36 protein-coding genes (2 of these 36 cut by a window edge) are annotated in these 57,671 nt (G+C 61.2%); 23 read left to right on the top strand and 13 right to left on the bottom strand.

Annotation, left to right across the window (positions count from 1 at the left end; translation table 11 throughout):
• The 3 genes from ABRA89_RS15825 to ABRA89_RS15815 form a co-directional block, all read left to right on the top strand.
• On the top strand, positions 1-268 hold the final stretch of the coding sequence (locus tag ABRA89_RS15825; protein ID WP_349942462.1) for a peptidoglycan-binding domain-containing protein. 530 nt of this gene lie to the left of the window's left edge; the window shows 268 of its 798 coding nt (coding positions 531-798); its start codon lies off the left edge, out of view; the stop codon is at positions 266-268.
• A gap of 55 nt (positions 269-323) precedes the next feature.
• Positions 324-656: a DUF1491 family protein gene (locus ABRA89_RS15820; RefSeq protein WP_349942461.1), complete on the top strand. Its 333-nt coding sequence runs from the start codon at positions 324-326 to the stop codon at positions 654-656.
• A gap of 134 nt (positions 657-790) precedes the next feature.
• Positions 791-1,360, top strand: coding sequence for a hypothetical protein (locus ABRA89_RS15815; RefSeq protein ID WP_349942459.1), 570 nt, complete (start codon positions 791-793; stop codon positions 1,358-1,360).
• Between the two features lie 75 nt (positions 1,361-1,435).
• Here ABRA89_RS15815 and ABRA89_RS15810 read toward each other — a convergent pair whose 3' ends face one another.
• Positions 1,436-3,388, bottom strand: coding sequence for an acetoacetate--CoA ligase (locus ABRA89_RS15810; protein WP_349942458.1), 1,953 nt, complete (start codon positions 3,386-3,388; stop codon positions 1,436-1,438).
• Between the two features lie 222 nt (positions 3,389-3,610).
• On the opposite strand from ABRA89_RS15810, the gene ABRA89_RS15805 reads away from it, so the two are divergent.
• The 5 genes from ABRA89_RS15805 (at position 3,611) to lhpI (ending at position 8,835) form a co-directional block, all read left to right on the top strand.
• On the top strand, positions 3,611-5,485 hold the full coding sequence (locus ABRA89_RS15805; RefSeq protein ID WP_349942457.1) for an AsmA family protein: 1,875 nt from the start codon (positions 3,611-3,613) through the stop codon (positions 5,483-5,485).
• 138 nt (positions 5,486-5,623) lie between these two features.
• Complete coding sequence (locus ABRA89_RS15800) at positions 5,624-6,622, top strand: hypothetical protein (protein WP_349942456.1); 999 nt, start codon at positions 5,624-5,626, stop codon at positions 6,620-6,622.
• A gap of 116 nt (positions 6,623-6,738) precedes the next feature.
• Positions 6,739-7,527 carry an urease accessory protein UreD gene (locus ABRA89_RS15795; protein WP_349942455.1) on the top strand — a complete coding sequence of 263 codons (789 nt, stop codon included), beginning with the start codon at positions 6,739-6,741 and terminating at the stop codon, positions 7,525-7,527.
• A 28-nt stretch (positions 7,528-7,555) separates the two neighbouring features.
• Positions 7,556-7,858 carry an urease subunit gamma gene (locus ABRA89_RS15790; protein WP_349942454.1) on the top strand — a complete coding sequence of 101 codons (303 nt, stop codon included), beginning with the start codon at positions 7,556-7,558 and terminating at the stop codon, positions 7,856-7,858.
• Positions 7,859-7,896: 38 nt separating this feature from the next.
• Entirely contained in the window at positions 7,897-8,835 is a 939-nt protein-coding gene (gene lhpI, locus ABRA89_RS15785) for a bifunctional Delta(1)-pyrroline-2-carboxylate/Delta(1)-piperideine-2-carboxylate reductase (protein WP_349942453.1), read from the top strand.
• Positions 8,836-8,842: 7 nt separating this feature from the next.
• Here lhpI and ABRA89_RS15780 read toward each other — a convergent pair whose 3' ends face one another.
• From ABRA89_RS15780 to fabA, 4 genes are all read right to left on the bottom strand, one after another.
• Complete coding sequence (locus ABRA89_RS15780; protein WP_349942452.1) at positions 8,843-9,292, bottom strand: hypothetical protein; 450 nt, start codon at positions 9,290-9,292, stop codon at positions 8,843-8,845.
• Positions 9,293-9,332: 40 nt separating this feature from the next.
• Positions 9,333-10,175 (bottom strand): enoyl-ACP reductase FabI, encoded by an 843-nt coding sequence (fabI, locus tag ABRA89_RS15775; RefSeq protein WP_349942451.1) that lies wholly within the window; start codon positions 10,173-10,175, stop codon positions 9,333-9,335.
• 104 nt (positions 10,176-10,279) lie between these two features.
• Positions 10,280-11,494 carry a beta-ketoacyl-ACP synthase I gene (fabB, locus tag ABRA89_RS15770; RefSeq protein WP_349942450.1) on the bottom strand — a complete coding sequence of 405 codons (1,215 nt, stop codon included), beginning with the start codon at positions 11,492-11,494 and terminating at the stop codon, positions 10,280-10,282.
• A gap of 52 nt (positions 11,495-11,546) precedes the next feature.
• Entirely contained in the window at positions 11,547-12,074 is a 528-nt protein-coding gene (fabA, locus tag ABRA89_RS15765) for a 3-hydroxyacyl-[acyl-carrier-protein] dehydratase FabA (RefSeq protein WP_349942449.1), read from the bottom strand.
• Between the two features lie 96 nt (positions 12,075-12,170).
• On the opposite strand from fabA, the gene ABRA89_RS15760 reads away from it, so the two are divergent.
• Positions 12,171-12,653, top strand: coding sequence for a hypothetical protein (locus ABRA89_RS15760; protein WP_349942447.1), 483 nt, complete (start codon positions 12,171-12,173; stop codon positions 12,651-12,653).
• A gap of 142 nt (positions 12,654-12,795) precedes the next feature.
• Positions 12,796-13,227 (top strand): iron response transcriptional regulator IrrA, encoded by a 432-nt coding sequence (irrA, locus tag ABRA89_RS15755; RefSeq protein WP_349942446.1) that lies wholly within the window; start codon positions 12,796-12,798, stop codon positions 13,225-13,227.
• 123 nt (positions 13,228-13,350) lie between these two features.
• Here irrA and ABRA89_RS15750 read toward each other — a convergent pair whose 3' ends face one another.
• Positions 13,351-13,875 (bottom strand): SH3 domain-containing protein, encoded by a 525-nt coding sequence (locus tag ABRA89_RS15750; RefSeq protein ID WP_349942445.1) that lies wholly within the window; start codon positions 13,873-13,875, stop codon positions 13,351-13,353.
• Between the two features lie 203 nt (positions 13,876-14,078).
• Between ABRA89_RS15750 and ABRA89_RS15745 the strand changes: the two genes are divergently transcribed.
• From ABRA89_RS15745 to ABRA89_RS15725, 5 genes are all read left to right on the top strand, one after another.
• Positions 14,079-15,080, top strand: coding sequence for a 2-hydroxyacid dehydrogenase (locus tag ABRA89_RS15745; protein WP_349942444.1), 1,002 nt, complete (start codon positions 14,079-14,081; stop codon positions 15,078-15,080).
• A gap of 447 nt (positions 15,081-15,527) precedes the next feature.
• Positions 15,528-16,445, top strand: coding sequence for an iron-siderophore ABC transporter substrate-binding protein (locus ABRA89_RS15740; RefSeq protein WP_349942442.1), 918 nt, complete (start codon positions 15,528-15,530; stop codon positions 16,443-16,445).
• A gap of 14 nt (positions 16,446-16,459) precedes the next feature.
• Positions 16,460-17,482: a FecCD family ABC transporter permease gene (locus ABRA89_RS15735; protein WP_349942441.1), complete on the top strand. Its 1,023-nt coding sequence runs from the start codon at positions 16,460-16,462 to the stop codon at positions 17,480-17,482.
• Positions 17,479-18,465, top strand: a complete 987-nt coding sequence (locus ABRA89_RS15730) for a FecCD family ABC transporter permease (RefSeq protein ID WP_349942440.1) — start codon at positions 17,479-17,481, stop codon at positions 18,463-18,465. Before ABRA89_RS15735 ends, ABRA89_RS15730 begins: the two co-directional genes overlap by 4 nt.
• A complete protein-coding gene (locus tag ABRA89_RS15725; protein WP_349942439.1) occupies positions 18,452-19,279 on the top strand; it encodes an ABC transporter ATP-binding protein in 828 nt (275 codons plus the stop codon). Before ABRA89_RS15730 ends, ABRA89_RS15725 begins: the two co-directional genes overlap by 14 nt.
• A 202-nt stretch (positions 19,280-19,481) precedes the next feature.
• On the opposite strand, the gene ABRA89_RS15720 is transcribed toward ABRA89_RS15725, so the two are convergent.
• The 7 genes from ABRA89_RS15720 to ABRA89_RS15690 form a co-directional block, all read right to left on the bottom strand.
• Positions 19,482-21,680, bottom strand: a complete 2,199-nt coding sequence (locus ABRA89_RS15720; protein ID WP_349942438.1) for a TonB-dependent receptor — start codon at positions 21,678-21,680, stop codon at positions 19,482-19,484.
• Between the two features lie 443 nt (positions 21,681-22,123).
• Positions 22,124-23,479: an MATE family efflux transporter gene (locus ABRA89_RS15715; RefSeq protein WP_349942437.1), complete on the bottom strand. Its 1,356-nt coding sequence runs from the start codon at positions 23,477-23,479 to the stop codon at positions 22,124-22,126.
• Positions 23,476-26,703, bottom strand: coding sequence for an amino acid adenylation domain-containing protein (locus tag ABRA89_RS15710; RefSeq protein WP_349942436.1), 3,228 nt, complete (start codon positions 26,701-26,703; stop codon positions 23,476-23,478). The genes ABRA89_RS15715 and ABRA89_RS15710 overlap by 4 nt, the downstream gene beginning before the upstream one ends.
• Positions 26,704-26,728: 25 nt before the next feature.
• Positions 26,729-31,120, bottom strand: coding sequence for a non-ribosomal peptide synthetase (locus ABRA89_RS15705; protein ID WP_349942435.1), 4,392 nt, complete (start codon positions 31,118-31,120; stop codon positions 26,729-26,731).
• Positions 31,121-31,130: 10 nt separating this feature from the next.
• Positions 31,131-32,198 carry an LLM class flavin-dependent oxidoreductase gene (locus ABRA89_RS15700; RefSeq protein WP_349942434.1) on the bottom strand — a complete coding sequence of 356 codons (1,068 nt, stop codon included), beginning with the start codon at positions 32,196-32,198 and terminating at the stop codon, positions 31,131-31,133.
• 13 nt (positions 32,199-32,211) lie between these two features.
• Positions 32,212-36,849, bottom strand: coding sequence for a type I polyketide synthase (locus ABRA89_RS15695; RefSeq protein ID WP_349942433.1), 4,638 nt, complete (start codon positions 36,847-36,849; stop codon positions 32,212-32,214).
• Between the two features lie 35 nt (positions 36,850-36,884).
• A complete protein-coding gene (locus ABRA89_RS15690; RefSeq protein WP_349942432.1) occupies positions 36,885-39,128 on the bottom strand; it encodes an AMP-binding protein in 2,244 nt (747 codons plus the stop codon).
• Between the two features lie 305 nt (positions 39,129-39,433).
• On the opposite strand from ABRA89_RS15690, the gene ABRA89_RS15685 reads away from it, so the two are divergent.
• The 8 genes in view from ABRA89_RS15685 to ABRA89_RS15650 are tightly spaced (at most 38 nt apart) and all read left to right on the top strand, a layout consistent with a single transcriptional unit that may run on beyond the window.
• Complete coding sequence (locus ABRA89_RS15685; protein ID WP_349942431.1) at positions 39,434-43,948, top strand: amino acid adenylation domain-containing protein; 4,515 nt, start codon at positions 39,434-39,436, stop codon at positions 43,946-43,948.
• A gap of 15 nt (positions 43,949-43,963) precedes the next feature.
• Positions 43,964-44,851, top strand: coding sequence for a class I SAM-dependent DNA methyltransferase (locus ABRA89_RS15680; protein ID WP_349942430.1), 888 nt, complete (start codon positions 43,964-43,966; stop codon positions 44,849-44,851).
• Between the two features lie 2 nt (positions 44,852-44,853).
• Positions 44,854-46,329: an aminotransferase class III-fold pyridoxal phosphate-dependent enzyme gene (locus tag ABRA89_RS15675; protein ID WP_349942429.1), complete on the top strand. Its 1,476-nt coding sequence runs from the start codon at positions 44,854-44,856 to the stop codon at positions 46,327-46,329.
• Complete coding sequence (locus tag ABRA89_RS15670) at positions 46,326-46,559, top strand: MbtH family protein (RefSeq protein ID WP_349942428.1); 234 nt, start codon at positions 46,326-46,328, stop codon at positions 46,557-46,559. The genes ABRA89_RS15675 and ABRA89_RS15670 overlap by 4 nt, the downstream gene beginning before the upstream one ends.
• Positions 46,556-47,122 (top strand): hypothetical protein, encoded by a 567-nt coding sequence (locus tag ABRA89_RS15665; protein WP_349942427.1) that lies wholly within the window; start codon positions 46,556-46,558, stop codon positions 47,120-47,122. Before ABRA89_RS15670 ends, ABRA89_RS15665 begins: the two co-directional genes overlap by 4 nt.
• Complete coding sequence (locus ABRA89_RS15660) at positions 47,119-47,682, top strand: siderophore biosynthesis protein (RefSeq protein ID WP_349942426.1); 564 nt, start codon at positions 47,119-47,121, stop codon at positions 47,680-47,682. The genes ABRA89_RS15665 and ABRA89_RS15660 overlap by 4 nt, the downstream gene beginning before the upstream one ends.
• 38 nt (positions 47,683-47,720) lie before the next feature.
• Complete coding sequence (locus ABRA89_RS15655; protein ID WP_349942425.1) at positions 47,721-52,127, top strand: type I polyketide synthase; 4,407 nt, start codon at positions 47,721-47,723, stop codon at positions 52,125-52,127.
• On the top strand, positions 52,124-57,671 hold the 5' portion of the coding sequence (locus ABRA89_RS15650; RefSeq protein ID WP_349942424.1) for an amino acid adenylation domain-containing protein. The gene runs 2,198 nt beyond the window's last position; the window shows 5,548 of its 7,746 coding nt (coding positions 1-5,548); its start codon is at positions 52,124-52,126; its stop codon lies off the right edge, out of view. The genes ABRA89_RS15655 and ABRA89_RS15650 overlap by 4 nt, the downstream gene beginning before the upstream one ends.

Below are 57,671 nucleotides of genomic sequence, written 5' to 3'. Positions count from 1 at the left end.
CAGCCGCGTGATCCAGGATGTCGACCAGGTTTCGTCGATCATCGAACTCGAACGGGCCGAGGCTTTGAACGAAGAGGATCTGGTTCGGAAAATTCAGACAGGTCTCACTGCGATCAATCTCGCAACGCTTGAAGCCGACGGTATCCCTGGCGCGCGCACAAAGGCCGCGATTCGCGAATTCGAACAGGTCGAGGGGCTCGACGTCACCGGCGAGCCCGACCTCGATCTGCTCCAACGCCTCGTACAGGTTGGCGCATTTTCGGGCTGACCGAAAGGCCATCTGCCGGCTGGCGTCGCGCCCAATCGAGGGGTAGAGGGACGCCATGCGGATCACCAGCGACCTCTTCGTCTCCCAACTCACGCGCCGCGTCTTCAACGATGGCGGGTTTGCCGCCGTCGAGCGCAAGGGCGCGGAAGAGGCAGGCGCGATCTATATCGTGACGCGAAACCGACTGGGTGAGGTGACTCTCTACGCACCGGCCTTCCAGAGTCTCGTCGAGGAGAGCGGCACCCGCGCGTTTGTTCGCGAGCCCCTGACGGACGAGGAGGCGTTCAAGGCGCGGTTCGAGCGCGAGGCGCGGTTTGACCCCGATTTCTGGCTGGTGGAGATCGAGACGAATGAGCCAGAAAAGTATCTCGATATTGTCGAGGGGTGATTTGAATCGACGACAGGAAGCGGTGGCCTTAGTTAAAAGTCGCGTCGTCGCGGCCGGGGTTGAGGCGGCTGGTTGCCTATTTTCCAAAGGCGTTCAGTATTCATTTAAACAAGTAAAATAAAACCGGTATTTTTATGAATCTCGACGCCTATGACGGTCAGTTACCGAGTGCCGGGCGGCGAATTTTTCTGGTTTCAATCGTCGTTGCCATGGTCCCGATAGGCGCGATCTTTGGAAACGTTGTTGCAAGGCTTATAGAGTTGAGTGGAGCAATCGATCCAGGAACATTATCGTTCGAATTAAGCCCTATGACGGCAGCTCTTGCCTTAGCTTTCACGTGGACGGTCGCTATAACGGTGGAATTCGCTGGCGAATCTCTACGACGTCTTGTCAGGCGTCACGATCGGTTTCTTAGAGATCGTCTGCCGGAGGATCGGACAGATGCGCAATTTGAGGCCGTTAAGACGCAGTTCACAAATTTCTACATCGGAATAACATTGGTAGGCCTTTTCTTCATCACACCGCAATTTACGTTTGCGGGCTTCGATAATTTTGCGTGGCTTCTATGGATAACGTGTGTTTTATTTTTGGTTGTACCCTTTGTTCTTGATTGTCGCCAATACGATTATTCCATAGCAAAGGTCGTCTCTAGTCAGGCGCCAGTATGGGCTATCCTCGGTTTCACATTGACGCTTGCACTTTGAGCTTCCTCGAAACGGCGCCTGCTCGAAATTTGTAGCTTGCAACACAATCCCAATGTGCTCTTTTCAAAAGAAAAACTACGAGAGAAGCTCTTCCCGATCTCGGAACCCCTCCAGCGCCTCAGGATTTGCCAGAGCCTCGATGTTCTTCACCTCGCGGCCCTCGACCACCTCTTTGACTGCAAGCTCAACGATCTTGCCGGACTTGGTGCGCGGGATGTCCTCGACCGCCAGAATCTTCGCCGGAACGTGGCGCGGAGAGGCTCCATCCTTCACGGCCTTCTTCAGGCGCTTGATCAGCTCCTCGTCCAGTTCCGCACCCTTGGCCGTCCGCACGAAGAGGACGACGCGCTGGTCGTCGTCCCAGGACTGGCCGATGCAAATCGCTTCGGCGATCTCGTCGAACTGCTCGACGATGTTGTAGATTTCCGCCGTGCCGATGCGCACGCCTTGCGGGTTCAGCGTGGCATCCGAGCGACCATGGATGATGATGCCGTCGTTCTCGGTCCATTCGGCAAAGTCGCCATGGGCCCAGATGTCCTCGAACTGCGAGAAATAGGCATTGTGATAGCGCTCGCCGCTCTCGTCGCCGAAGAAGTAGATCGGCATGGACGGAAAGGCCTTCGTGCAGACGAGCTCGCCCTTCTCGCCGCGAACGGATTTGCCGTCGAGGTTCCACACATCCACCGCCATGCCGAGACCGGGGCCCTGGATTTCGCCCTCGTGAACCGGCAGCCATGGCACGCCCAGCACGAAGCATGAGACGATATCCGTGCCGCCCGAGATCGAGGCGAGATGAACGTCCGACTTGATGCTCTCGTAGACAAAGTCGAAGCCTTCCGGAGAGAGCGGCGAGCCCGTCGATGTCAGCATCTGCATCGCGGAAAGATCGTGCGTGTCCTTCGGCTTCAAGCCGGCATTGCGCACGGCGTCGATGAACTTGGCGCTGGTACCGAGAAAGGTGAACTTCTCTTCGGCCGCATAGTCGAAAATGACGTTGCCGTCGGGATAGAAGGGCGAGCCGTCATAGAGCATCATCGTCGCGCCATTGGCGATGACCGAAACCAGCCAATTCCACATCATCCAGCCGCAGGTGGTGAAGTAGAAGACCCGGTCGCCGTCCCCGATGCCGCAGTGAAGCTGGTGCTCCTTGCGGTGCTGAAGCAACGTGCCGCCGGCCGAGTGGACGATGCACTTGGGAACGCCTGTCGTACCCGACGAAAACATGATGTAGAGCGGCGCGTCGAACGGCATCGTCTCGAAGACAATCTCGCCGGCCTCGAAACCTGACAGGAAACCATCCAACGTGGTTCCGTTCACGGCCGAGCCTGCCACCTCGTCCGCCTTCCCGACATAGGGGATCACGACGGTCGCCTTCGGCTCAAGAGCCTTGGTGATCGGCCTCAGCTTCTCCGCGACCTCGATCGTCTTGCCGTTATAATAATAGCCATCGCAGACGAAAAGGAGCTTCGGCTCGATCTGTCCGAAACGATCGAGGACGCCGCGCTCCCCGAAGTCGGGCGAGCAGGAGGAAAAGACGGCCCCGATGGAAGCGGTTGCCAGCATCACCGCGACAGTTTCCGGCATGTTGGGAAGCATTGCCGCGACCCGGTCGCCCTTGGTGACACCAGCCGCACGCATCGCCTGGGCGAGGCGCGAGACGAGTGCGTGGAGTTCGTCCCAGGAGAGGCGGCGCTTTACCTTGTCCTCGCCGCGAAACACGATTGCATCTTCGCTGCCGCGTTTCGCCAGCAGGTTTTCGGCGAAGTTCAGACGGGCTTTGGGAAAGAAGCGGTCCTTTCGCATCGAGCCGGTATCGCTCAGAACCGTGTCGCCTTTGTCGCCGATCGTATCGGAGAAATCCCAGACAAGGTCCCAGAAGGCCGCGCGATCTTCGACTGAGAAGGCGTGCAGGGCGTTGTAGTCGTCGAACGTCCGGCCATTCGCAGCCGCGGCCCGATCGGCGAATTTCGTCATCGGATGATGCTTCAACCGATCCTTCGACGGCTCCCAAAGGCGCTTTCCGCTCATGACGCTCCCCAATCGATCCAATGTTTCTCCGCGGTCAAGGCGGCCATGTTCATGCCATGAGGCTGTCGCAAGAAGCGTGACAAGACACCAGGTGCCGCGACCAGAATGCGGTAAACCCGTTCTAGTGGCGTTGCCGCAAAAAGAAACGTGTGTCGGTCAGACGATCGGTAAACAGTGCCTTGCTGGCAGGGCCCTGTTCGACGAAACCAACCAAGGAGCCGCATGCGCCGGATCCCCTTCAAACGAACATTGATCTGGGGCGTTTCCGCGTTTCTGCTGCTTGTTGCCGTCCTGGCGTTGGTGCCGCGTTTCGTCTTGGCCTCTGATGGCGCCAAGCGCGAACTCGTCATGCGGATCGAGGCCATGACCGGCGCGCCCGTCGAGATATCCGGGCCCATAACCTATTCCGCGTTGCCAAGGACCCGTCTCGTCGCGGATCGCATTGCCATCGGCGAGGGTGTCGACATCACGATTGATCGCATCGTCGCCGATTTCGATCCGGTCGATGCGCTGTTCGGTCGGGCCAGAATCGCGCGGATCGTGCTCGTGCGCCCGGAGCACCAGACTGAAATCGCACAGGACAGCGTCGCCGCGAACAAAACCAATGGCACGCTAGTCGCGGCTACATCGGAAGCTGCCGAGAATGAAGCTCCTCGGCGGAGCGCCGCCCAGATGATCGCAGGCCTCGAGGATCTCGCACGCAGTGCGATTGAGCGCCTCGACCAGCTTCAGATCCTCGAAATCCGCAATGGCGTCTGGCGACCGGGTGAAGATGAATTCGGTCCCACCGGAATCAGCAATGCCAATCTGACGATCACGCGTTCATCCAGCCGGAGTGCGTTCCGTATGGTCGGCGGGTTCACTTGGAACGGGCAGCCCGCCGATATCGACATGCGCGTTGATTCGACCACCAACCTTCGCGACGGCGGACGAAGCGACGTATTGCTGGCCCTTTCTTCCCCGCCGCTTGCGCTCGATTTCGACGGCATGATGGACTTCGGGCCAGTGACCCGCCTCGAAGGCCGGTTCGAAGGCCGTGGCGATTCCTTCGCGACGACGGCTGCCTGGCTTTCGAACGCCGACTACCAGATTCCCCGGCTCGGGGCCGTGAGTCTGACAGGCAATCTCAGCCTTGCCGGCCGCAGGCTTGCAGTGACCGATGCGGAACTGCGTCTTGCCGGGAGTTCCGGCGTCGGCGCTATCGAATACGATCTCGACGCCGATCGTCTTGATGGCACTCTGGCCTTCGAAACACTCGATCTCACGCCAGTCGCACAGGCGATCGTGCCGATGCCTGCGGGTCCGTTCGGTTTCGCCCGGCCGATTGAGGCCAAATTCGCGCAATCTGCGGATGTCGCCCTTCGCGTGTCGGCCAATCAGGCGAATTTCGGCACTCTGGCCTTCTCCGATGTAGCAGCCGTGATCGCCGTTGCAGACGGTGATGTATCGCTCGAACTGGGCGATGCGACCCTTTATGGGGGGCGTGCCTTCGGCCGGATCGCCTTGTCCGACAAGGCCTTGCCGTGGATCAACGGCGAGTTGAGCGGCTTCGGGATCGATCTTGCGAGCCTGTCCTCCGCCATCGGCGGTGCGATGGTGAACCTGTCCGGCTCCGGCGAATTCCACGCGAGCCTGTCGACGCCGGCCAAGGACTGGCGAATGATCACGAGGCGTGCCGAAACCGAGGTTTCCCTGACCGCAGGCAATGGAACGCTTAGCGGTTTCGATCCGTCGGTCTTCTCAGAATCCGGCAACAGTTCGATCTACAACGGATTTACCGGCGGTTCTCTGCCATTCGAGACGCTTAACGCACAGGTGCGGACGCTCGGCCCCGAGCTTTCGATTGAGTCATGGTCGATGGACAACGGAAATTACCGCCTCGAAGCCAAGGGCGAGGCGCTGTTGAGCAGCGGAGAGCTGACAATCGAGGGCACGTCGGAAGCGCTCTCGCAAACGGCCTCGGTCAGCAAATCCAGCGAGGAATTCACGGAGCCGAAACCAATTCCCTTTACAGTTGAGGGAACCTGGCCCGATCCGCGTGTTGTGACCGGAACGCCGCAGCGTTCCCGACGCGAGAGTGGAAATCTGGCGCCGTAACCCTGCAGGGTGTTTCGCTTCGATATGGCTCGTTTCCCTTCGCTGATCGCCTTTGCCTTTTGCTTGTCCTTTGAAGCCGGATTGGCTCACGCTGCGGAGCCTTCGGCTGAGCGCTGCGCAGAGGAATTCCACGCATCCTTGAAGGGGGAGCCTGCAAAGGCGTTCGCCGCGATCAAGCCCTTGCGCGACGTGGCGCGGGGCGGCGATGAAAGACTGCCCGGACGATTGCTTTTCGGCGTTTCTGGCCTTCACCGTGTTGGTAACGAGGTTCAGGCACTTCGGATCGCGACGACGCTCGCAAAGGGGCAGGGGCGCCCGGCCTGGGTCTCCAGCGCCAACAGCCGCTGGATCGTCGATCGCCTGATCACCGATCTCACCGATTTCATGGATCAGGGTCCGTCGCCCTATCTCTGCGGCGGCGTCGAAAATTATATCGCCACGCTGCGCAACTACCTCGATCAGGTCTCGACCGGTGGCGGTCGCTCCCTGGAAGAGGTGAGGGCGGCGCAGGCCGATCGGACGCGAGACAGTATCGAGATGGCGCGTACCGTCATGCAGCCCGTGCCCACGCCACGCTACGCGCCTGATCTTCGTCCGATCGCAGTCGTGACGCCGGCTCTGGAAAGCCATCCAAGCTTCACGCTTCGGCGCGGCTTCGACGACATGCGCCTGATGCTTCCCGTTGCGACCATAAAGCAGAGTTCGTGGGATAAGACGGTCTACGGTCCTCGGATCGATCCTGGTCTGCCGCTCAAGTCCCGAACCGAAATGCCGCTCGATACGGTTCAGGACCGGCTCGCCGCAATCGACGCCCTGATGGCTGCCGCTGTCGAAGGCGATTTCCTCGTCAAGATTGCTGTCCGAACGCCAACAGGTGACGAAGACAGCCTAAAAGACTACCGCCCAGTCCTCAGCAGACTCGAAGATTTAAGGCCAATTCTCTTCGGTGACGACGCCCGGATCGCCGATCCATTGGTCCGCCGCACTCTCGTCGCGGCGATGTCCGAAATTGAAATCCTCGACTATCTTGCCCATGCGGCGCGCGACGATGCCGATCCACTGCTCGCGGCCATTGAAACGACGTTCGACGCCATCCTCGAAGCACGAGAGAGGGCGCTCGCCAAAGCTAGCGGCTGACACGCGGATAAAACGCTCTCGCATTCGCGCATCGATATGGTATCGGCTGAGCGATTGTCCGATGCCGACGAGGAGCGTCTTCCATCGCCGTTCTAGAAGACATTGCTCCTCCGCGGTTGCAGCGGGCCGAAGGTTCGGCTCGGGTCGAACTCGGTGTTTCCGATGGTCGAACCCGGCTGCGCAATCTGCATCAGGCGGGCTGCCTCAAATTCCGCTTTCCACGCCATGCCGATGGCCGCTCGGAAGCAATCGCAATCAACACGTCCGGCGGCCTGACGGGGGGCGACCGTCTGGATTACGGCGTGAGCCTCGGCACGAGCGCTGCCGCAACCATGACCACCCAGGCCTGCGAACGGGTCTATCGATCCCATTCGAACGACGCTGTTCTGAAGACCAGGCTTCGGGTCGGAGCCGATTCATCGCTGGCCTATCTCCCGCAGGAGACGATTCTCTTCGATGGCGGCCGGCTGAGCCGGACATTGGAGGTCGAGGCCGAATCCACCTCACGTTTTCTGCTTCTCGAACCTGTCATCCTCGGTCGCGAGATGATGGGCGAGCGGGTCGAGACCGGTGCCCTGCGCGATCGCTGGCGCATTCGTGTCGACGGCCGGCTCGTCTTCGCCGATGATCTTGCGCTTGATGGACGCATTTCGGAGATGGCGGAAACGCGCGCCGGGCTCAACGGTGCGCGCGCCTTCGCGACTATTCTGATGAAGGCGCAGATGATCGAGTCGCATCTAGCTGGTGCGCGCGACATCGTCGGCGATATGGGAGGCGCCAGCCTAATAGGTGAGCTTCTCGTTGTGCGCCTTGTCGAAAAAAGCGGCTTTCGCTTAAGAAAACGGCTTGTTCCCTTGCTCGAAACGCTAGGCGAGGCCCCGTTGCCGCTAGTATGGTCTCTCTGAGACTCTTGGAAAACAGGATGCCCGAACGATGCAATTGACCCCCCGGGAAAAGGACAAGCTGCTCGTCGCAATGGCTGCGATCGTCGCGCGTAAGCGTCTCGAGCGCGGCGTAAAGCTCAATCATCCCGAAGCCGTGGCGCTGATCACGGATTTTGTGGTCGAGGGGGCGAGGGACGGCCGGGCGGTCGCGGACTTGATGGAAGCCGGTGCCCACGTCGTCGGGCGCGATCAGGTGATGGAGGGTATCGCCGAGATGATCCACGACGTGCAGGTTGAGGCGACCTTCCCGGATGGGACGAAACTCGTCACGGTACACGAGCCGATCCGGTAGAAGGTTTTCGAGGACCTTCCAGGCAAGAGGCGATTTCCATGAAAATGCTGTCCCGCCAGGAGACCATCGATGCTCTTCCGTTCGAGGCGCTCATCGCGGCCATCGACGAAGGCTTTCGTGAAGACGTGGTTTCGCCTCTCCGCCATCATCATGCGATGACCAATGCAGAGCGGAGCGACGACACGCTTCTGCTGATGCCTGCCTGGCAGAACACCGACTGGGGCGGGATCAAGCTCGTCAACGTCCATCCGGGCAATAGCGAGTTCGGCATTCCCGCAGTTTCCTCGACCTATGTCCTGTTCGACCGCAAGACCGGCGAGCACAAGCTGATTCTCGACGGCGGCGAACTCACGGCACGCCGCACGGCGGCAGCTTCGGCTCTGGCGGCCAAGCGTCTCGCCCGGCCGAACGCATCCCGGCTTCTCGTCGTTGGCGCCGGGCGCGTCGGATCGAATATCGCCCACGCCTATAGGGCGGCTTTTCCGATCGAAGAGGTTGAGGTCTGGAGCCGCACGAAAAAGAGTGCCGCGCGCCTCGCCGCCAGCCTGAGCGAGGCCGGTATCGCGGCAACGGCCGTGACCGAACTGGAAGATGCCGTCGCGCGCGCCGACATCGTCTCATGCGCGACGCTGGCAACCGAGCCGTTCCTGAAGGGTGCGTGGCTCAAGCCCGGACAGCACGTCGATCTCATCGGTAGTTTTACGCCGGGTATGCGAGAGGCCGACGACGAGGCGATACGGCGCGCGTCGATCTTCATCGATACGGACCATGCGAAGATCGAGAGCGGTGAGATCAGGACGCCGCTGGAGACCGGCGTCATTTCGGAAGACGATATTCTCGGAACACTGGTCGACCTCTGCAGAAACGATGCCCATCCGCGCGCTTCGGACGATGAGATCACCCTCTTCAAAGGCGTCGGTACCGCTATCGAGGACTTGAGCGCTGCGATTCTGGCCGAACGGCTCACGGCATCCTGACGACGTTCTAATCCTCATCGTCCCCGTTGAACGTTCGCTCGGGATATCCCGTGCCCGTCATGCCATGCTGATAAACACCGGCTGCGGACTCGTGCGTATTTGGCGGAAGGGGGAACGGTTTGCTCTCCCCCAGAAGAAGATTGCCGATCAGAAAATCAAGGAGGTCGGCCGAATAAGCCGGACTGCCGGTTTCGGCGTCCGAACGATAAGCATCCTCCACGATCGCGCCATCGTCCTTTTCGGCAAGATCGACACGGTAGACACCCTGGCCGGTCCAACTGCGATGGAGGAAGAGGCTCCCGTCCGCGAAATAGACGAACCATTTGTCTTCCATCGCGGCAGGAATTAAGCCCTGCTGCAATCGTTCGTATTCACTCGCGCTGAAACGCCTGCTGTAATCGAGCTTTTCTTCGGGTTCGAATGGCTCGATCTTCCAGCTGCTTTTTTCAGCTTTCATAGCCTCAGAACCTTTTGAATCTGGCGTGACCTTTACGGTCTCAATCCTCGTCGCCGGTCGTGCCCTCGACGATTTCTTCGCGGCGTTCCTGCTTCTTCAGCTCTTCGAGATCAGGCATCGACATGATGTTGTAGCCGGCATCGACATAGTGGATTTCGCCGGTTACGCCATCGGCGAGCTTCGACGTGAGATAGAGCGCTGCGCCGCCGACCTGATCGATCGTCGTGTTGCGCCGGAGCGGCGAGTTCCGCCGCTGATAGTTGAACATCAGACGCGCATCAGAAACGCCGGCGCCGGCGAGGGTGCGGACAGGTCCGGCCGAGATGGCGTTGACGCGAATATTGCGTGGGCCGTAATCGGCCGCGAGGTAGCGGACGGAGGCCTCCAGCGCGGCTTTCGCAACGCCCATGACGTTGTAGTTCGGCATGACGCGGGTCGAGCCGCCATAGGTCATTGTGATCATGGAGCCGCCGTCGTTCATCAGATCAGCTGCCCGCTTTGCGATTTCCGTGAAAGAGAAGCAGGAAATCACCATCGTGCGGGTGAAGTTCTCACGCGAGGTGTCGGCGTAAAGCCCTTTCAGTTCGTTGCGGTCGGAAAAGGCGATCGCGTGGATGATGAAATCGAGACCGCCCCATTCGGCCTTGATGTCCTCGAAGACCTTGTCGACCGTCTCGATATCCTCCACGTCGCATGGAAGGATCAGCTTCGATCCGATCTGATCGGCCAGCGGTTTCACCCGTCGTCCGAAGGCCTCGCCCTGATAGGTGAGGGCGATTTCGGCTCCTTCGCTGGCCAAGGCCTTGGCCGCGCCCCATGCGATGGAGTTGTGGTTGGCGACGCCCATTACGAGCCCGCGCATTCCCTTCATCAAGTCTGCCATGGCCTTCCCTCATGATCGCTTCCACTTTTCGAGTGAGAGGCGATCGAATTATCTGCATTCAAGTCCCGCCGGCATCTACCACGTCGGCGCGGGCTGGCGGTCGGTCACTCGGTACGTTGAAATACCAGGCAAGCGTTCGTGCCACCGAAGCCAAACGAATTCGACATGATCCGGTCGAGCTTCACGTCGTCCTGGCGCTCGAAAGCGATCGGAAATCCTTCGAACTCGGGGTCGAGCTCGCCGATATGCGCGCTCTTGGCGATGAACTTCTCCTTCATCATGATGAGTGAGTAGATAGCTTCATGGACGCCCGTCGCGCCTTGGCTGTGGCCGGTCAAAGCCTTGGTGGCCGATACCGGCGGTATCTTGTCGCCGAACACCTCACGGATGGCGCGAATTTCTGATTTGTCGCCGACCGGGGTCGCCGTCGCATGAGGGTTGATGTAGTCGATGGGCCCTTCGAGGCCCTGCATCGCCATTTTCATGCATCGAACGGCGCCTTCACCTGACGGGGCGACCATGTCGGCGCCGTCCGAGGTGAGGCCATAGCCGACGATCTCGCCCAGAATGTTCGCGCCACGAGCCTTCGCGCGTTCGTACTCCTCAAGCACAAGAACGCCGGCGCCGCCCGCGATCACGAAACCGTCGCGGTTCACGTCGTAGGGCTTTGAGGCGTGTGCCGGATCGCCGTTGAAATCGGAAGAGAGCGCGCCCATCGCATCAAAGAGATTCGAGAGCGACCAGTGCAGGTCCTCGCAGCCGCCCGCGAACATCGCGTCCTGCTTGCCGTAGGCGATCATCTCATAGGCATTGCCGATGCAATGGCTCGACGTGGAACAGGCCGACGAAATCGAATAATTGACGCCCTTGATCTTGAACCAGGTGGCGAGGGTCGCTGAGGCGGTCGAGGACATCGCCTTGGGTACTGCCGTTGGGCCGATCCGTTTCGGGCCCTTCTCGCGGGTCGTGTCGGCGGCATTCACGATGGTCACGGTGGAGGGCCCACCCGATCCCATGATGATGCCTGTCCGTTCGTTGGATATGTCGCTTTCCGAAAAGCCCGCGCTCTCGATCGCCTGGTTCATTGCGACATGGTTCCATGCCGTGCCGCCGCCGTGGAAGCGGAGGGCTCGCCGGTCGAGCACGTCGGCCGGATCGAGCTTCGGCTTGCCGTGAACATGGCTGCGGAAGCCAAGTTCGGCATATTCTTCGGCGAAGACAATGCCGGATTTCGCCTCGCGAAGGGACTGCGTGACTTCGGCAACGTTGTCGCCGATCGACGACACGATTCCCATTCCGGTTACGACGACGCGTCTCATGATCCGCACCCCCTGTTTGAAGCTCTGTTACTCTGCCTCTGATCCGTTCGGATCAGGCTGAAGCCGCCGCTGCCTGCTCATCCGTGAAGAGACCAACCCGCATGTCGCTCGAGCGGTAGATCACTTCGCCGTCCGCCTTCATCCAGCCGTTCGCGATGCCGAGCTTGAGCTTGGAGCGCATCACGCGGCGGAATTCGACACCGTATTCGATCAGTTTGATCTTGGGCGTGACCTGGCCGGTGAACTTCACCTCGCCGACTCCGAGCGCGCGGCCACGACCGGGTTCGCCCAGCCATCCAAGAAAGAAGCCGGTGAGCTGCCACAGGGCATCGAGGCCGAGACAGCCGGGCATCACCGGGTCGCCCTGGAAATGGCACTGGAAGAACCAGAGATCCGGGTTCACGTCGAGCTCGGCGTAGATCGCACCCTTGCCGTGCTCGCCGCCGTCTTCGCTGACATTCGTGATGCGGTCGAACATCAACATGGGCGGAAGCGGGAGTTGCGCATTGCCTGAGCCGAAAAGCTCGCCGCGGCCACAGGCGATGAGATCGTCGTAGTCGTAGGATGTCTTGCGCGTCATGAACTTTGTGTTTCCGCCTTTTTCGCCGCCCTGTTGCGAGCGATTTTGATTTGTTTCGGCCTTACCATGGGAATCCGATTGTGGGAAACAATGGCAATGATGCAATTTCGATCCGAATTCTGCCGGCTCGGCGGCCCTGAATTCCTAGTGCGTATACTGGGCTTGGGTGCCGTCGCGCTCATTCTTTTCGGCACTGTCGCCGGAGCCCAGACTTGGCGCAATAACGGAACCACATCAGGCTTTTACGCGGACGGCAGACCCAACGGCATCTTTCTTCGCTGCTCCGGGCCGAGCATGACGGTGAACTTCACGGGATATGACGCACTGCTTCCGAATGGCACCAGCTACCGGGTCGGAATTTCGATCGATGGCATCGCACGGCTATTCAGGACGCGCTCCTATAACGTGCGCGGACGCTCGATCCTGGTCCATCAGGACTCGCTTGCCAATCTGCGACCGCTGATCGACGATCTGAGAAAGGGCAAGACGGCGGAGATCACGACGCCGGCCGGCCGGTACAATGTACCGCTCGCAGGGTCGGGAGCCGCGCTCGGCGCCTTGCTGGAGCGCTGCGGCTGATAAATTATCCAAACGGACTTTATCGGGCGGATAGGGGTTTGTGATCTGGTTTTCCCTGTATTATGTAAGGATTGCGCAGGTTCGACGATCCAAGAGGGTCGTGGCTGCGTGCAGACCGAAATCGGGCAGGCAGATACTCACCATGCAAACCTCGGCGCATAGCCATTCATTCTGTGTCTTTTCAAAGCTGCGTTCGGTCGGCTTGCGTCCGACGCGACAGCGCGTTGCTTTGTGTAACCTGATGTTTGGGCGCGGCGATCGCCATCTTTCGGCGGAAGACCTGCATGCCGAGGCGCAGGACGCCGGCGAATCGGTTTCGCTCGCGACGGTCTACAACACGCTGCATCAGTTCACCGATGCGGGGCTCGTCCGGCCGCTCTCGGCCGAAGGTCAGCGGACCTATTTCGATACCAACACCTCCGACCACCACCATTTCTTCGTCGAGGACGATGGCGAAATGGTCGATATCCCAGCCGGCTCGCTGGATCTCGGTCAGCTGCCGTCGCCACCGGAGGGCATGGAGATCGTGAACGTCGACGTGGTCGTGCGCCTGCGCCGCAAGCAGAGCGCCTGAGTCTCACAAAATAAGATAAAGCGCTCCAACCATTCTGGTGGGAAGCGATTTGATGGGCGACGATCCGGGGGGATTCGTCGCCTTTGTCTTGGGATACGTGACCCGCAAGAGATGGAGAACCCGTCAGTTCTCTATAGGCTCGTCCGGATAGACGCCCCAGATATCGGTCTGTTCCACAAAGCCGACCCGCTCGGAGACAGCGATCTCGCACCAGCCGGCATTGCATTTCTCGACCTTCGAGATGACGCCGGGCTCCATCTGGACGATCAGCGGTGCGTCCTTGGCCGGGTTTGCATAGACGTCGATGAATGCGTTCTTGCCCTTTAGCCACGGTGCCGCGATGGCGGTCCGCTCACCCGAAAGAAGCGAGTGATAGACCCAGCCCTCGGTTCCATCCGAGTCGCGAATCTTCCGCCAATGGTCGAATTCCTGGATGATTTCGACCGGCAGACCCGACTTCAGATAAAGCCAGTTGACCTTGTGCTCCCGGCCCGGTCCGTTGCGCAGGTTCACGCGGCTGGATTTGAGGCTGACATAGCGGGGTAAGGGCAGCTTCGAGTAGCGCCCAACTTCCACAGCCGAGGAGACGGCGGGCATCGCCGTCAGCGAAGCGGCGAGAATGGCGCCTGCGAGTGCAAAGCGCACCATGATGCGGCCTGCTGAGCGAAATTTCGATAAATGCGTGCGCGGCATGTGTCCCTCGATCTGCCCTGCGGTCTTGCCGGTTCCGCCTTCTGGGGGCGCGCGCGGAAAACCTTTTGTTTTCGCGGTCGCGACTTGTTAGGACGAGAACCCGAGCGGTCGAGCACGATCATCGCCCCGTTCGGTTAATGATTGCTTGAGGTAGGCCGATGTCGGAGCGCCAGAAGCCGCTCGTCGTGATCACACGAAAGCTTCCCGCTCCGGTGGAAGCCCGCATGGGCGAGCTGTTTGACGTCAGGACTAATGTCGACGACCGGCCGATGTCGCATCTCGATCTCGTCGCGGCCGTGCGAGAGGCGGATGTCCTCGTGCCGACGATCACCGACAGGATCGACCGGAACATCATCGAAAAGGCCGGCGAGAAGCTGAAATTGATCGCCAATTTCGGCAACGGCATCGACAACATCGACATCTCGGCCGCGCACGAGAAGAGCATCTACGTCACCAACACGCCGACGGTGCTCAACGAGGACACCGCCGACATGACGATGGCGCTGATCCTCGCAGTGCCCCGCCGCCTCGTCGAAGGCGCGAACCTTCTCCAGTCGCCGGATCCATGGGCGGGCTGGTCGCCGACGTGGATGCTCGGACGGCGCATCTGGGGCAAGAAGCTCGGCATCGTCGGCATGGGCCGGATCGGAACCGCGGTCGCGCGGCGCGCCAAGGCGTTCGGGCTCGAAATCCACTATCACAACCGCCGGCGGGTCAATCCGAAGACCGAAAAGGAGCTCGGCGCGACCTATTGGGAGAGCCTCGACCAGATGCTGGCCCGCGCCGACATCATCTCGGTCAACTGTCCCTCTACGCCGGCGACGTTCCATCTCCTGTCGGCCCGTCGTCTGGCGCTGATCCAGTCACACGCCTTCATCGTCAACACCGCCCGAGGCGACGTGATCGACGAAAAGGCGCTGGTCGATCTCATCCATGCTGAAAAACTCGCCGGGGCCGGTCTGGACGTCTTCGAGACGATGCCCTCCTCGAACCGCAAGCTGATGAAGCTCGCTACAAGCGGCAAGGTCGTTCTCCTGCCGCATATGGGCTCGGCCACGCTCGAAGGCCGCGTCGACATGGGCGAGAAGGTGATCATCAACATCCGCACGCTGATGGACGGTCACCGTCCCCCTGATCGCATCCTGCCCGACCGCAGCTGAGGCATTTGGCCGTCGACTTTTGTCGTCCGTGCCATGGCGATCTTAGTCGTTGGTCTGAAGCCCCGTTGCATCCTTGCCGATCTTTTTTCCTGGAAAGATGGGTCCACGCCACCGGTATCGGCGAGATATTCGCCGGAAGTCCGCGCATGCGCAGTCCGGTCGCGTCTTATCCGGCTCCTTCCCAGAGAAAATATGATGAAAAAAATCGATAATATTTTCGCGAAGCTGATCGCTTAGGCGGCTGCCTGAATATCGCTTCATTCGATTTATCAGCAGATTTGGATCTCAAGTGAGGTGCTGGATCGGCTGGCTCACTTGTGGCATGGAGGCTTCGATCAGCGCCAATGCCAAAAACATGATCTTTGGTATCAATTTTCAATGACATCAGGTAGCGGGTTTTGAAGCCTTCTGCCGGAACTCAGGATCGGCCGCACTACGGGAGCCCCCATGCGCTTGATGATAGCATTCATTTTCAACCTCCTGATCGTCGGAGCCGCGTGGTCGGCCTGCGATGGCCGCGAGATCAAGAAAGCGGTCCAGGATGCGCCGGTCTGCATCCCGGCTGATCCGCAGCGCATTGTCGTTCTCGATCCGCTCCTCACCATCGGCATGATGCAGGAAATGGACGTTCCGGTCGCGGGCGTGTCCTTTCTCGGGATTCAGGACGATGATCTAAGAAAAGCGGTGGAAGACAGCGGAACGGTGGACCTCGGTCATCCCGCCGAGCCCAGCCTGGAGCGCATCGTTGCCCTCAAGCCCGATCTCATCATCGGTGCCGCCTATCTGAACCTGCCGATCTACGAGAAGATTTCAACGCTCGCTCCGACCGTTCTCATCGATACGCTGGACTGGAAGGAGCATTATCGGGTGCTCGCCGACATGGTTGGCAAGAGCGAGGTCGCCGAGACTTCCCTCCAAACCTACGAAGAGCGTGCCGCTCAGCTCAAGGAGAAACTGCCTGACACCACGGTGTCGGTGCTCCGCATCGCGCCCGGCCGGTTTCAGGTCTATCTGGACAGCCCCGTAGCATACGCCCCTTACGCCGTCTTGCAGGATGTCGGAATCAAGCGTTCCGATTATGAGACGACACCGAAGGAGGAAGTGGTCAAGCGCCCGACGTGGGAGGAACTTTCCCAGCTTGACGGCGACATCCTGTTCTACGTCGTCGTCAGCGGATACGAGCAGGGACCAGACGACGCGCTGGAAGAAGAGACACTTGCCAACCCGCTCTGGCAGACCCTGCCCGCCGTGAAGGCGGGGCACGCCTATCGCGTCGGTCGACCGACCTGGATGGGCTTTCACGGCGTCGAGTCGGCCTTCCGTGTTCTCGACGATGTCGAAGAGTATGTTCTGAACGCGCAGTGATAGGACAGTCGCGTTTGGCAGAACCCGTCAATAGAGCGGCCGCACCTGCCGTCTATCCCGCAGTGATGGTCTTGCTGGGCCTCGTGCTCGTCGGTCTTGCGCTTGCTTCGATCACGCAAGGCTCGTCGGATATCGGGATTGGCAAGATTTACGACGCATTCTTCGCATTCGATGGATCTCGTGACCATCTTGTCATCGCGTCGATCAGGGTGCCGCGTGTGCTGGCCGGCATTCTGGCCGGCGCGGCGCTGGCTTCCGCCGGTGCGGTGATGCAGGCAATGGCGCACAATCCACTGGCATCACCCGACCTTCTGGGAATCAATGCAGGGGCAGCATTCTCGGTCGTCGTAGCCCTGTCCATTCTCGGCATCGTCTCTCAGGCGGCCCTGGTCTGGTGGGCCTTTTTCGGCGCGGCGTCTGCGGCCGCCACCGTCTACCTTTTCGGCGCGAGCGGCTGGGGCAACGCGACCCCTCTCAAGCTGGTTCTTGCAGGCGCCGTGCTCAATGCCTTCCTGTTCTCGGTGACGACTGCGATCCTCGTCTACGATCGCAACACTCTCGACGCGGTGCGGCTCTGGACTGCAGGATCGCTCGTCGGCCGGAACATGGAGGACGTTTCCGCGGTCGCTCCCTACATTTTCACGGGCCTTGCCGCCGCCATCCTGTTTTCCCGTCAACTGACGACCATGAGCATGGGAATGACCATGGCCCGCTCACTCGGGCAAAGCCCTGCAATCTGGCGGTGCCTGGCCGTTGTTCTGGTCGTTCTTCTGGCTGGCGGCTCCGTGGCCCTCGCCGGGCCAATCGGTTTTGTCGGTCTCGTTATGCCGCATCTGGTCCGCATGTGCGTGGGCGGAGATTACCGCTGGGTGGTACCGTTTTGCGCCATGGGCGGGGCGCTGCTGGTGCTTCTTGCAGACACGCTCGGACGTACGCTGTTTGGCAATCAGGCTTTTCCGGTCGGCGTTACCATGGCGCTGGTCGGTGCGCCGTTCTTCATCTGGCTGGCGCGTCGGCGGATCGGGAGCATCGCGTGACGAAGGTGACGCTGCTGCTGTGCGCCGTGCTTCTGGCGATCCTGTCGGCGAGCCTTGCGCTCGGTGATTATACGATCCCGCTGCGCGATCTCCTCTCCCTCTTCGTCAATCCGGACGAGGCCGATCCTCAGCAATGGATCATCGTTGTAGACCTGCGAATGCCGCGCGTCGCGCTGGCCATGCTTGTCGGAGCCGCTCTCGCGGTTGCCGGTGCGATCACCCAAGCTCTGATGCGCAATCCGCTGGCCGAGCCGGGACTGCTGGGCATCAATGCAGGCGCGGCGCTTGCGGCCACGCTGCTTATCGTCATCTTCACCGAGGTGCCGCCCCAGTGGTTGCCCTGGGCGAGTTTCGGCGGGGCGATGCTTGCCGCTTTCGCCGTCTATCTTTTGTCATGGCAGCACGGCTCCAACTCCTTGCGGATCGTTCTGATCGGGGTCGGGCTGAGCGCTCTGGCGGTTGCGGCGACCACTCTGCTGACGACGTTTGCACCTATCGGTCAAGCTCAGCAGGCGTTGATCTGGCTGTCCGGAAGCGTCTATCTGGCCGACTGGGACGGCATTGTCTCACTGGCCCTTTGGTTGCTCGTACCGGTCATTGTCGCGCCGCTTGTGGCGCGCGAGCTCGACCTGATCCGCTTTGGCGATGCCGCTGCGACTAGCCTTGGCCAGAGGGTGGAGGTCACCCGCGCAGGCCTTATCCTGCTCTGCGCCTTAATTTGCGGGGCAGCGGTCGCCGCGGCAGGGCCGATTGGCTTTGTCGGACTGGTGGCGCCCCATCTTGCGCGATGGCTGGTGGGCCCGTCCCATATGCGTCTTCTGCCGGTTTCGGCACTCGTCGGCGCACAGATTGTCATGCTTGCCGATCTTGCCGGACGAACCGTCATGGCCCCGGCCCAACTGCCTGCGGGGCTCGTGACCGCCATTGTCGGCGCCCCGTTTTTCGGCTGGCTTTTGTGGAGGCACCGCCATGTCGGATCGTGAACATGCGGTCGCCGCATCCCTTTCGGCTCATGAACTCGATGTCGGATATGATCAGGACATCATCGTCCATGGGATCGACTTCGCCATCCCGCGCAACGCCTTTACGGCGCTCGTCGGGGCCAATGGCAGCGGGAAATCCACCCTGCTGAAAGCCTTGGCCGGCCTGCTTCCGGCGAAGGCCGGTGCCGTGATGCTGGATGGGCGATCAATCACCACATTGGCGACGAAGTCGATCGCGCGATCAATCGGCATGCTGCAGCAGTCGCCAGTCGCACCCGACGGCCTGTCGGTTCTCGAACTCGTACGGCAGGGGCGCTATCCGCATCGCTCGCTCTTCGGCGCATGGTCGGAAAAGGACGAGACGGCCTGCCGGGAGGCAATCTCAAGGACCGGGATGAATGCGCTTTCCGAGCGTCAGATCGACAGCCTGTCCGGCGGCCAGCGCCAGCGGGCATGGATCGCGCTCGCTCTCGCTCAGGAAACGCCGATCCTCCTTCTGGACGAGCCGACCACCTATCTCGATCTTGCCCATCAGATCGAGGTGATGGAGCTGGTGCGTCGGCTTGTGGAGGAAGCCGGCAAGACGGTCGTCGCGGTGCTTCACGATCTCAATCAGGCAGCCCGCTACGCAGATCACATGATTGCGCTCAGCAAAGGCGCAATCGCGGCGAGCGGACCTCCTCGGAGTGTGATGACAGAAGCCATGCTGCGCGAGGTTTTCGAGGTCGAGGCGAAAATCTTCCCCGATCCGTTCACCGCGGCGCCCATGTGCATACCGATGCCCCATACTCCCTCAGACTTACAAGGTCTCTGACCGCCTCCGGCGGAGTAGTACCGCGTGCCCTTTGGTGCGGTCCGCCCCAGCGGCGTTTGAGCGGGACCCCGATCCGGCGTTGCGAGGCACTCAGCCGGATCTGATCTGAGCTGTTCATCTCACAAAAAGAAACCGGCGCCGCTTTCTTCCGAAACGGCACCGGTCCTCATTCGATTTCACCCAGACTTTGGAAATCGCGCGATCAGAACTTCGTTTTCAGGTTGAAGCCGAACGAACGCGGCTTGCCGGCCTGCGCGACGACTTCCGAGGCGTCGAGATCGACGAATGTCAGGTATTCCTCGTCCAGAAGATTCTCGGCGAAGGCCGTGAATTCCCAGTTCTCCTGTTTCAGCCCCACCTGTGCGTTGACGAGGATGCGGGAATCGATCGTGTCGAGATCGTTCTCGCCGAACGCCGCATTGTACGAACTGGTGTACTTCGCGTCGCCGCCGACGAAGATCCCGTTGACGAAGTTGTAGCGTCCGCCGAAAGCCACGCTCCACTCGGGCGCATCGGGGAAGGATTCGCCAACGAGATCGCCCAGGACCGTTGAGTCGAATTCCTCGAACTTCGTGTCCAGATAGCCGACCGAGGCAAAGAGCGAAAACTGCTCGCTGAAATTATAGGTCGGCTCGATTTCGAAGCCCCAACTCCGCGATTTGGCCGCGTTTTCCGTGATCGTGTAGCTCGGCCGATTGACGTCGGGCCGAACCTCGATCTGCTGGTCGTTGTATTGGGTATAGAACAGGTTGGCGTTGAGCGTCAGCGAGTCGTCCAGCATGTGGCCCTTGTAGAACAATTCGTAGTTCCTGGCCGATTCAGCATCATATGTGCCGACCCGTGAATTCTCGCGGTCGAGATAGTATCCGCCGGAGCGGAAACCTTCCGTGTAGACGAATCCGACGCGATGGTTTTCCGTCAGATCCTTGGAAATGCCGAGTTTGGGAACGAAGTTCACCTCGTCATAGGATACGTGCGGAGCGTTGAAGACGTTTGGAACGCCGAATTCGAGGTTGTCGATGCCCTCGTCGGTCGACTCTTCCAGATAGTCCAGGCGACCGCCTGCCGTGAGGAACCAGGTCGGAATGAATTCGTAGGTCGCCTCGCCGAACGCCGCAACGTTGGTTGTCTCGCGCACGAAGTATTCGTCGTAATTGGTGAAATAGGGCGTCGAGACGAGGCTGAAGTCGGAGTCGAACTTCTGGAAGCTGCCGAAGGCGCCGACAACCCATGACCAGCGATCGAGATCGTAGTTCAAGCGCAGTTCCTGGGAGACCAGATAGTCGTCCACCTCACCTTGCAGGCCATCCGGTCCGGGTTCCTTGGCATCGACCGAGAGCCGTTCCGTCGTTCCGTAGGTGAACCCTGACTGAGACGTGAATTTCAGCGCGTCTGAGATGTTGTGGGTAACTTCGAGCCCGGCATTGTGAACCTTGATGGAGCGGAATTCAGCAAGCGTCGGAAGCAAGATGCCGAAAATGCTGTAGCCGTCGCCGCGCCTGTCCTCGAGCGTATAATCGGAGTTTTCGAAGATCAGCCCTTCATTCGGCCGGTCGTAGGAATAGGAGTAGCTCAGCAGCGCCTGCGTATCGGGCATGGTCGACGGCGTGAGCAGAAGCTTCGCCCGAAGGTTGCCGCTTACGTCGGTTTTGAAGTCGTCGTAGAGCGAGAACACCTCGTAGGTGGGATAGCTGATATCCGTTTCCTGGCGATCGAAGCTGCCCGATACGCGCAATGCGGCTTCGCCGGGCACGAGCGGCGTATTGGCGACGAAGGCGACGCCTCCCATGTCGCGGTTGCCGACGGTGCCGGACAGGATAACTTCCTGGTCGAACGTCGGATCCTTGGTCTTGATGTAGATCGAACCGGCGGTGGCCGCCCTGCCGCTCAGCGTCGATTGAGGGCCGCGGTAGACCTCGACCTGTTCCGTGTCCCACATGTTGCGGGCGCCGAAACGCGCGCCGTAACGGGTCTGGAGGACGCCGTCGACGTAGAGCGAGCCCATGGGCGCGCTGGCAGGCGTGAAACCTTCCGAATTGATGCCGCGAATGACGAAGCCGGAATTCGTAAAGGCTGGATCGTTGACGTTTCCGAGGCGACGGAACGAGTCCTGCACGGTCTGGATCTGGCCGTCCTCGATGGCTGCCGACGAGACAATGCCGACGCTGGCGGTCGAGCCTTCGAGGGTATCGGTTTCACGCGAGCCGTAGACGACAACTTCGTCGAGCTGAATTGTGCCGGGCAGGGGAATTCCCCCAAGATCAATGATCTCCGTCTCGGACTGCGCAAGGGCCGGTGCGGTCCCGAGAACCAGAACTGTGCTGGCGAGCAGTGCCAGACGGCGGCGGCGCATTCCCGTATCCCGGCCGATTGATCCGCCCGCAACATGTCCTGAAATCATTATCTTTATCCCCACTCTCAACCAACGGCGGGCCGTCTTCCATTCTCCGGCCCCCGGTATAAGTTGACAAAAAAGGACATGTTTATGCGAGTCAATCGGCCGCAATGCGGACACATTCAGGGCTGTGTCAGATATGACGCACAGTTGAGAAGCCGCTTGCCGCGAATTCCATTACGGTCAGTTGGGCATCGGGGCTTTAAGTCGTTTGTTTTTCGAGACTTTTCGGCCCACGGGAAGGCAGTCCTAGCGCTATGTACCAATTTTGCAAAAATCGGAAACTGGACTCAAGTTTAGCGACGCAGGACGCATTAAGAGACCATCTCGATCGCCCAGATGTTTTCGACTTGGAATAAGTTGAAGGTACGACTTCCAGAAACGGCCCGGTCCAGACGATTGATCGCCCAGCCCGATTGCGGTTATGACAGGCGGGATAGATCGGGTGCTCAGGCGGGCGATGCGTCAAACCAGCGACGCGCTCTCCAGCGATGCAGCATGTAAAAAGCCTTCAGCGTCTCCTCGACGATCATCGCAATCCAGACGCCTTCGACGCCTAGCCCGGCTATGGTGCAGAACATCCATGCGAGTGGAAGACCGATACCGAAGGTTATCGCGACGCTTGAAATGACCGGCACTTTCACGTCGCCGACCGCCCTCAGCGACTGCAGAAGAATGGTGTTGAGGGCAAATCCGGGTTGAATGAGAATAGTCAGAAAAAACAGGCGTTGCGAGATCAAAAAAACCTCGGCATCGGCGCTGAAGAGTGAGATGAAGAGTGGCGCGGACTGCCAAAGCAGCGTTGCCAGGGCAACCGTCGTGACGGCCGCAACCATGGCGGAGCGCAGCGCCTGCGCGTAGGCCTCTTCGCTTTTGCCTTCCCCCCGCCGATAACCGAGCAAGACTTCATTGCCCTGGCTGACGGCCATGATGACGAGAATGAGGAAGGTCATCGCGATCATCACGTAGGTGCGCGCCAGCACATCCGCGATGCCGAAGGCGCTGATGAAGCCGAGAAGGATCAGCTGGTAAAATCCGTACGCGATATAGTCTGACACGCTCGGAAAAGAGAGCGCGAGCATGTTTCTGATCTGGCCGATCCAGCTCCTTGCCATACCGGCAAGGGAATACACCCCGATCTCGCGGTAGAGGGCCAGCCCGAAGAGCAGGGCCATTGCGACGCGCAGAAGGAAAGCTCCCCATGCCGCACCGACGACACCCATGGCAGGAACCGGCCCGAAACCGAGAATGAGCACGTATTGGGCGGCCATGTAGAACAGGCCGAGGGCGAGCGCGATCATCACAATCGTGCGGCTTTTTCCATAGGCCCGCAGCGAGGCCATGGCCGCAGCTCCGAGTCCCTGAAAAACCATGGCGGCGGCCATGATGAACATATATGCCCGCGCATCGGGCATAAGCTCGGAAGGCGTATCGAGGAGCCCGAGCAGCATCGGCCCGAACAACGCGATCACGAGGCCGATGAACAGCCCGAGCAGACCGTTGGAGACAACGGCGATGACCGCGATCTGACGCGTGCCTGCATGATCGGCACGTCCCAGCCTGTGCGAAATCAGGATCACCGCGCCGATGCCGATCATGGCAGATACTTCGAAACCGATCTGAAGCACCTGCCGCGAGATCGCGATGGCGGCGGCGGCATCAGCGGAGAAGCTGCTGATGATCGCCATTTCGACGAGCATTGTCGTAAAGGTCAGGAGCGAGCTGAGAAAGATCGGAAAGCTCAGCTGAAATAGTGTCTGACGGGTCGCTGCAGCGTGGGATTGCGAAAGATCGGCCTGCGTCACGGATGCCGGACGCTTCTGTCGCCGCGCCGTCGGGCCAACCGATCGCGACCGGCCTTGCGAAGCTCGGCGCGACTGACTGCCGGATCGATCGCGGATGTGCCGCCAGCAATGCGGTCGATTTGCGCGGCGAGGGTTTCGAGCGTTGGAAAGCGAAAGAAATCGGTGATCGGCAATTCGGCGCCGAAGCGCTCTTGCACCTGGCTCTGCATGCTGATCACCAGCAAGGAATGGCCCCCACGCGCAAAGAAATTATCGTCAGGCCCGACATGGTCGATCTCCAGCGCCTTGCACCAGAGTTCGGCGAGCGCTTCACTGGTCGGGCTTGAAAGCGGGCGGTGGACAGGGCGTAAAAGAGGTGTGGCGCTTTCCATCGCCGCCAGCGCGTTGCGGTCGACCTTGCCGTTCGGGGTCAGCGGAAAGCAGTCAATTCCGGAAAAACCGGAGGGAATCATATAGGCGGGCAGGCGGGCTGCCAGGTGGCCGCGTAATGTAGCTTCATCGACCGGCTCGCTTCTCCAGCGTAACCAGGCATGCAACCGGGGCCCGGACGGCTTCTCCTCGACCACGGCAACGGCTGCCAGTACGGCGGGATGGGCAGAGAGCGTCGCCTCGATCTCTCCAAGCTCGATTCGGTGTCCGCGAAGTTTGATCTGACCGTCGGTACGCCCGAGAAAGTCGATGAGACCGTCTTCGCGTCGACGCACGAGGTCTCCCGTGCGGTAGAGGTTCAGACCGTCCTGCGCGTTGCTCGCGAACGGGTTGGGCACGAAGCGCTCGGCGGTAAGCGCCGCCCTGTTCCAGTAAAATGGGCTGAGGCCGGCGCCGGAAATGTATAGTTCGCCAGCAACGCCGTTCGCCACCGGTTCATTGCGTCGGTCCAGAATATACAGTCCGGTGCGATCGATGGGTGGACCGACGGGCGCATTGGGCCCTGTCAGCATCGAGCGCTCAAGCCGCACGGCCGCAGACCATATCGTCGTCTCGGTCGGTCCGTAGAGGTTCCAGAGCTCGCCGCAATGCTCCAGCAGTTTGTGTGCAAGCGCAGATGACAGAGCCTCGCCACCGCACAGGACGCGCAGAGCCCGATCTCCTTGCCAGCCAGATTCGAGCAGCATTCGCCAGCCCGATGGCGTCGCTTGCATGAGGGTCGGGCGCTCTTTTGCGACAAGCTCAGTTAGCCGCGACCCATCGCGCGCTGCCGCCGTATCGGCGAGAGCGACCGTGCCGCCGGCGGCCAGCGGGCCGAACAGTTCGAGCCCCGCAATGTCAAAACCGATCGTCGTCAGGGCAAGCAGTCGATCAGTTGCAGCAATGCCGGGTCTGCGCTGCATGGACGCGATGAAATTGGCCAGAGCATCATGGCGGATGGCGACGCCCTTGGGCGTTCCCGTGCTGCCACTGGTGTAGAGAAGGTAAGCCAGATCGTCGCCCTGCAGGGGCCTGACCGGTTCGCGCGATACATCTGGGGTTTGCGCGGTCAGCGCGTCGGGATCGACGATTTCGGAACTGGCACCACAGGACAGATCGCGCCCAATGACCAAAGACGCACCGGAATCGCCGAGCATGTAGGCGATCCGCTCTTCCGGATAGTCGGGATCGAGCGGCAGATAGGTTCCGCCCGCGAGCATCACTCCCAGAAGGGACGCGATGAGATCGGGTTCGCGTGGAAGATGGACTGCGATGACGCACCCTCTGCCATACCCGCGCGCGGCAAGTCCGGCAGCAATCGCCTGTGCGCGTGCGGCAAGATCACAATAGCGCCATTCGGTGACGTGGCCTTCTCCGTATAATCGGAGCGCAACCCTTGCCGGATCGCTCTGAGCCCGCGCCATGATGGCGGCAGGGATGAGCGGCGCGCGGGGCGGATCGTGCGGATCTTCAGCGGCTTCAAGGATCGCGCCGCGTTCCTCCGCACTCAGTATGTCGAGCCGGTCGAGCTTTTCGCCCATACCTGTGCAGAAGGCTTTCAGCAGGTTCTGGAAATGGTCGAGGATTGCGTTCGTGCGGTCGGATGCGATCCGGCGGGCATCCACGGTCAGGGCCAACTCGGTCTCTTCACCGGGAAAGACTCTCAACACAAGTGGATAGTGAGTGCGCTCAAAGCTTCCCGGATCGCTCAGAGAAAAAGAGGTCGCCTCGGCTGCAAAGGCGTTTTGCATCGACAGCGGAATGTTCTCGACGATCAGAACGCTTTCGAAGAGCGGCATTTCCGGCCCCGCGCCGCCCCAGCGATTGATGTCGGTGACAGCGACATGGGAATGGCGCTCTCTTTCCACCGCGCTGCGCTGAAGACCGCGCAACCACTCAGCAAGGTCGAGAGCCGGTTCAATGCGAACGCGCCCCGGCACCGTCCTCAGAAACAGGCCGACCATGGTATCCGCCCCCGGTAGTTCTGCCGGGCGTCCAGCCAGAACATTGCCGAACACGATATCTTCCTGCCCGCTGTAGCGCGCCAGAAGCAATGCCCATGCGCCCTGAAGAAGCGTTGCAAGCGTGATCCTCTCGCGTTTTGCAACGGCTGTCAGACGCGCGGAAAGACCCGGATCGAGACGGCGCCTGAGCTCCAGTGCGCCTTTATCGGCGTTGGCGGAATCAGGCGCCTTCAGTGCCGACAGGTCGACTGGAGCGGCCCCGGCCAATTCGGACCGCCAATAGGTCTCGGCCTCTTCCTTGTCCTGATCGGCGAGCCATTCGACATAGCGCTTGTAGGGCGGCGGCGGCGGGCCCAGTTTTTTGCCCGAATAAAGGCGCATCATGTCGCGCACGAGCAGCGCACTGCACCAGCCGTCCATGAGAAGATGGTGAAAACTCCAGACGAACCGGTATCGCCCCTCGACGAGGCGGATCAACGCAAAGCGCAGAAGTGGCGCGCGATCGAGCTGAAAGCCGCGGGCGCGCTCGCCAGCCTGCCATGAAGCGAAGCGCTCTTCCTGCGCCCGGCGATCGAGATCGGACCAGTCGAGCCGCGTCCATTCCGGTTCGGCGTCGTCGTAGACGACCTGAACCGGGCGATCGAGATCGACCCAGTGGCATTCGCTGCGTAGGACCTCATGCCGTCTGATAACCTCTCGCCAGGCCGCGACGAAGGCCGCCTCATCGAGGGTGCCTTCCACCGTGCACCAGCATTGCTCGAAATACGTGCCGGAATCCGGTTCCATCAGAGAATGGAACAGCATTCCGGCCTGCATCGGGGTGAGGTCGAAAAGATCGACAGGTTGGGACACGGGCTTTTCCTCGCCACTTGTGAGCTTAGGCGGACCGGGCTTTGAGTTTCTGCATCAGCCTGTCGGTCTTGGCGGTCGAGCCGGATTCATCGCTTTGTATGGATTCGATGGCGGCGACAAGCGCGTGAGAGAGGCGCTCGACACTTAGCTCGCTGTGGCGGCTTCGATCGTAGCGCCATCGCAGGGTAAGACCATTGGCGGTGAAATCGGCGATCAGAGCCAGATCATGTCCGGAAGGAAGGAGCGGATCGGGTGCATGCAGCAATGATATCCCGGTATCCGGGCTCTCGTTCCACACGAAGAGGAGTGAGCCGGGCGCCGAAGTCGCGGGGTCATGACCAGCCCCGCTCGTTGCGATCTGCCTTGTGAGATAAGCGCCGATCTTTGCCGGATCGGAAATTTCAGGATCGGTGAGAGCGACGGGGACCATCCGCGTGAAATTTCCAAGCGTCCGTTTCAGCGGAGCTGTAGGACGCCTCGATGTGAGGACGTCGATGCTTGTGGCATCGGTTCGCAGGACCTTTGCGAGTTCGCAAAGGATCAGATGTTCGGCAGAATTGCTGTTGCCACGTGCGCTGGCGCTCAGCCGCTCGAACGCCGTCGGTTCGAGGCTCACCGTGTAGCAGTCGCTAAGGGGCGACGCAGGCCCGCGCTCGGGGTTATCACCTGGGGTCGCTTTGCCCGGCGGGACGGTGGAAGCGTCCGCTTGCCATGCGATATAGTCGCCTGCCGATGGCAGATAGGCTTCGCCGCCGGCTGCAATGCGCCGCGCCGCCTCGCGCGCATCTTCGGCGAGCCAGCGCAGCGAGGGCGTGTCGAGCAAGGCGTGATGGGCGGCAAGGACGAGAACCTGTTCGCCATGGTGAAGAAAGAGCCCGGCCGCCCAGCCTGGCGGCTCGGATGGCGAGAGTGCGCCATTTGCCCATTCGATCAGTGTTTCGCGATCGGCTTCGGTCGGATCGCCGGGCATTTCGAGAAGGCGGTCGCGCAGTGCCGGATGGTGATTTTCGAGTGCCCTGATCGCGTCTGCTGCCACGGCGCTGGAATGTGCGAATGGCAGAGTGATCAGCCATGGCGAGCGATCAGCTTGAAGAGCAAAACGCTGCCAAGGAGAAAGAATGGTTCGGCTTGAAAGCGTATCCGCAAAAAGCAGAGCCTGCGCCGAAATCGACTGATGCTCGAAGATCTGCATCGGCGTCAGCCTGAGGCCCTTTGCCTGCGCCCGTGCCGAGATGCGCACGCCGGTAATCGAGTCGCCGCCAAGGTCGAAGAAATTGTCCTCGACACCGATATCCTCGCGCCTGAGGATGTCCGTCCAGATGGCAAGAAGGGTTTCCTCGATGGCATTGCGGGGCGCCACGACGACCCGATCAGCCGTTTCTTTTTCGGTTTCGGGCGCCGGAAGTCGACGCCTGTCGACCTTGCCGCTCGGATTGAGCGGGAACTCCGAAAGAAGAACGAAGGCCGTCGGAACCATATAGCGCGGCAGCTGCCGCTGCATCGCACGACGCAGTCGGCGCTCGGTCTCCGGTCTGTCTTCGAGATCGCCTGTTCCAACACACAGATATGCCACCAGTCTCTCATTGGCTGCATCGAGCGTGACGATCGCTTGCTCGACGCCATCTTCGGCAAGTAGGCGGCTTTCGATTTCTCCGGTCTCGATGCGGTGTCCACGCAGCTTGACCTGAAAATCGGTGCGGCCGATGAAGGCGATCTCCTCCTCCGACCGGCGAACCACCTTGTCGCCGGTCTTGTAGAGCCGCGAGCCGCGATATTCGTCAGCGCCGAAGGGATCTGGAACGAAGCGGGCAGCCGTCAGGGCCGGGTTTTTCCAGTAGCCGGGACTGAGACAGGCCCCACCGATGAACAGCTCGCCGGGAACGCCGTAGGGGACAGGCTCGCCATAGAGGTCCAGTACAAAGAGTTCGGTATTCGCGAGCGCGCCGCCGATCGGAATGGCGTTCTGTTTCGTGTGATTGGGCTGGATCCGCAGCGCACTCGCCCAGATCGTCGCCTCCGTCGGACCGTAGACATTCCAGAGTTCGCCGGTCGTCTCCAGCAAGCGTTCCGCCAGCGCCGGATCGAGCGCTTCGCCGCCACAAAGAGCGATCAGCTCGCGATCCCCCTGCCATCCCGCATCGAGGAGCATGCGCCAGTAGGCTGGCGTCGCCTGGGCATGCGTGACGCGTTCCTCACGCATCACGTCGATCAGTCTGGCAGGTGCGAGCAGAAGCTCCGGTCCGAAGAGAACAACCGTTCCGCCGACAATCAGCGGCAGCAAGATTTCGAGAATCGAGATGTCGAATGTCGGCGTCGTGATCGCCAGCATCCGGCTGCCGGGCTGGACGCTCGTGCATCTCCGCATTGCCAGCAGATGATTGAGAAGGTTCTCCTGCGTAATCGGCACGCCATTTGGCCGACCCGTGCTGCCGCTGGTGAAAAGGAGATAGGCGATCCGCGACGGATCCGGATCGGGCCACGTGATCGTGCCGATATCGCTGTTCGATGCAACGAGATCTGCCGGGTCGATACAGCGATGCACGGCGGACATCCCGGCGTCGTCGGTCAGTATGACCGCTGCTCCGGCCCTTTCGAGAACATAGGCCGTGCGTTCGGCGGGATGAGCCGGGTCGAGCGGGAGGTAGATCGCGCCGATCTTCAGCAAAGCGAGAAACGAAACGATGGAATAGGCTTTGCCGGGTAGGGAAACGGCGACGCAATCGCCTGCCTGCACCGGCTCCGGCATCCTCTTCAGCGCTTGTGCAAGTTTTGTGGCGGCGGCCTCCATCCGCTCATAGGTCCAGTCTTCTCCGTCACACCGGATCGCCACTTGATCGGGATATCGTCTGGCCATTTTGGAAATGGCGACATCGACGGTCGTGTCGGGAAGCGGGATGGGATCCTGGCCGGCAACGGCGACAAGGTTCCTTCTTTCGTCCCCGGAGAGATAGTCGAGCGTTTCGACAGGCGCCTGCGGGTCGGAGCATACCGACTGGAGCAGGTTATCGAAATGACGGGCCATCGCCTCCATGCGCCAGGCATCAAAAAGAGCGGTGCGGTACTCGATGTGGAACGCGTAGCCGGATTCGCGTCCCATGACATACCAGCTCAGGTCGACCTTGGTCTGACGGAGCGGCGCGGGATCCTGCCTGACACGCAATCCGGAAACGCCGAAATCGATATCTTCGGCGTTCTGCTCGCGATAGCCGGCACCCTGAACCTGAAACATGATCTGGGTGAGGGGGCTTTCGCGCACGCTCCTCTCCAGACCAGCGGCCTCCGCGAGCATCGGAAACGGAAACTCCTGATGGTCCAGCGCGTCGAAAAAGCGATCCTGAACGTGCACCAGCCAGGACTCGAAGCTCTGCCCCGCCGAAAAAGCGCTGCGAAGAACAAGCGTATTGGTAAAGAGGCCCACCAGAGCGGCTGAATCGGCTTCCTGTCGTCCGGCGACGGGAACCGAGAGATGCAGGTCGTCCTGGCCGGAATACCGATGGATCAGAAGCTTGAACGCTGCTGCGACTACGATGAAAGGCGTCGTCTTGAGCCGGCTTGCGAGCGCATCGATTTGCGCGCTCAGCTCTGGGGCGAGGACATGCTGAAAGGTAGCCGAATCGAGATTTGCGCTGGCGTGACGGGAACGGTCGCTCGGCAGTTCGATTTCGGGCAGCCCGGCGAGTTGCTCTGCCCAGAAGCGGCGCTGTCGCAGAAATTTCTCGCTGTCGAGGTAGTCACGTTCGGCCAGTGCAAAGTCGCCAAAACTGCGCGAAAGTGGAGCGAAATGAGGCTGTTTGCCTGCGACGAAGGCGCGATAGGCTAGTGTTAGCTCGCGCATGATGACACCGCGGGACCAGCCGTCCGCGATGATGTGATGGAGGGTGATCGCAAGGAGGTGCTTCTCCTTGCCAAGCTGAAAGAGGCGCGCACGCAGGAGCGGTCCTCTTTCCATGTCGAACGGTTCGGCCGCGGCGCGGCGCGCTTCGGTCTCGAGACGTTCCGGTTCGCTTTCCAGATCCACGAATTCGAGGGTAAACCGGTTGCCTGCGTCAAGCTCGCGCCTCGGGACGCCGTCGATCGCCGGGAAGGAGGTTCGAAGCGGCTCGTGCCGTTCCACGAGCGCCAGAAATGCCTTTTCGAGCGCCCCCGGATTGAGCGGCCCGTCAAAGTGCCAACGATAGGCGACATGGTAGGCCGAACTTTGTGGATCGAGGCTCTGCTGAATCCAGAAGTGTCTCTGGGCGGACGTCAGTGGGCGATCGTTGGAAACGGCCTGGTTTTCGGCTGTTGAGCCGCTTGGCGCTACGTCGTTCCAGTCGATGCCGCGCTCTTCAAGCTTGCGTCTGAATGCGGCGCGCTGCGAGGGATCGAGAGCCGCAATTCGATCGCGCAGCGCTGTTTTTGCGTCGGTCGAAGACACGTCCCGACCCTCAGGCGGATTCGCCGGAACGGACCGGTTCGCGGCAGATTTCCTGCAGCCGCACAAGATGCGGCAGCCCGTCCATGACCAGATCGTAATCCTGCACGAAATCGACGAGACAGGCGATCTCGTCGACCCCGGCATTCGAAAGCGCGGAAACGGTCTCGGCGCAGCTGTCCGGCGTGCCGATCAGCGAACGCCCATTCAGAAACCCTTCGACGCCGAACTCGATCAGACTGTCGATATCATCCTTGTTGAATGTATCTGATGACAGATCGAGCCCCATGCTGCGGGCGAGACCTTCCAGAAGGTGATAGTGCGTGCGCAGATAGTCGCTGAATGGCCCGGTGACATTGGCGCGAACCTGGGCTTCATCGGCGCCGAGATAGGTATGCACCATGATCGATACGGTGCCCGTTTCCGGATCGTGGCCATGCTTTTCCCGCGACTGCCGATAGGCTGCGATCTTCGGGCTCAGCGTCTCCACCGTTTCGCCGAGAAGAGCGGTCAGCACATTGATTCCACGCCGCCCGGCCTCGATGAAGGTCTCCTTCGACTGGCTGGCCACCCAGAATGGAATTCGCGGCTGGACAGGGCGCGGAAGGGTCTTGGCATCGACGATATTGCCGTCGGCATCCTCGAAGCTGACGCTTTCCCCTGAAAGGAGGTTCGTCACCTGATCGTAACTGCGCCACATCAGGCCGCGGCGACTGCCGTGCGGCTCACGCGAGAGGACGAATTCGTTCTTGGTCCAGCCCGATGCGACCGCCACGCCGACGCGGCCGCCCGACAGGTTGTCGACCACCGCGATCTCTTCCGCAACCCGGACCGGGTGGTGCAGGGGCAGGACGATCGAGCCCGTGCGAAGCTGGATTGTCTCGGTCACCATCGCAAGCGCCGCATTGATCAGGCAGGGATTTGGATAAAGGCCTCCGAACGCATGGAAGTGACGCTCGGGCGACCATAAGGCGGTGAGCCCGTTCTGGTCGGCATATCGCGCACTATCGATGATGAGGCGATAGCTGTCGTCCTTGCGGGCAGAACCGTCGCCGTCGAAGTAGAACAGACTGAACTTCATAAGGGGTCTCTCTTCAATTGAGCTCGGTGCGGGCGGTCGCGGAGGACTCTTCGATTTCGTCGAGCAGGCTGGAAATCTCTGCAGCCTCGCGCGCGTCCGCGTTCACCGCTTCGCGCAGGACCGAGGCGATTCCGCTCACAGTCGGAGCCTCGAACAGAAGCGCGCGCATCGGCAGATCGATACCGAATTCGTTGCGAAGGCGGGTGACGACCTGAATCGCGAGCAGGGAATGCCCGCCAAGTTCAAAGAAGTTGTCGTCGGCACCGACCTTCTCGATCCCGAGCAACTCGCCCATGACCTTCGCAACGCTGACTTCAATCTCGTCACCGGGCGCGACAAAGGGCTTACCCGACGGGCGCGAGGCCGGCGCGGGTGTCGTGACGGTCGATACGGTTGCCGGGGTTTGTGGACCAATCGCGTCCTTGATCCTCGCTGCAAGTGCAAAGGGCGAGACGATGGCGCGAGCGACATGCGGGTTGGCCAGGACGGCCTGCGTCGAGCGCCAGACCTCGTCGCTGTCGAGCGCGTTGGCGTAAAAGCCGCCGGCAGCTTCCCGGTCCAGTTCGTCAGGCCTGTAATGGTCCCAGTTGATCGCCTGCCAGACCGGCTTGTTTCTACCGGTCCGCGCTTCCACGAACGCATCGAGAAATCCGTTGGCACCGGCATAGGCGACAAGGCCGGGACCACCGACCAGTGTCGACAGGGAGGATTGCACCAGAACGAACTGCGGCTGGAGCCCTTCGAGCGCGGCCGAAAGAGCGCTGATCGCACCGGCCTTCGCGCGCCAGGGCGCTGCCAGTCGCTCGGCGTCGAGCTCGCCAAGCGGACAATGGAAGGCATCGCCCATGGCGAAGCATTCGAAGACGCCCTGGATGGAGCCGAACGCAGCCTGCGCTTCGGAAAGTGACGCCTTCAGCCAGTCAGCATCGTCGAGCGCGCCGCTCAAGACCAGGAAATCCTCTCCCGGGTTACCCAACTGACGAAGCGAGCGGATCAGACGGCAGATGGGCTCGTGCGGCGTATGTGTGGCCAGCCAGCCTTCCCATTCCGAAGGGGCGGGAAGTCCCGGCCGCGTGACGATAATCGCTTTTCCTTGAAGATCCCGAACGATGGCGCGGGCATAGACCATGCCCAGCCCTTCGCTGACGTCGCCCGCGACGAGATAGGTCGCCCCCTTTTGCAGAGCCGGCACCGTTTCCGGCACTTCGAGCGGCATTGCTTCATGCCCCGCCACCCAGAGATAGGAATTGCGAAGGGCAGCAACTCGGAGCCTGTCGTCAAAAGGGGAGGCCAAATAGCCGGCAAGCCCCGCCACCGGCCATTGCCTGTCGGCAAGATCGAGACTGCGGCATTCGACCGGGCCAATCTCCTGCGACAATGCAATCAGGCTGGCGGGAAGCCCCGCCATACGCGGATCGGTCTCTTCGTTGCCGATCACGCGATGCATGTGAGAGCCGACGATCGTCAGGACACCGGGCGCGTCGTCCAGTCCGGCCAGCGCCTGCCCAAGCGCGATCGCCGATCGCATCGCCGCATCGGCCTCTCCGTCAGCAAGACCGGCTGCGCATACGATCTGATCGGGCATCGAGTCTCGCGCGGCGAGATCGGCGAAAAGGCTTCGGTAGTGGTCGGCGTTATGAAAATCGAGAACATAGCCGCCGCTGAGAGCAGCGAATTCCTGCCCACGCTCGACAGCGATTGTCTCCACCCCGGCAGGAAATTCGCCGGCTGCCTGCGTCACATCCGAAGCGTTGATGAGCAACCATCGCTTCGATTTACGCCTCGCGCAGGGGGCGGGTACTGTTTTTCGCGACCAGACCGGCTGACTGAACCAATCCCGCGGACGTTTGAGCCGCAATGATCCGTCCACCGCAGCATCGCCGAGGTGCGTGCCGTCCATCTTGTGGGTCGGTGGTGCAATCCAGTGCGATCTTCGCTGGAAGGGATAGCCGGGGAGACCGACACGGCGCGGCCGTTCGATCGTCTGTACTCTTGCCCAGTCTATATCGAGCCCGGCGGTCCAGAGCGCTCCGAGCGCCAGTCTGATGCCGTCCGATGTGTCTGCGGAGCTTTGTGCCTCCGGTATCACGGCAAATGCGCGGCTGTTTTCGACTGACTGCTGATGTGCGAGACGGGTCAGTGTCGATCCCGGTCCGCACTCCAGAAAGACCGGACTGTCGAGTGTCATCAGACTTGCAATGCCCGGCCCGAACTGCACCGGCCTGCGCATCTGCTCGACCCAGTATGCGGGATCGGTAGCCTGCTCGTCAGTCAGCCAGTTTCCCGTGACATTGGAAACGATGTCGCGCTGCGGCCTGTTGAGCGCCACGGTCGCAAGAACCTTTGCGAACTCCTCGGCGACCGGCTCCATCATAAAGCTATGAAAGGCGTGAGATGTTCTTAGAAGGCGACACCCGAGGCCGCTTCGGTCGAATTGATCGGCAAGTTTTGCGATCGCGTCCTTGGTGCCTGCGAGGACGCAGCTGCGCGGCCCATTGATTGCCGCAAGCTCCACGTCCTGCGAGACGATATTCTGCGCTTCTGCAGGGGTAAGCGCGACCGAAAGCATGCTGCCGGGTTCGCAGGACTGCATGAGCCGTCCGCGCTCGCAGACGACATGCATGGCATCTTCGAGGGTGAAGACGCCTGCGAGGCAGGCGGCAGCGTATTCCCCGATACTGTGACCGAGAAGCGCGCGCGGCGCGAGCCCTTTCTCGCAGAGCATTCGGGCAAGAGCGTATTCGAATGCGAAAAGGGCAGGCTGCGTTGCCTGCGTTCGTTCCGGCGCATGGGGATCAGCTTCATCTGGCGAGAGAAGCAGAGCGCGCAGATCGAGCTCGTTCGGCGCAAGATCGAGACAGGCCTCCAACGCCTCGCGAAAAACCGGTTCGCTCCTAAAAAGACCACCCGCTATCCCGCGATACTGAACGCCCTGACCTGGAAACAGAAAAATCAGGCTCGGCTCGCCGGAAAGTGGCTGGCCGCTGACGAGTGTCGGGGCCTCTCCGGCTCTCAGAGCCTCAATGGCTTGTCGAGGCTGACGCGCGAGGACCGCCAGGCGATGTGGCATGTCTCGGCGCCCGGTCTGCAACGTGTAGGCAGCGTCCGCAAGTGCGGGTGCCGAGCTGCCTTCGAGGTGTGTCGCGAGGTCGTGACGCATAATCTCGAGCGCTTCTGGATTACGGGCCGACAGAGGCAGGAGAACCGGGATATCCGCAGCGTCGAGAGGACCGGCACCGGCTGGCCTGGAACCTTGCTCGATGATGAGATGGGCGTTGGCGCCGCCCATGCCGAAAGCGCTGATGGCGGCCCGTCTGGGGCGATCGTCCGTCTCCGGCCAGTCGAGCGCCTCCTTAGCGACGCGAAAAGGCCCGGCATCGAAACGGCAGCGCGGGTTCGGGCGGTCGAAATTGATGCTCGGCGGAATTTTTCCGTTCTGCATCGCGAGGATCGCCTTGATGATGCCACCCATTCCGGCGGCGGCGTCCATATGGCCTAGATTGCCCTTCACCGAACCGATGGCGCATGTCCGCCCTGCAGACATAAAGGCCTTGCCGTATATGCGGTTCAGGGCATCGATCTCGATAGGGTCGCCGAGAGCCGTTCCCGTGCCATGCGCTTCGAAATAATCGATGCTTGCTGGGTCGATCGCCGCGGTCTCTAAAGCCGATTGAAGTACGGCTGCCTGACCGCTGACGCTTGGGGCGGTGACGCCCACCTTGGCCGAACCGTCATTGCCGATCGCCGAGCCGCGGATGATGGCATAGATCGTGTCGCCGTCCTTCGTCGCATCTCCGAGCCGTTTGAGAACGAGTGCCCCGACGCCGTTGGTGAACACCGTGCCTCCGGCGGCGGCGTCGAACGGCCGGCATGTGCCGTCAGAGGCAGCGATGCCGCCGGCGGAATGTGTGTAGCCGATTGGCCGTGGCGTCAGCACCGAGGCGGCACCGGCAATCGCGATGTCGGTTTCTCGCGCCAGTAGCGCCCGCATCGACAGATGCACCGCGACCAGCGCGCTTGAGCACGTTGCCTGAATGCCGACGCTCGGTCCGCGCAGATCGAGATGATAGGCAACTCTAGACGCCATCATGCCGCCGACATTGCTGAGCCCGGCATGCAGGGGATCGACTGCGCCGTTGTGCGACGCATCCATGGCGACGTTGGCGAAATAGCTGTTCAGCGAACCCGCAGCGAAAACACCGACCCGATCCTTTGTATCGCGGCCGCCATGCCCCGAATGCTCCAATGCGTGATAGGCGCATTCCAGAAAGACGCGCTGCTGCGGGTCGAGCAGCGCTGCATCGCGCGGTGAATAGCCGAAGAATTCAGCGTCGAAGCCGGTCGGGTCGTCGAACCCACCCCAGACCGGAACATACTCGCCGCGTTCGCCCTGAATGGCGTCGACACCCGCTTCCTGGAGTTCCGCAACGCTCAAGCTTCGCAGGCCGCATTGCCCCGCATCCAGGAGCCGCCAGAAGGCGTCGATATCCTCGGCGCCGGGGAAACGCCCGGCCATTCCGATGATCGCGACCTTCTCCTCCCGCTCATTCTGAAGCTCCTCGATGCGCGCACGCGCGCTCGCGAGGAGGTCGGTCATAGCGGCCTGGTCGAGGTCGCCCTCGGCCGGCTTGTTGGCATCAACGTTACGCATATCGGGATCCGTTGTTTCTCGCTCGGCCGGTTCCGTCAGTGTCCCGTCGCGGCGAGCAGCGATCGAAGCGCTTCCGCTTCGGATGCGAGCGCGTTGTCGGCGCCTGGTTCGAGCGCTGGCTTGCTGGCGTGTGACGTCTGGCTCGGTTCGGCGCGAACCTGTGTCTCACCGAGATCGATCTGTCCCAGCAGATGGTCGGCGAGTGCCTTGATCGTCGGAAACTCGAAAATCATCGTATCGTGGGTCTCGATTTCGAGTTCGCGCTCGACAGACGCCGAGAGATTGACCAGCGCAAGGGAGTCCATGCCGAGATCGAAAAAACCCGTCGAAACATCGGGGAGATTTTCGGTCGGAAGCCTCGCGAGAATGGCGATTTCTTCCCGCAGAAGCTGGCGCAGCGTCTGCTTGCGGCGCGTCGGGGGCTCTTGCCGCAAGCGCTCCTTCCAGCCAGCCTGAATCGTCATGGCGGGGGCGACAAGCTTGGCCTGCGGGCGGGCTTTCCACTCCGCCACGGTTCGCAGCTCTCCCTTCACGAGGCCGTCGCGACAGGCAAAACGACGAACCTTGCCGCTCGGCGTGCGTGGCAGATTGCCGGGTCGTATCAAGGCGATCGCGGCCAGTTTCAGATTGTGTCCACGCGAGACGGCGGCGCGAATGGTCCGGAAGACCTCGTCTTCATCCAGGCCGCGCAGACCTTCGCGCGTCAATTCGCAAACGACCCCCACCTGTTCCGTGCCGTCGATTTCGAGGCCGAAGACGCCGGCGCGTCCCTGCGCCAGCCCCGGATGGCAGGAAAAGACGGTCTGCTCGATGTCTTCGGGGAAATAGTTCTGGCCTCGAATGATGATGAGGTCTTTCAATCGCCCGACGATATAGATCTGGTCCTCGATCATGGCACCCAGATCCCCGGTTCGCCGCCAGCCGCCCGATCCCTCCAGGTGCTGGTCGAATGTCTCGGCATTCAGTCGCGAGCGGCCCCAATAGCCCGGCGAGACATTGGGCCCTTTGATCCATATTTCCGCGACAGTGCCCTTATCGACGCGCTTCAGCGTTTCGGGATCGACGAGCGCCATTTCGAGGCCTTTGGCGGGACGCCCGCAGGCTGCCAGTTCCACGCGGTCTTCAGCGGGCGTATCGGAAGGCGCTTCGACAAGCCGTCGTCCGGTTGCAAGATCGGCGCGGCGCATGGATCGGACGATCGGCGGTTCCTCGGGCCGATTGCCGGCCTGGAACAGCGTTGCCTCCGCCTGGCCGTAGCAGCAATAGAAGGATTGCCAGCGGAAACCGAAGGGCTCGAAGGTCGATGTGAACTGACGCAGCGTATCGGGGCGGACCGGTTCGGCGCCGCTATAGGTTATGCGCAAGGAAGACAGATCGAGCCCAGCGGCAGCCTTTGCCGTGAATTTGTCGGCGCAATGCTGATAGGCGAAATTGGGGCCGCCGATCACGGTGGCCCGGGCATGAGTGACCAGATGAAGAAATCTGATCGGCCGCCGCAGGAAGGAGGCCGGCGCCATCAGCCATGCGGGAAAGCCATTATAGATCGGGGCGAGCAGCCCGTCGATCAAACCCATGTCGTGATAATGGGGTAGCCAGCAGGCCGCACGGTCACTGGAACCATATCGAGCGGCAATTGCCATCTGTTCGAGATTCGCGATCAGATTGCCATGGGTCACCATGACCCCTTTGGGCTCGCTGGTGGAGCCCGACGTATATTGCAGAAACGCGATTTCGTGGCCTTCGGGCGCGGTGAAGGCCAGTTCTACGTTCACCGGGCCGCAAGAGTTTGAGCTCTCGGCTCCCTCCGGCGCCAGACAAAAGCCGTGCCCGATGGCCTGCTGCAATGGGCGGAGCGTCTCGAGCAGATCGTCTGCGCACAGGATACCCGATATGCCCGCATCCCGTGCGATGTGAAGCCAGCGACTGATGCCATCCGTCCGCCGGGGCGCGGGGACGGGCACGGCGATGGCGCCGGCGTACAAGCACCCGAGAAAGGCCGCGAGAAAAGGCAAACCGGGCGGATAGACTACCAGCAGTCTCGACCCCTTCCTTGAGAGACCGTTCGTCGTGATCTGCCGGGCGACCTGTTTGGCCCGATTGGCAAGCTCCCGCCAGCTCCAACTGGTGGGAACCGCCTGATCGAAGGGCGTCGAGTCATCCTCGTAAAAGCGCAGGCCGATCATAGCAGGCGTTTCAACGCAGCGACGCTCGAGCCTGGCGATGATGGAGTCATTCTCGCGCTTCAAACCGACGCTTTCGGTAGCTGACAAATGCTGCACTCCGGCATCCCCGTTTGGCCGCTCTGCTTCTAGGCCGGCATCGACGAATATCAACTTCAGATAGCATTTTCTGAAAGCTGTCTTCGTCAGCTCTCCGGCTCACCGACTCCGATTTCTCCGCTTGGAATACCGACCGGCTTGATCGGACACCTATTAAACTTGACATTGATAGTCAACAATTGGCATGAGCCATTTCACCGGGCTGCCGTGGCCTGAATTTCGAATTCGAAGGTCGGTGGAAGACCGGTTCCTTTCTATAATTATTCCAATGTTATGCGTCGTGTGACCAAGGGTGAGAATGTGAGATGGATGGAGATATGAGTCAGCTCGACGCAATCTCTGATATGCTCCATGATCTACGACTGAGAGGCGTAGAATTTCGGCTCGAGAATGGAAGAATCCGTCTTCACGGTCCCGAAAATGCGCTGACGAACGAGGTGACTCGGAGCATTCAGAAGCGCAAGGCCGACATTATCGAATTTCTCTCAGAGGTTGCAGAGTCCTCATCGTCGGAACTGGCGCTGGTGCCAGCTCACGGTTCGGCGCTTCCGCCACTCTCTCGCGCCCAGCAGCGGCTGTGGTTCGTCGAGCAGATGGCACCGAACGCCGGGCTTCATCACATGCCGTTCGCCATCGGCGCTCATGGCGAACTCGATCTGCCCGCATTGAAGGCTGCCCTCGCCGCCATCGTTGAGAGGCACTCGGTCTTGCGGTCCCGCATCAGGACGCCCAACGGCGAGCCCATTCAGGAGATCGTCGACGATTGCATCGTGCCGTTTCACACGGTGGAGCGCCCGGGATGCAAGCCGGACGATGCCGAAATCCGCGAGTTCCTGCGCCAGGAGATGCGCCGGCCGTTCGACCTGACCTCAGAGCCACCATTGCGCGTGACGCTCTTGCGCTTCGCTGCCGACCGCCACCTGTTTCTTTTTACACTGCATCACATCTGCGCGGACGGCGCGTCGATGGAGATCTTCTTTGCGGAGCTTGTCGCTGCCTATCGCCGCATCAAGGGCGAGGCTGTCGAGGCGCCAGCCGCATTGCCGGTCCAGTACACGGATTTCGCAGCTTGGCAGAGGCAGGAGCCGCTCCAAAAATCGCTTGCGTTCTGGACATCCAATCTCGAGAACTTGCCGGCAACGCGCCTAGCGACGGATTTTCCGCGACCGGCTGTCCATGAGGGCCGAGCAGGCTACCATCAGATCGAATTGAGCGCCGAGACCTGTGGGCAGCTGCGCGAGCTCGCACGGCGCGAGCGTTCGACGCTTTTCGCCACGCTCTTTACCGCCTTCGATATTCTGCTGTCGCGTTATTGCGGACAGAACGACCTTGTCGTCGGAACACCCTTTGCAAACCGTCGTCACCCGGAAACCGAGGGTTTGATCGGGCTATTCGTCAATCCATTGCCCGTTCGGGTGAAGCTGTCCCCATTCGAAGGCTTCGCCAGAAATCTTCAGCGCGTGCAGAAAGCGCTGTGGTCAGCCTATGAGCACCAGCACGTCCCCTTCGAAAGACTGGTGGAGGAATTGCAGCCTGAGCGCGACCCGTCTCTCAGCCCGCTCTTCCAGCTCAAGTTTCAGCTCGATCAGAAGCTCACGAGCACGGTCGAACTGCCCGGAATGGAACTGCGCCGTCTTGATATTCGAGATGGCACTGCGCCGCTCGATCTCAGCCTCAATCTTCAGGAGGAGGGGGAGATTGTCAAAGGCGCCTTCGTCTATGACGCCGCGCTCTTTCACGCCCGCACGATCGCCGACCTCGCGGATCGTTTTACGATCCTGCTCGCAGAAATGCTGGCAAAGCCTGACGAGCCGATTTGCAGCCTGCATCTTCTGTCGGAGCCGGAGCGTCAAAGGCAGCTTTTCGACTGGAATGATACGCGAACACCATACGATACGGAGCGACGTTTTCACGAGCTCTTCGAGGAGCAGGTCGCCGCGCGGCCGGATGAAACGGCCATTCTTTATGCCGGGGACGACGATGTCGAAAGCTGGAGCTTCGACCGGCTGAACCGGAAGGCAAATCAGATCGCTCACTGCCTGCGTTCGCGCGGCGTTCTGCCAGAAACGGTGGTGGCGATCGCGCTCGATCGCGGCCCGGAAATGGTTGCAGCCTGGCTCGGCGTTCTCAAGGCAGGTGGCGCTTGGTTGCCGCTCGACCCGGCCTATCCGGCAGAGCGTCTGGAATACATGTTCGCCGATTCAGGCGCGAAACTCGTCTTGACGACGAGCGACAAGAACTTGTCGGACAGCGCCGAACGGATCGATCTCGACGTGGATTGGCCTGATCGAGAAAGCACTGCCAATCCGGTCAATGTCAGCTCACCGAACCATCTGGCATACGTCATCTACACATCCGGTTCGACGGGAAAACCGAAGGGCGTCCTCGTCGAGCATGCCGGCCTCGTCAATCTCGCGCAGGACAAGATCCGGGTCTGCGGTGTTCGGCCGGGCGATTGCGTCCTGCAATTTTTCAGCTTCAGTTTCGATGCATCGATCCCGGAACTGATCATGAGCCTGGGCGCTGGCGCCCGGCTGCTTCTGCTGCCTGCCGAGGAAGCGCTTCCCGGCCCGCAGCTTGCCAGCCAGATGCGGCGCCACCGGGTCACGCATATCACCATCACACCCTCGGCGCTGACATCGCTGCCCTCAGAAGACTTTCCCGATCTGCGCATGGTGCTTGTCGGTGGCGAAGCGCCGACACCTGACCTGATCGAGCGCTGGGGAAGCGACCGGCTCTTCGTCAACGCCTACGGACCGACCGAGACGACGGTCAATGCGAGCATGGTAGCCTGCGATGGCGAGAGCGCCGACGCGGTAGTCTCGCCATCGGCAAACAAGCAACTTTACGTGCTTGATGAGAACATGGAAGCCGTTCCCGTCGGAATGCCGGGAGAGCTCTTCATCGGCGGACTTGGCCTTGCGCGTGGCTATAAGGGACGTCCGGCCCTGACGGCGGAGCGTTTCCTACCCGACCCGTTCCGCTGCGGTGGCGAAGTGATCTACCGGACGGGCGATCGGGCACGCCAGCTTGCCGATGGGCGGATTCGCCTGCTCGGCCGGATCGACAGTCAAGTGAAGATCCGCGGGTTCCGAATTGAACCGGGCGAGATCGAGTCAGCCATACTGTCCCACCCCGATATTGCCGCCGCGGCGGTCGTTATTCGCGAGGATTCACCAGGCGAGAAGCGCATCAATGCGTTCTGCGTGGCTCGCGAAGGAAGGGTTCTCGGCGTTGCCGCTCTCGGATCATGGCTGGCGACCAAACTGCCGCGCTATATGGCGCCGGACAATCTTGCATTTCTTGAAAGCCTGCCGCTGACGGTCAATGGCAAGGTAGACCTTGCAGCACTGCCGCAGATTGACCGTACGGACCGCGCGGCAGGCCGTGCACCGGAAACGCCCACGGAACAGAAAATCGCTGCGGTTTTCGAAGACGTGCTCGGCATCGGGGACGTCAGCGCCTCGGACGACTTCTTTCAGCTTGGCGGCCATTCGCTTTTGGCGACACGGCTATGCGCCCATGCCAGGACACAGTTCGGTATGGAGATCGCCGTACTCGACCTGTTCAGGGCCCCGACGGTGGAAGGTCTGGCGGCGCGGCTCGACGCAGGGTCGGGCAAGCCTTCGGGCGATGGCGAAGAGTTTCTTGCAGGCGATATCCGGCTTGACGATGATATCGTGCCGCATGCGGTTAGACGAGGCGAGCATCCGCCACGCAACATCCTTTTGACAGGGGCGACAGGCTTCTTCGGCGTGTTCATTCTCGCCGAACTGCTGCGCGCGCCCGCCCGAAAGGTCTGGTGCCTGCTGCGCGGTAGAGACGCGGACGATCGGCTGAAAGCGGCGCTTGAGAGGCACGGCCTCTGGAACGACTGCTTCCGAGAGCGCATCCGGATTGTCGAGGGCGATCTCGCAGCTCCCGGCCTCGGTGTTTCTGCGGAGACGCAGGATGAACTTTGCAGAGAAATCGACGCCATCGTCCATAACGGCGCGCAGGTCCATCACCTCCATCCTTATGAGGCGATGCGGGCAGCCAATGTGAGCAGTGTGCGCGAAGTGCTCAGGCTCGCCAGCCGGAGCGGCTGTTTCGTGCATTACGTGTCATCGATCAGCGCGCTAACGCGGCCTGACGATAGCGAAACCCTGCTTGAGAGCAGTCCGATCGACAGCTTTCCTCCACCATCCGGAGGGTACAATCGCAGCAAGTGGGCTGGCGAACACCTGGCGACAGAGGCCGTGCGGCGCGGCATGCCTGTCACGATCCATCGGCCGGGAGCCATTTCCGGCGATACGATCAACGGGACTTTCAATGAGGCCGATATCCTGTGCCGCTTGATGCAGGGCTATCTTCGCTCGGGGATTGCGCCCGCGCGCGACGTTCCCCTGCAGCTTCTACCCGTCGATCATGGCGCCCGGATTCTCACCGAGATCGTCGACAGTCCCGAAAGCGCTGGGCAGACCTATCATCTGCTTCATTCCGGCCAGGTTTCCTCGGCTCTTCTGTTTGATGCTTGCAGGCAGGAAGGAATGGCCATCCGCCGCGTAAACGGCGAAGAATGGCAGGCGCATGTCAGCCGCATCGCCCGCGACGAGCCGGATCATCCGCTCTATCCGCTCGTCGGATTGCTGGAGCGGTCCGACCGAAGCGGTGGCCGCGTCCAGTCCTCCGCAGTTCCTATGGTCGATTGCCGTGCGATGCGCATGGCCGCCGCCAAAGCAAGCAGGTCCGAGCCTCGGCTCGATGCGGATCTTTTCCGAATTTACCTGCGGGCCTTCACCCGGAGTGGGGCGCTTTCTCTTTCCGCGCCAGTCAGCTGAATCGGATCAGGCAACATGGTGGAACACGCAAGACAGTACGATCACTGGGCCTGGCTGTACAACGCCACGCTCGGTCCGCGTTACGGCCAGAGCAAGATCGGCCCGTTGGCGCGCGTCATCCTGCCCGATCTGCCACAGGGCGGCGCAATCCTCGATCTGTGTTGCGGCACTGGACAACTCGCAGCGATCCTGACGCAGCGCGGCTTTTCGGTCACCGGTGTCGACGGATCGCCCGACATGCTGCGCCACGCGCGCGAGAACGCGCCAGAGGCGGAATTCATCGAAGCAGACTGCCGGAATTTTACGGTGCGCTCGAAATATGACGGCGTGATCTGCGCCAGCGCATCTCTCAATCACATGCGAACAGCCGAGGATCTGCGAGGCGTGTTCACGAGCGTCAATCATGCGCTCAAAGTCGGCGGGCCGTTCGTGTTCGACGTCAATCATCCCGGCCAGATGGCGCGCCACTGGCGCGGTTCGGCGACGGAGGGAGAAACGCTTCCCGAATACGCCTGGTCGATCACGCCGCATTACGACGTGGCGACGGCGTCCGGCGCCTTCACGGTCGAGATCTACCAGCGGGCCGGTGCCGGTTCTACGCTTGCGGACTTGGCTGACAAGCTGTCTCAGAAAGGGCTGCTACGCCGCTGGCGGCTCTCCCGTCTGAGGCGATATGCGGCGATCCGCCCGGAGTGGAAGCTTAACGCTGTCACCAATTCTGTCTGGGGCCACGATATCGATTTCCTGACCAGCCTGCTTGGCGAGTGCGGGTTCAGCGCGGACGTGCGCAGCACGACGGGCGGCGCGGTCGATGACGATCACGGCGTCTACTTACTTTGCCGCAAGGTCGAGGAACTCGATCAGGCAATTGTCGGCGCAGATCGGGAGGGCGCTCTCTCGTGAACATGATGCAGAAAGTCGGAGCCGCTGACGATCCGGCGTCAGGGATCATTGCCGCATTTAATGGCAGGACGCCGGGGTCCAAGCGCGCCGCGACCGAAAATCGAAAAGTGCTTTCAGACAAGAGCCTGATCGGTCCGGCATTCACGCCGCAGATGAAGGAGGCACTCTATCCGATCGTCGTGAATCGGGCGGAGGGTGCGCATCTGTGGGATATCGACGGCAATCGCTATGTCGATATCCTGATGGGGCTCGGCACGAATCTCTTCGGCCACAATCCACCCTTCATCCGCGCAGCTATCGAGGAACAGCTCGAAAAGGGTTTCGCGATCGGGCCTCAGGCGGAACTTGCCGGAGAGACCGCCGCACTGTTCTGCCAGCTGACCGGCAAGGAGCGTGTCACATTCAGCAATACCGGAACCGAGGCCGTGATGACCGCCTTGCGGGTTGCGCGCGCTGCGACGGGACGCCGGCGCATCGCGGTCTTCTCAGGCGCCTATCATGGGCACTCCGATCAGGTTCTCAACAAATCCAGGCGGATCGAATTCATCCGGCGCGGGGCACTCGCACGCGATCATCCAGCAATTCTCAAAGCCCTTCAGCCAATCCTGAGGCGATTCCAGCTGACGCAGCCTGTGCCGGCTTTTCCCGGGGTGAGCCCGTCGACTGCCGGGGACGTGCTGATGCTGGAATATGGCAATCCGCGCTCGCTCGACATTCTGCGCCGTAAGGCAGGCAGCCTTGCCGGCATCCTTGTCGAGCCGGTCCAGAGCCGAATGCTGGAACTACAGCCAGCGGCCTTCCTTCGTGACCTGCGGGATATTGCCAATCATGCGGATTTGCCGCTCATTTTCGACGAAATGATCAGCGGCTTCCGGGTTGCACCCGGCGGGGCTCAGGAGGCATTCGGAATCGAGGCTGATCTTGCCGTCTACGGAAAGATCGCAGGCGGTGGCCTGCCTCTGTCCCTGATCGCGGGAAGCAATCGCTACATGGATTGTATCGATGGTGGATCCTGGTCGTACGGCGATGCATCCGCGCCTTCGACGCCGACGACCTTTTTTGCCGGGACTTACTGCCGCCATCCCCTCGCGCTCGCAGCGGCCCGCGCTGCCGCACACCATCTTCTCGACGAAGGACCGGGGCTTCAAAGCTCACTGAATGCGCGAACGCAGGCCCTCGTTCAGCGGCTCGACAGATCGGCCGCGGAACGAGGACTTCCCATCGGCTTCACATGCTTCGGCTCCTTCTTCCACATCGCTACCAGCCGCAGCGCGCTACCCCAGCACAGCCTCCAGCTTCTGTCTCTCCTTCTCCTGACCAGGGGCGTGCACCTGCGCGTCGGCGACAAGGGGGGATTCCTGTCCACCGCACACAGCGAGACGCAGATCACCGAGATCCACGACGCTTTCGTGGAGAGCCTCGAAACTCTCGCCGATTGCGGCCTCATCGAACGAAAAAGCGGAGCGAACGCGAAATGACGACACACGATCAGGATGGCCTCGAATACCGCGTGGTGATCAGCAACGAGGAGCGCTATTCGATCTGGCCGACCTACAAGGAAATTCCCTTCGGCTGGCGCGATGGCGCATTCAGCGGAACCCGGCAGGCATGTCTCGACCACATCGACGAAGTCTGGACCGATATGCGTCCTCTTTCTCTGAGGCGCGCCATGGACGGGACAACCGAGACTTCGGCTGATCCGTCATGAACGAAGGGCAGGCCAGACCTCTCGACAGTCCGCAAGAAACCTCAGTCGAGGGCGAAATCGACGAAATTGAAGCTCTCGCACCATCTCCGGCAGCGAGAGAAGCAGGCACGGCCGAGCATGATTGCCTCGATCTCATGCTGCCTCATGAACTGCCGACGCGGCTCGATCTGTCGACGGCGGAAAGTGAGGCGCTGCGCCCACTCCTTGAGGGTGTTCTGGACGCGCTTTCGCTTGACCATCCCAAGCGGTTGGCAAAGCTCGATGAGCTTTTGTCGCATCTGGCGCCGTCTCGCTCGGCCAAATTGGAGGCCCGGCATGCCGGCATCCCGCTTACGAGCGAGCAGACGCAGGATTACGACCGCTATTTCCGGGTCCGACGTGTCTCGTCCGAAAATCCCGCTGCGGCGCTGGTGCGAAGCCTGGTGCAGACAGTTCGCGCCGTCACCGAGCTTTATGGACAGAGCCATTCCTTAAGCGCGACCGCCCGGCAGGAGCAGGATCGCGGATTTGCGGAGCATGCTCGCCTGCTTGCCCGGAGCTTCGGGTTGGATAGCGTGAAATGAGCGAGAGAATTTCGCTTGTCCATCGCATCTGGCGCGAGTTCCACTGGGCGTTCTTTCTCAATGTCCAGGGCCTTATCATCGCTCTGAACCGCTTCGAGGCGCTGCTTGACGATGATCGGCTCGAGGATGCCGAGGTCGAATTGTACGGCGCGGAGACGCTTCTCGTCTCCTCAGCCGCCTCCATGGAGCTTGCCGCGAGCTTCTCGCGTGAAGCCTACGAAACCAGTGTCCGGGTCTCGATGACCCGTCCGAAAGTCGCGTCCGACGATTTCAGCGGACTGATGTCGTGGGAGCATGCCGTCCTGATCAGCGTCTGGCGCCGTCTGCGGCCGAAATTCGCAGACCTGCCGCCGCAGCTGAGTGATGCGCACAGCTCCTTCGTGGCAGCCTATCGCCGACTTGCCAAAAGTCATGCGCAGGTCTGCTCACGCTTCGTCAGCACGCAGAGCGGAAGCCTTCGCTACGAAGATCGCAGCGCGGTCGAGACACTGCGCCGCTTCGAAAAGGGGCGCACCAATCTCATCGACCCACAGAGAAAAGGCTGCCCGGTCGATCCGTGACCAGCAGGCCCGACGATATTCTGAGAAAGGAGCCAGCCATGAATGGCGAGCCGACCTATACCGGTTCCGGCCAGACGGCGCACCAGATCGCTGTCATTGGAATGGCGGCCCGTCTTCCTGGCGCCGACAATGTCGCCCGGTTCTGGGAGAACCTTGTGCAGGGCAGGGAGAGCATTCGCCGCTGGACGCGCGAGGAGCTGAAGCAATCCGGATTAAGCGATGCGGAGATCGATCAGGCGGATTTCGTGCCCGTCGGAGCGCCGATCGATGACGCCGCACGCTTCGACGCCGCGTTCTTCGGCTACAGTCCAGCCGAGGCCGAGCTTCTCGACCCGCAGCAGCGCGTCTTTCTGGAAACAGCCTGGGCAGCGCTTGAAACGGCCGGATACAGCGGGGATCGCCATGACGGCCCGATCGGCGTCTATGCCGCCGCAGGCGTCAATACCTACCTGTTGAATATCCATGGCAATGCGCGAATGCGCACCACGGTCAGTCCGTACGAAGTCTTCGTTGCCAATGACAAGGATTTCACCGCGTCGCGAACGGCCTACAAGCTGAACCTGCGCGGCCCAGCGGTCGCGGTGCAGAGCGCGTGTTCCTCATCCCTCGTCGCCGTCCATATGGCGGTGCAGTCGCTTCTGGGCGGTGAATGCGACATCGCCCTTGCCGGCGGTGTGTCGCTTGCTCACGCAACCGGCTACCAGGCCCGTGAGGGGAGCATACTTTCTGCCGACGGCCATTGCCGTGCTTTCGATGCCGCAGCCGCTGGCACGGTGCCTGGCAGCGGCGTTGGCGCCGTCGTGCTGAAACGTCTCGACGACGCCATTGCCGATGGCGACACGATCGATGCCGTCATCCTTGGGTCTGCTGTCAATAACGATGGCTCTCTCAAGGCAAGCTTCACGGCACCACAAGTCGACGGGCAGGCCGCCGCAATCGCCGAAGCCCACGCCGCGGCCGGTATCGATCCCGGCAGCATCGGGTATGTCGAGGCGCATGGAACCGGTACGCCGCTCGGCGATCCGATCGAGATCGCCGCGCTGACGCAGGCTTTTCGCCGGGATACCGACAGACAGGGCTATTGCGCGATCGGCTCGGTCAAGACCAATATCGGACACCTCGATACGGCGGCCGGAATTGCCGGCTTCATCAAGGCTGTTCTGTGCGTCAGGAATGGCAAGGTCGTCCCCAGCCTCCATTTCGAACAGCCCAACCCGAAGATCGATCTTGCATCCAGTCCGTTCTTTGTCGGAACGAAGCTTGACGACTGGCCACTAGAAGGACCGCGGCGCGCATGCGTGAGCTCCTTCGGCATCGGCGGGACCAATGCCCATGCAGTTCTGGAACAGGCGCCCGCCACGCTGCCGGCAAGCGAAACGACAAGCGCGCAACTGCTGACGATATCGGCCAATACGCCGACTGCGCTCGAACGTCTGGCCGTCTCTCTGGCCGACAGGCTGGAGGGTCCGAACGCACCGTCCTTGAGGGATACCGCCTTCACGCTTCGACAGGGACGGTGCGATCTACCCTTCAGGCAATGCGTTGCTTCGAGCGACAGACTGGACGCGGTCGGAAAACTGCGAAACCTGAAGAACCCACCTGAAAAGTGCGGGTCGCGCGGCAGCGAGGCGGTCTTGCTCTTTCCAGGCCAGGGAAGTCAGCGACCGGGCATGGGCAAAGGACTTTACGATGCATCGCCCAGCTTCAGGCAGGCGATCGACCACTGCGCCACGCATCTCGATGGTTCGATGCAGATCGACTTTCGCTCGCTGCTGTTTGGCACGGACGAAGCCGTACATGAGACCCGGTTCGCCCAGCCCGCGCTCTTCGCCGTCGAATACGCGCTGGCGCGATCCTGGCTCGCGAGTGGACTGAAACCGGTGGCGCTCCACGGTCACAGCATCGGCGAGTATGTAGCCGCGACCCTCGCCGGTGTCGTCTCCCTCGAAGATGCGCTCAAGCTCGTCGTCACGCGCGGTCGGCTGATGCAGGCGTCTGCGCCCGGAGCCATGTTGGCGATCATTCATCCCGATGACGCTATTGCTTCATTCCTTGGCGGCGATCTCGCTCTTGCCGCCGTCAATGCTCCTGGCCTCAGCGTCGCCTCTGGACCGGTCGCACAGATCGAAGAGTTGCGGACAAGGCTGGATGGCAGAGGAATCGGCCATCAGCTCATCAGGACCTCGCACGCCTTTCATTCGCCGATGATGCACGATGCCGCCGAGGCGTTCCGGGAGGCGCTTGCAGAGGTCTCGTTGCATGCACCGACGATTCCGCTGATCTCGAACGTCACCGGGACCTGGATGAGCGACGAACAGGCGAGATCGGGGGATTATTGGGCCGATCATCTGCTCGCGCCCGTCCTGTTCGAAGCCGGCACGCGCACTCTTCTGGCCGATGGCGATCCGATCTTCATCGAAGCAGGACCGGGCTCGACCCTCGCTGGTCTGACGCGGCAGACCGCCGGTTCGAACGCTCGTGTCATCGGCGGCTTTGCGCCAGGGCATGAAGAGTATGTCGAGTTTCTCGAAGCGGTCGGACGATACTGGTGCTGTGGCGGAAAGGTCGAAGCTCCTTCACCGGATCGCGCTCGCCGCGTTCCACTCCCGACCTATCCCTTCGAGGGCGAGAAGTACTGGATCGAGCCTGATAGCGAGAACCAGCCGCAGGCTAAAATCGCCGCGGCGGGCGCGGGGTTCTACGCGACGCGATGGGAGCGCGCGCCCAGCATCGTTCCCTCCGCGCCCCGGCTTTCCGGCAATGTCGTGATCTTCGACGATGGCGCGATCGGTGAAAAGTTCGCTGATGAGTTCGAGCGCGGCGGCGCCGAACCCTATCGGGTGATCGCCGGAAAAGGTTTTGAAGAGACCGGCTATCGCTGCTTCAGCGTCGACCCGCAATCGCGGGACGACTTTCGAAGTCTTGTGGAGGAGCTGGAGTCACGTGGAGCGTCGATCGACCGGATCGTCTTCGCGTGGCCGCTCTCGCGCCAGACTACCGACGACGATTCCGATCTTGCCCGGTCGCTGGTTCACGTCGCCTGCTCAATGCAAGATATCGGGAAGCGTGTCAGTCTCGTCGCTCTGACGCTGGAGGCCGAGGACGTCACCGGTGCGGAAAGCTCTGCACCGTCTCAAGCCATGATCGCTGGCGCGCTTCGCGTGATCGCTCAGGAGAACGCCAATCTCTCGTGTCGTCGGATCGATCTCGGCCGGGATCAGCTCGGTTCGCCGGGCGCCTTGGCAAAACGTGTTCGCTCGCAACTCGGACTGAAGAACGAGCTGACCGCTCTTAGGGGACAGTATTGCTGGCTTCCGACGGTCGAACGGCTGGAACTGTCTGCGCAAGATCACGAACCACGCATCAAGCCCGGCGGTGTTCATGTCGTCGTCGGCGACATCGCATCGGGTGTCGGCGAGCACTGGCTGGCCGGTCTGCGCGCCTCGTCCGTCAGGCTTGCCGTCATTGAGGATTGCCATCCGGCGGTCGGGCAGAACGCCGATCTCGAACTGAGCGCCGATTGCACCAATGCGCAGGAACTGGGGGAAGCCCTCAGGACCGTGGCGACGGAATGGGGACGGATCGACGGAGTATTCCTCAGCCTGACGCAGTCGAACGAAGAGTCCGCAGCGCTCATCACCGATCTGGACGAGCGATACTGGGCCTACAACCGGGCCACCAAGCTGGCTCCGCTTCGGGCACTCGATGAGGCTCTCGGCCGGATGAAAGTCGGTTTCTGCTGCGTGCAATCGTCGCTCGCGACCATGGCTGGCGGGCTGGGACTTGCCGCCTATGCGGGCACCTACAGGGCGCTGGAGCAGTTCGTTGCCAGAAAGAATCGCTCCGCCGGAGTGCCCTGGTTCTCGATCGGCTATCCGCTGATCGGCGACAGCGAACCGGCCGTTGAAAGTACGAGAAATGCGTTTGCCGTAACGCCGGATGCTGCGTGGGATATGACCCGCCGCATCATCGATGTCGGGTATATCGGTCAGATCGCAATCGCCGGCGCAGATATTCTCGCCGAGCAAACCAGGGCCGCCTACGGGGTAAAGGAGGCTGGTCGCCCGGAAGGAACCCGGCAACGCCCCGAAATGTCGGTACCCTATCTGGCCCCGCAAAATCCGGCCGAGGCCGCCATAGTCGAGATTTTCGAGGATCTGCTTGGGCTTCAGGGAATCGGGGTGAACGACGGCTTCTACGAACTTGGCGGCCATTCGCTTCTGGCCATAAGGGCGCTCGCCAAGCTGCGGGAAGCCTTCCCGGTCGAGATCGAGATGCGCGAACTCCTCTTCGACAATCCGACGGCGTCCGGCATCGCTGCCGCCGTCGAGGCGCGATCCGGCACGTCCGATGGCCAGGACGAACTGGCCGGGCTGCTCGACGAGGTAGGCAGCCTCTCCGACGAGGACGTCACAAGAATGCTTGCAGAGGCTGACGATCGATGAACCAGATTCAGCAGAAACTTGCGGCCTTGTCGCCCGAGCGACGCCGTCTTCTGGAGCGCAAGCTGCGGGCGCAGGGCATGTCGGTCCCCAATGTTTTGGCAAGACGCGACCCGGACGAGACGGACCTGCCCCTGTCATCGGCTCAGCAGCGGCTCTGGTTCATGCAACAGCTTGAGCCGAAAACGGCTGCCTACAACATGAACATGGCGCTGCGGCTGCGTGGTCCGCTCGATGCAAACGCTCTCGCGCGCGCGTTCGCGAGCCTGGTGAAGCGGCATGAACCCCTGCATACTCGCTTTGCACACGGGGATGACGGCCAGCCCAGGCAGATCGTCGACCTCACTTCCAGCCCAGCAATCGATTTCGTCGATCTGAGTGGAGCCTCCGACCCAGAGATCGAGGCGCGCGCGGCAATCGACGCCATGGTCGCCACTGCCCACGATCTCTCGCGACCGCCCGTGATCGCGAAACTGCTTTGCATCGCCGAGAGCGATCACGTGTTCGGGCTCGGCATGCATCATATCATCAGCGATCGCTGGTCGACCGGCGTCCTGATGCACGATCTCTCGCGTCTTTACGAAGCCGAGGTCACTGCATGCTCCGCCGATCTGCAGCCGCTCGAAATGCAGTTCGCAGACTGGGCGTTATGGCAGAACAGGGCGCTCGACGAACCGCAGTTCAAAGAAAAGCTTGGCTACTGGACCGACCATCTTTCCGGCGAGCTGCCCGTCCTCGAACTCCCCTTCGATCGAAGCCGCAGCGCTTCGGCAAGCTTCAGCGGCAAGCATTATCCGGTGCGCGTCGATGAGGAACTCGCCTCTCGCCTTCGCCGCTTCGCGGCCAGGCAGAACGTCAGTGTCTTCACGCTGCTGCTCACCGGTTTCAATCTGCTGCTGCATCTTTACAGTGACAGCGACGATATCGTCGTGGGCAGCGAGGTCGCCAATCGCGACAATGCACAGACCCAGGGCATGATGGGGCCATTCGTCAACACGCTGGTCCTGCGAAACGATCTGTCTGGCGATCCGGCTTTCGCTACGCTTCTGGAGAATGTCGCCCGAACATTGAGAAGCGGACTGGCGCATCAGGACGTGCCGTTCGAGCGAATTGTTGCGGCCAAGAATCCCGAGCGCTCTCTGTCGGAACTCAATCCCCTCTTTCAGGTCAAGTTCGACGTTCAGCATCACGTCGCCGAAGCTCCAGGGCTTTACCGGCTCGATGTCGAGAACTGGGGCGTGCGCGAGCAGTCGACCAAATACGAACTGCGCTTCAATCTCGAAGATGACGGCACGGGAATTGGGGGCAAGGTCGAATATTCGAGCGAACTCTTCGACGAGGCGACGATCGCTGCCATGGTGGCGCGTTTCGAGCGGCTACTCGCAGAGGCGGAATCCGCTCCCGAGCGCCGGCTTTCGCAGTTTCAGCTCCTCTCGCGCGAAGAGGCGGCCGCCGTATTCGAGCTCGGCAGAGGACCGGTCAGAGACTATCCGACTGGCATCTGCCTTCACGATCTCTTTGCCGAGCAGATGCGCGCCACCCCGGATGCCGTCGCGGTCACCGATGGACGGAAAACGTTCAGCTATCGCGAACTCCACGACGAATCTTCGAAGATCGCCCGCGCGCTCGTAGCCAAAGGCGTGCGACCGGGAGATCGGGTCGGTCTCCATGTGACACGATCGGCGAGGATGATCGCCGCTCTGTTCGGCATCATGCAGGCGGGAGCGGCCTATGTGCCGCTGGATACCGGATATCCGCTCGACCGGCTGGCCTTCATTGCCGAAGACGCCGGCGTCGAGGTCCTTCTGTGCGACAGCATACCGGCTTTCGCTGCGGCGCATTCGCTGACGGTCATCGATCTAGCCGCTCTGCCCGACGCTGCCGATGCCGTCCTGCCTGTCGTGCGCGACGACAGCCTTGCCTATGTGATCTATACGTCCGGCTCGACGGGGCGCCCAAAGGGCGTATCGGTCGAACACCGCAACGTTGTCGCCTTCATGCATTGGGCGAAAGAGCGGTTTACCGCAGACGACCTTGCCTGCATGCTCGTCCCCACATCGATCAGTTTCGATCTGTCGATCTTCGAGCTTTATGCGCCGGTCGTCATGGGCGGAGCCCTGGCTGTCGCCGATCATTTCCTTTCGCTGTCCGCCCTCGGCGAGGAAATCGCGATCACGGCCGTCAATACCGTGCCCAGCCTGATGCAGGAATTTCTGGAAGACCATGAATTGCCGCCTTCCGTCACGACGGCGACGTTCTGCGGTGAACCGCTTCCTGCCTCGTTGGTCGAGAAACTGCGTCACGACTATCCGGCACTCAAGATCTATAATTTCTACGGTCCGTCCGAGGATACGGTATTTTCCACCGAGATCGCCCTGCACGGTGATGGCTATCGCAGCGGCATCGTACCGATCGGCCGATCCATGCCGAACACGCGATGCTCCATCCTCGATCGCGCCCAGAGGCTGCGCCCGCCTGGGCTATCGGGTGAACTCTATATCGGCGGGACGGGCGTGACCCGTGGCTATTATGGACGTCCCGGCCAGACGGGCGAGCGATATGTGCCGGATGCTTTTTCCGGCGTTGAGGGTGCGCGTCTCTACCGGACCGGCGATCGCGTGGTCAGCCGACGCGACGGCATCATGGAATTCCGCGGCCGCTTCGATCATCAGGTAAAGATTCGGGGCCTCCGCATCGAGATTGGCGAGATCGAGCACAATATCGAGCAGCTCTCAGGCGTGTCGAAGGCCGCCGTGAGCGTCACGAAGGGTGCCGACCGGCAGCTTGCCGCATTCGTGGAACTTCAGGACGGGGCACAACAGGAAAGCGCCGCGCTGCGCCGCGAGCTTTCGACGATCCTTCCCTCCCACATGGTCCCGACACTGTGGCATCTGGTCGAGCGCCTTCCGCAGCTGGCGAACGGCAAGATCGATCGCGGCGCCTTGTCCGCGCTCGCCGAGATCGAGCAGGCGGCGGCTGTCGCGCCCGAACCCGGCCTTGAAAGCGATGTCGCGGAGGCCTGGCGACAGGTCTTGAGCGTCGAAACCATCAGCGCCCATGACGATTTCTTCAAGCTCGGCGGCCATTCGCTGCTCGCAATGCGCATGCTGGCGCGGCTTCCCGCAGGGTTCGGCGGCAAAGACAATCTTCGCAAACTGTTCGAATTTCCACGCTTGAGAGATTTTACCGCCGCCCTCGATGCGCAATCGCGCGTTCAGGACGGCGGTCAGGCATTCGTCCTGCCGCTGCCGGAGGGTGTGAGCCCACCGCTCTCCTTTGCCCAGCAACGGCTCTGGACCCTCACTCAGCTCGAACCCGAAAGCGCGTTTTACAATGTCTCCGCTGCGGTCCGACTGAAGGGCAGGCTGGATGAGGCTCGGCTGCGCGCCGCCTTCGGCAAACTGGCCGAGCGCCACGAGGCGCTGCGCACCTGTTTCGTAGCGACGGATGGACAGCCACGGATTGTGGTCCTGCCGGAGGTGAAGCCAGAGTTCGATCGGCGCTCGATATCGCCTGAATGCCTCGATGCTGAGCTCACCACCGCCGCCGCGACTGTCTTCGATCTCGAAAGCGGCCCCAGCTTCCGGGTTCATCTCTTTTCGCTCGGCGCCGAAGATCATGTCGCGCTTCTTGTCGTTCATCACATCGTCGCCGATGCCCAGTCGGTGAAGCTGCTGATGCGCGATGCCACGCATATCTACGACGCGCTGGCAAACCCTTCGGATGACGAAGCCCTGCCGCAACTCACTCTGCGCTACGGCGACTTCGCCGCGTGGCAGCGTCAGCAGGATTTCGATGGCGAGATTGCCTTCTGGCGCGAGAGGCTGCGTGATGCCCCACCGCTTCTGGAACTGCCGACGGACTTTCCTCGTGGAACCGAACATAACTTTTCCGGAGCAAGTCGGGCTTTCCAGATCGATCCAGAGACGACTTCGCTGTTGCAGAATGCCGCGCTGAAGCTCAACGCGACGCCATATATGTTGGCTCTGTCGGCCTTCGCCGTGCTGCTTTCCCGTTTCAGCGACAGTGAGGAAGTGGTGATCGGGACCCCGATCTCGCAGCGCCCGCACAGGGCGCTCGAAGACGTGGTCGGCATGTTCGTCAACACGCTCGCGCTTCGCCTGCCGCACGTTGGCGAGAAGAGTTTTGCTGCGCAGGTATCAGCTGTTCGCGAGAGAATGCTCGAAGCATTCAACAATCAGAACGTCCCCTTCGAGCGCATCGTCGATGAACTCGAGATACCACGAACCTGGAGCCATAATCCGGTATTCCAGGCCATGTTCACGTGGCAGACCGACGAGGGCGAAACGCTCCACTGCCCGCATGGACTGGTATGCGAAACCGTAACACTGCCGCAGGGCACGTCGAAGGTGGATCTCACCCTCGATGTCCGCCAGCGTTCCGATCGCCTGGACTGCACGCTGATCTATCGGACGGATCTCTTCCTGCCCGATACGATCGACAATCTCGCCGACAGTTTCTCGACATTCCTGTCAGTGCTTCTCAACCAGCCGGAAACGCCCATAGCCCAGCTTTCGCTCCTGTCCGAAAGCCAGCTGCGTCAGCTCGAAACGTGGAACGATACCTCGCGGACGACCGAAGGAACCACGCAAACTTTGCACGGCTTCTTCGAGCGCAGCGCTGCGCGTGTTCCGGATAAAATCGCCGTCTCCGATCGCCACCGATCGCTCTCCTACCGCGAACTCGATATCCGCGCCGAACATCTCGCCCGGCATCTCGTAAAGCTCGGTGTCAGGCGCGGTGACCGGATCGGAATCTGCCTGCCGCGAAGCGTCGATCTCATCGCGACCATTTTCGCCGTTCTCAAGACGGGAGCGGCCTATGTTCCGCTCGATCCCAATTATCCACGGGAGCGCATCGAATTCGTGGCGTCCGACGCCTCGTTGTCGATGGTGCTGACCGATAGTTCTTTCGCCGGCTTTGAAAGCGTGCCGCTTCTCGATCCGATACCGGTCCTCGCAGGGGCAGCCAACTCGCCATCCGGCGAAGAGACATTCGCCTCCAAGGCGGAGATCAGCGCCAGAGATCTGGCCTATATTATCTACACATCGGGTTCGACGGGCATCCCGAAAGGTGTCTGTATAGAGCATGGCAACGCGGCCGAACTGGCACGATGGGGACTTGCCACATTCGACGACCAGCAGCTTTCCGGCGTGCTGGCCGCGACGTCGGTCTGTTTCGACCTGTCCGTCTTCGAGATTTTCGTCACCCTCGCAGCAGGTGGACGACTCTATGTACTCGATGATCTGTTTGAGCTGCCAGATGCGCCCTTCGCCGACGAGATCACTCTGATCAATACGGTTCCCACTGCGATCACCGAATTGCTTGGATTCGGGCCGCTGCCGAAGAAGGCCGGCACAATCTGTCTTGCCGGGGAGGCGCTGCCGGCGGCGCTGGCGGACAGGGTCCTTTCCGACCCTGCCGTTCATACCCTGCATGCGCTTTACGGACCATCCGAGGACACGACGTTTTCCAGTGGCAGCATAGTCGATGCACCGGGACAGCCGATCCATCTTGGCAGGCCTG

The organism is Fulvimarina thalattae, from assembly GCF_040239565.1.
GTDB lineage: Bacteria > Pseudomonadota > Alphaproteobacteria > Rhizobiales > Rhizobiaceae > Fulvimarina.
The sequence above is the reverse complement of the archived record's forward strand: the minus strand, read 5'-3'. Positions and strand labels throughout refer to the sequence as shown.

What these genes read in the sequence shown, in the direction of transcription:
- ABRA89_RS15820 (WP_349942461.1), top strand. Translation starts at nt 324, where the DNA reads ATGCGGATCACCAGCGACCTCTTCGTCTCCCAACTCACGCGCCGCGTC.
- ABRA89_RS15815 (WP_349942459.1), top strand. Translation starts at nt 791, where the DNA reads ATGAATCTCGACGCCTATGACGGTCAGTTACCGAGTGCCGGGCGGCGA.
- ABRA89_RS15810 (WP_349942458.1), bottom strand. Translation starts at nt 3,388, where the DNA reads ATGAGCGGAAAGCGCCTTTGGGAGCCGTCGAAGGATCGGTTGAAGCAT.
- ABRA89_RS15805 (WP_349942457.1), top strand. Translation starts at nt 3,611, where the DNA reads ATGCGCCGGATCCCCTTCAAACGAACATTGATCTGGGGCGTTTCCGCG.
- ABRA89_RS15790 (WP_349942454.1), top strand. Translation starts at nt 7,556, where the DNA reads ATGCAATTGACCCCCCGGGAAAAGGACAAGCTGCTCGTCGCAATGGCT.
- lhpI (WP_349942453.1), top strand. Translation starts at nt 7,897, where the DNA reads ATGAAAATGCTGTCCCGCCAGGAGACCATCGATGCTCTTCCGTTCGAG.
- ABRA89_RS15780 (WP_349942452.1), bottom strand. Translation starts at nt 9,292, where the DNA reads ATGAAAGCTGAAAAAAGCAGCTGGAAGATCGAGCCATTCGAACCCGAA.
- fabI (WP_349942451.1), bottom strand. Translation starts at nt 10,175, where the DNA reads ATGGCAGACTTGATGAAGGGAATGCGCGGGCTCGTAATGGGCGTCGCC.
- fabB (WP_349942450.1), bottom strand. Translation starts at nt 11,494, where the DNA reads ATGAGACGCGTCGTCGTAACCGGAATGGGAATCGTGTCGTCGATCGGC.
- fabA (WP_349942449.1), bottom strand. Translation starts at nt 12,074, where the DNA reads ATGACGCGCAAGACATCCTACGACTACGACGATCTCATCGCCTGTGGC.
- ABRA89_RS15760 (WP_349942447.1), top strand. Translation starts at nt 12,171, where the DNA reads ATGATGCAATTTCGATCCGAATTCTGCCGGCTCGGCGGCCCTGAATTC.
- irrA (WP_349942446.1), top strand. Translation starts at nt 12,796, where the DNA reads ATGCAAACCTCGGCGCATAGCCATTCATTCTGTGTCTTTTCAAAGCTG.
- ABRA89_RS15750 (WP_349942445.1), bottom strand. Translation starts at nt 13,875, where the DNA reads ATGGTGCGCTTTGCACTCGCAGGCGCCATTCTCGCCGCTTCGCTGACG.
- ABRA89_RS15745 (WP_349942444.1), top strand. Translation starts at nt 14,079, where the DNA reads ATGTCGGAGCGCCAGAAGCCGCTCGTCGTGATCACACGAAAGCTTCCC.
- ABRA89_RS15740 (WP_349942442.1), top strand. Translation starts at nt 15,528, where the DNA reads ATGCGCTTGATGATAGCATTCATTTTCAACCTCCTGATCGTCGGAGCC.
- ABRA89_RS15725 (WP_349942439.1), top strand. Translation starts at nt 18,452, where the DNA reads ATGTCGGATCGTGAACATGCGGTCGCCGCATCCCTTTCGGCTCATGAA.
- ABRA89_RS15720 (WP_349942438.1), bottom strand. Translation starts at nt 21,680, where the DNA reads ATGATTTCAGGACATGTTGCGGGCGGATCAATCGGCCGGGATACGGGA.
- ABRA89_RS15700 (WP_349942434.1), bottom strand. Translation starts at nt 32,198, where the DNA reads ATGAAGTTCAGTCTGTTCTACTTCGACGGCGACGGTTCTGCCCGCAAG.
- ABRA89_RS15695 (WP_349942433.1), bottom strand. Translation starts at nt 36,849, where the DNA reads ATGCGTAACGTTGATGCCAACAAGCCGGCCGAGGGCGACCTCGACCAG.
- ABRA89_RS15685 (WP_349942431.1), top strand. Translation starts at nt 39,434, where the DNA reads ATGGATGGAGATATGAGTCAGCTCGACGCAATCTCTGATATGCTCCAT.
- ABRA89_RS15680 (WP_349942430.1), top strand. Translation starts at nt 43,964, where the DNA reads ATGGTGGAACACGCAAGACAGTACGATCACTGGGCCTGGCTGTACAAC.
- ABRA89_RS15675 (WP_349942429.1), top strand. Translation starts at nt 44,854, where the DNA reads ATGATGCAGAAAGTCGGAGCCGCTGACGATCCGGCGTCAGGGATCATT.
- ABRA89_RS15670 (WP_349942428.1), top strand. Translation starts at nt 46,326, where the DNA reads ATGACGACACACGATCAGGATGGCCTCGAATACCGCGTGGTGATCAGC.
- ABRA89_RS15665 (WP_349942427.1), top strand. Translation starts at nt 46,556, where the DNA reads ATGAACGAAGGGCAGGCCAGACCTCTCGACAGTCCGCAAGAAACCTCA.
- ABRA89_RS15660 (WP_349942426.1), top strand. Translation starts at nt 47,119, where the DNA reads ATGAGCGAGAGAATTTCGCTTGTCCATCGCATCTGGCGCGAGTTCCAC.
- ABRA89_RS15655 (WP_349942425.1), top strand. Translation starts at nt 47,721, where the DNA reads ATGAATGGCGAGCCGACCTATACCGGTTCCGGCCAGACGGCGCACCAG.